This window comes from Caulobacter sp. FV1ye6ST (assembly GCF_058681225.1).
In genome coordinates, this window is record NZ_CM178733.1 from 1,952,185 (window position 1) to 2,009,855 (window position 57,671).

General features: G+C 66.7%; 37 protein-coding genes and 2 pseudogenes (2 of these 39 only partly in view). 23 read left to right on the forward strand and 16 right to left on the reverse strand.

Annotated features, from left to right (window positions below; all coding sequences use genetic code 11):
- On the reverse strand, positions 1-1,042 hold the 5' portion of the coding sequence (locus ACW175_RS09825) for a GNAT family N-acetyltransferase (RefSeq protein ID WP_099578293.1). It extends 104 nt beyond the left edge of the window; only the first 1,042 of its 1,146 coding nucleotides appear in the window; its start codon is at positions 1,040-1,042; the stop codon falls past the left edge of the window.
- A 557-nt stretch (positions 1,043-1,599) separates the two neighbouring features.
- Between ACW175_RS09825 and ACW175_RS09830 the strand changes: the two genes are divergently transcribed.
- The 4 genes from ACW175_RS09830 to hutC all read left to right on the forward strand — a co-directional run bounded on the left by ACW175_RS09830 (position 1,600) and on the right by hutC (position 6,575).
- Positions 1,600-4,293 (forward strand): TonB-dependent receptor, encoded by a 2,694-nt coding sequence (locus tag ACW175_RS09830; RefSeq protein WP_492104309.1) that lies wholly within the window; start codon positions 1,600-1,602, stop codon positions 4,291-4,293.
- A 62-nt stretch (positions 4,294-4,355) separates the two neighbouring features.
- Positions 4,356-5,060 carry a PepSY domain-containing protein gene (locus tag ACW175_RS09835; protein ID WP_012286388.1) on the forward strand — a complete coding sequence of 235 codons (705 nt, stop codon included), beginning with the start codon at positions 4,356-4,358 and terminating at the stop codon, positions 5,058-5,060.
- A 7-nt stretch (positions 5,061-5,067) separates the two neighbouring features.
- Positions 5,068-5,784: a PepSY domain-containing protein gene (locus ACW175_RS09840; protein WP_012286389.1), complete on the forward strand. Its 717-nt coding sequence runs from the start codon at positions 5,068-5,070 to the stop codon at positions 5,782-5,784.
- A 62-nt stretch (positions 5,785-5,846) separates the two neighbouring features.
- Complete coding sequence (gene hutC, locus ACW175_RS09845) at positions 5,847-6,575, forward strand: histidine utilization transcriptional repressor HutC (RefSeq protein ID WP_041538977.1); 729 nt, start codon at positions 5,847-5,849, stop codon at positions 6,573-6,575.
- A 423-nt stretch (positions 6,576-6,998) separates the two neighbouring features.
- Here the strand turns inward: hutC and ACW175_RS09850 are convergent, their stop codons facing one another.
- A complete protein-coding gene (locus ACW175_RS09850) occupies positions 6,999-8,159 on the reverse strand; it encodes a hypothetical protein (RefSeq protein ID WP_012286392.1) in 1,161 nt (386 codons plus the stop codon).
- 530 nt (positions 8,160-8,689) lie between these two features.
- On the opposite strand from ACW175_RS09850, the gene ACW175_RS09855 reads away from it, so the two are divergent.
- From ACW175_RS09855 to ACW175_RS09865, 3 genes and pseudogenes are all read left to right on the forward strand, one after another.
- Positions 8,690-8,908: a GntR family transcriptional regulator gene (locus ACW175_RS09855; RefSeq protein ID WP_492104936.1), complete on the forward strand. Its 219-nt coding sequence runs from the start codon at positions 8,690-8,692 to the stop codon at positions 8,906-8,908.
- Positions 8,909-9,879: 971 nt separating this feature from the next.
- A pseudogene (locus tag ACW175_RS09860) lies at positions 9,880-10,251 on the forward strand (hypothetical protein); the annotation flags it as partial.
- Positions 10,252-10,350: 99 nt separating this feature from the next.
- Positions 10,351-11,481: pseudogene (locus ACW175_RS09865) on the forward strand (methyl-accepting chemotaxis protein); the annotation flags it as partial.
- A 61-nt stretch (positions 11,482-11,542) separates the two neighbouring features.
- On the opposite strand, the gene ACW175_RS09870 reads toward ACW175_RS09865, so the two are convergent.
- Positions 11,543-12,838: a TetR/AcrR family transcriptional regulator gene (locus tag ACW175_RS09870; protein ID WP_492104310.1), complete on the reverse strand. Its 1,296-nt coding sequence runs from the start codon at positions 12,836-12,838 to the stop codon at positions 11,543-11,545.
- 156 nt (positions 12,839-12,994) lie between these two features.
- Here ACW175_RS09870 and ACW175_RS09875 point away from each other — a divergent pair, with 156 nt between their 5' ends.
- On the forward strand, positions 12,995-15,277 hold the full coding sequence (locus tag ACW175_RS09875) for a TonB-dependent receptor (protein ID WP_492104311.1): 2,283 nt from the start codon (positions 12,995-12,997) through the stop codon (positions 15,275-15,277).
- An 18-nt stretch (positions 15,278-15,295) separates the two neighbouring features.
- Positions 15,296-16,366: a tyrosine-protein phosphatase gene (locus tag ACW175_RS09880; protein ID WP_492104312.1), complete on the forward strand. Its 1,071-nt coding sequence runs from the start codon at positions 15,296-15,298 to the stop codon at positions 16,364-16,366.
- Here ACW175_RS09880 and ACW175_RS09885 read toward each other — a convergent pair.
- The 4 genes from ACW175_RS09885 to ACW175_RS09900 all read right to left on the reverse strand — a co-directional run bounded on the left by ACW175_RS09885 (position 16,363) and on the right by ACW175_RS09900 (position 21,282).
- A complete protein-coding gene (locus ACW175_RS09885; protein WP_492104313.1) occupies positions 16,363-17,046 on the reverse strand; it encodes a TetR/AcrR family transcriptional regulator in 684 nt (227 codons plus the stop codon). The two genes, ACW175_RS09880 and ACW175_RS09885, sit on opposite strands and share 4 nt — an antisense overlap.
- Positions 17,047-17,111: 65 nt before the next feature.
- Positions 17,112-18,647, reverse strand: coding sequence for a DHA2 family efflux MFS transporter permease subunit (locus tag ACW175_RS09890; protein WP_492104314.1), 1,536 nt, complete (start codon positions 18,645-18,647; stop codon positions 17,112-17,114).
- Positions 18,648-18,671: 24 nt separating this feature from the next.
- Positions 18,672-19,829 (reverse strand): HlyD family secretion protein, encoded by a 1,158-nt coding sequence (locus ACW175_RS09895; protein ID WP_492104315.1) that lies wholly within the window; start codon positions 19,827-19,829, stop codon positions 18,672-18,674.
- Between the two features lie 25 nt (positions 19,830-19,854).
- Positions 19,855-21,282, reverse strand: a complete 1,428-nt coding sequence (locus ACW175_RS09900; RefSeq protein WP_492104316.1) for an efflux transporter outer membrane subunit — start codon at positions 21,280-21,282, stop codon at positions 19,855-19,857.
- Positions 21,283-21,395: 113 nt separating this feature from the next.
- On the opposite strand from ACW175_RS09900, the gene ACW175_RS09905 reads away from it, so the two are divergent.
- The gene (locus ACW175_RS09905; RefSeq protein ID WP_492104317.1) at positions 21,396-22,001 is read left to right on the forward strand and encodes a TetR/AcrR family transcriptional regulator; all 606 of its coding nucleotides are present in this window, start codon (positions 21,396-21,398) and stop codon (positions 21,999-22,001) included.
- A gap of 130 nt (positions 22,002-22,131) precedes the next feature.
- Here the strand turns inward: ACW175_RS09905 and ACW175_RS09910 are convergent, their stop codons facing one another.
- Together ACW175_RS09910 and ACW175_RS09915 are read right to left on the reverse strand one after the other, a co-directional pair.
- Positions 22,132-23,763 carry a Na+/H+ antiporter gene (locus tag ACW175_RS09910; protein WP_492104318.1) on the reverse strand — a complete coding sequence of 544 codons (1,632 nt, stop codon included), beginning with the start codon at positions 23,761-23,763 and terminating at the stop codon, positions 22,132-22,134.
- 508 nt (positions 23,764-24,271) lie between these two features.
- Positions 24,272-25,234, reverse strand: a complete 963-nt coding sequence (locus ACW175_RS09915) for an MBL fold metallo-hydrolase (protein ID WP_492104319.1) — start codon at positions 25,232-25,234, stop codon at positions 24,272-24,274.
- 312 nt (positions 25,235-25,546) lie between these two features.
- Here ACW175_RS09915 and ACW175_RS09920 point away from each other — a divergent pair, with 312 nt between their 5' ends.
- The 3 genes from ACW175_RS09920 to ACW175_RS09930 all read left to right on the forward strand — a co-directional run bounded on the left by ACW175_RS09920 (position 25,547) and on the right by ACW175_RS09930 (position 31,717).
- Positions 25,547-26,599: a hypothetical protein gene (locus ACW175_RS09920; RefSeq protein WP_492104320.1), complete on the forward strand. Its 1,053-nt coding sequence runs from the start codon at positions 25,547-25,549 to the stop codon at positions 26,597-26,599.
- 209 nt (positions 26,600-26,808) lie between these two features.
- On the forward strand, positions 26,809-30,051 hold the full coding sequence (locus tag ACW175_RS09925) for a TonB-dependent receptor (RefSeq protein WP_492104321.1): 3,243 nt from the start codon (positions 26,809-26,811) through the stop codon (positions 30,049-30,051).
- Positions 30,052-30,121: 70 nt separating this feature from the next.
- Complete coding sequence (locus ACW175_RS09930; protein WP_492104322.1) at positions 30,122-31,717, forward strand: adenosine deaminase family protein; 1,596 nt, start codon at positions 30,122-30,124, stop codon at positions 31,715-31,717.
- Between the two features lie 13 nt (positions 31,718-31,730).
- On the opposite strand, the gene ACW175_RS09935 is transcribed toward ACW175_RS09930, so the two are convergent.
- From ACW175_RS09935 to ACW175_RS09960, 6 genes are all read right to left on the reverse strand, one after another.
- Complete coding sequence (locus ACW175_RS09935) at positions 31,731-33,086, reverse strand: NCS2 family permease (protein ID WP_492104323.1); 1,356 nt, start codon at positions 33,084-33,086, stop codon at positions 31,731-31,733.
- A 182-nt stretch (positions 33,087-33,268) separates the two neighbouring features.
- Positions 33,269-33,574, reverse strand: a complete 306-nt coding sequence (locus ACW175_RS09940; protein ID WP_492104324.1) for a hypothetical protein — start codon at positions 33,572-33,574, stop codon at positions 33,269-33,271.
- A gap of 19 nt (positions 33,575-33,593) precedes the next feature.
- Positions 33,594-35,903 (reverse strand): GH92 family glycosyl hydrolase, encoded by a 2,310-nt coding sequence (locus ACW175_RS09945; RefSeq protein ID WP_492104325.1) that lies wholly within the window; start codon positions 35,901-35,903, stop codon positions 33,594-33,596.
- A complete protein-coding gene (gene nagA, locus ACW175_RS09950) occupies positions 35,872-37,038 on the reverse strand; it encodes an N-acetylglucosamine-6-phosphate deacetylase (protein ID WP_492104326.1) in 1,167 nt (388 codons plus the stop codon). Before nagA ends, ACW175_RS09945 begins: the two co-directional genes overlap by 32 nt.
- The gene (locus ACW175_RS09955) at positions 37,038-38,129 is read right to left on the reverse strand and encodes an SIS domain-containing protein (RefSeq protein ID WP_492102009.1); all 1,092 of its coding nucleotides are present in this window, start codon (positions 38,127-38,129) and stop codon (positions 37,038-37,040) included. Before ACW175_RS09955 ends, nagA begins: the two co-directional genes overlap by 1 nt.
- A gap of 11 nt (positions 38,130-38,140) precedes the next feature.
- On the reverse strand, positions 38,141-38,983 hold the full coding sequence (locus ACW175_RS09960) for a GntR family transcriptional regulator (RefSeq protein ID WP_492104327.1): 843 nt from the start codon (positions 38,981-38,983) through the stop codon (positions 38,141-38,143).
- 166 nt (positions 38,984-39,149) lie between these two features.
- Here ACW175_RS09960 and ptsP point away from each other — a divergent pair, with 166 nt between their 5' ends.
- The 7 genes from ptsP (at position 39,150) to ACW175_RS09995 (ending at position 53,964) form a co-directional block, all read left to right on the forward strand.
- On the forward strand, positions 39,150-41,702 hold the full coding sequence (gene ptsP, locus ACW175_RS09965; RefSeq protein WP_492104328.1) for a phosphoenolpyruvate--protein phosphotransferase: 2,553 nt from the start codon (positions 39,150-39,152) through the stop codon (positions 41,700-41,702).
- Between the two features lie 5 nt (positions 41,703-41,707).
- Positions 41,708-43,462 (forward strand): N-acetylglucosamine-specific PTS transporter subunit IIBC, encoded by a 1,755-nt coding sequence (gene nagE, locus ACW175_RS09970; RefSeq protein ID WP_492104329.1) that lies wholly within the window; start codon positions 41,708-41,710, stop codon positions 43,460-43,462.
- A 405-nt stretch (positions 43,463-43,867) separates the two neighbouring features.
- Entirely contained in the window at positions 43,868-46,540 is a 2,673-nt protein-coding gene (locus ACW175_RS09975) for a TonB-dependent receptor (RefSeq protein WP_492104330.1), read from the forward strand.
- 143 nt (positions 46,541-46,683) lie between these two features.
- Positions 46,684-48,990 carry an alpha-N-acetylglucosaminidase gene (locus ACW175_RS09980; RefSeq protein ID WP_492104331.1) on the forward strand — a complete coding sequence of 769 codons (2,307 nt, stop codon included), beginning with the start codon at positions 46,684-46,686 and terminating at the stop codon, positions 48,988-48,990.
- A complete protein-coding gene (locus ACW175_RS09985; RefSeq protein WP_492104332.1) occupies positions 48,987-50,105 on the forward strand; it encodes an acyltransferase family protein in 1,119 nt (372 codons plus the stop codon). Before ACW175_RS09980 ends, ACW175_RS09985 begins: the two co-directional genes overlap by 4 nt.
- An 8-nt stretch (positions 50,106-50,113) precedes the next feature.
- Positions 50,114-51,376, forward strand: coding sequence for a histidine-type phosphatase (locus tag ACW175_RS09990; RefSeq protein ID WP_492104333.1), 1,263 nt, complete (start codon positions 50,114-50,116; stop codon positions 51,374-51,376).
- A gap of 59 nt (positions 51,377-51,435) precedes the next feature.
- A complete protein-coding gene (locus ACW175_RS09995; protein ID WP_492104937.1) occupies positions 51,436-53,964 on the forward strand; it encodes a glycosyl hydrolase 115 family protein in 2,529 nt (842 codons plus the stop codon).
- Positions 53,965-54,140: 176 nt separating this feature from the next.
- On the opposite strand, the gene ACW175_RS10000 is transcribed toward ACW175_RS09995, so the two are convergent.
- Positions 54,141-55,415 carry an aminotransferase class III-fold pyridoxal phosphate-dependent enzyme gene (locus ACW175_RS10000; protein WP_492104334.1) on the reverse strand — a complete coding sequence of 425 codons (1,275 nt, stop codon included), beginning with the start codon at positions 55,413-55,415 and terminating at the stop codon, positions 54,141-54,143.
- An 84-nt stretch (positions 55,416-55,499) separates the two neighbouring features.
- Between ACW175_RS10000 and ACW175_RS10005 the strand changes: the two genes are divergently transcribed.
- The 3 genes in view from ACW175_RS10005 to ACW175_RS10015 are tightly spaced (each overlapping or abutting the next) and all read left to right on the forward strand, a layout consistent with a single transcriptional unit that may run on beyond the window.
- A complete protein-coding gene (locus tag ACW175_RS10005; protein ID WP_492104335.1) occupies positions 55,500-56,447 on the forward strand; it encodes a carbohydrate kinase family protein in 948 nt (315 codons plus the stop codon).
- Entirely contained in the window at positions 56,444-57,088 is a 645-nt protein-coding gene (locus ACW175_RS10010) for a class II aldolase/adducin family protein (RefSeq protein WP_492104336.1), read from the forward strand. Before ACW175_RS10005 ends, ACW175_RS10010 begins: the two co-directional genes overlap by 4 nt.
- Positions 57,088-57,671, forward strand: partial view of an MFS transporter gene (locus tag ACW175_RS10015; protein ID WP_492104337.1) — the 5' portion only. It continues 577 nt past the right edge of the window; the window shows 584 of its 1,161 coding nt (coding positions 1-584); the start codon lies at positions 57,088-57,090; the stop codon falls past the right edge of the window. Before ACW175_RS10010 ends, ACW175_RS10015 begins: the two co-directional genes overlap by 1 nt.

The window sequence follows — 57,671 nt, forward strand, 5'->3', positions numbered from 1 at the left end:
TGACCTCCATCCGTCGCCGCAGGCGGCCGACCGGTCCGGGCCTTTCGGCGCCGGCCAGCAGCCAGGCGGCGTCGATGGAGCGGGCGATGTCGCCGGCCAGGTTGCCGGCGGTCGCCAGGCCCGCGGTCACGATGCGGGTCCGCAAGGCGTAGACGCTCTTGTAGTGATCGTGACCGCAGCCGAGGTCGTAGGTTGTCAGGCCCAGGGCGGGCATGGCCGCGATCGCACGCGGGAAGAGCTGATGCCCGGGAGACCAAGGCCCATAGTCTGGGTGGGTGGAGGCGATCCAAGGGTGAAAGACCTCGCCCTGCCGCACGCCGAAATGCCCTGCCACCAGGGTGTCGCCGGCATAGAGGCAGATCATCAGGCCGCGAAGCTCGCCCTGCTGGCCTTCGAATAGCCGGGTCACTAGGTCGAGCGACCAATCGGCGCCCAGGAAGTCGTGGGTTCCGGTGCGCATGAGCTGCTCGCGCTTCCAGGCGATCAACTGGTCGAAAGCCGGTCGTGACCGGTCGTCGGCGACTAGGCGCACGGCGCCGCACTCGCGTTCCAGCTTGGCGCCCAGCCGGCGGTAGTTCTTGATCTTCTTGGGATTGGCCGCCCGGACCTGCTCCAGATAGGCCTCGGGGCCGTCGGCCGGCGCGATCACATGGCCGACCTGATCGGCGCCTGGGCCCATCACCCCGAACGGATCGACCAGGCCGCCGAAGCGGAACGCCGACAATCCGGCGGCGGCGAGGGCGTCACGGCCGTCGAGCCCGGCGTCGGCGACGCCGACCAGGGCGTGATAGTCCGACAACGGCGCGCCGATCGGCCAGGCTTGGCCGCAGGCCCGGCGATGATAGGGCAGGTAGCCCAGCACGCGGCCGTGGCGCCGAAAGATCGCCACGCGCGCATCGGGCCGAAGGGCGCCGACCGCCTGGGCGAAATCCGGGCCGAGCAGAGGGTTGCGGAACTCAGGATGCGCCGAGGCCATGGCGCGCCATGTCTCGACGTCCTGGCTGTCCAGCGCGCACGGGTGAACGGATCGGGTCTCGAGCATGGCGATCTCCCAGATCCGAGCGGCCGAAATCCTGGGATTGGCCGGAGCGCCCAGGCTTCATGTGGGTTCAGGGAAGTTCAGTCTGACGGCGAGACCTTACCGTGCTGTAAAAGTAAAATTCAACATTCCCATGATTGGAATGTTCAAATGCTCGTACATCTGAGTTGATTGACGGCTGTGACTCGATAACGGGTAACTACAAACCTTGCCATGATGGTATAGCATGTCGCCATGCGAGGTGATTATCTATCCATCACGAGGTGATATTTTGTGACAATTTCAGCGCCTTTGGGTTCGAAGGGTGTTGATTATGATTTTTTGTGAAATAGTCATGTCGTCGTGGGTAATGCGGAAAATTGGGGCATTATTTTCCGCGCAGACTGGATATGCCACGGATGATCTCGTTTCCGGGGGTAGCGTGATGGCAAGAATGGACCCCGTCTGCCTCCTCCCAAATGTATATACATAGATTGACTTGATCCCGGACGAACCCGGAACCTCGCCCGACGTGACCGCCAAAGGGACGGCGGACGGGGCCATGAGGTGAGGGGATCGCCATGAAACTGATCGACAAACGAACTCTGCTGGCGAGCGTCGCCGCCATGGCGACGCTGGTCGGCGCCGGACAGGCTTTCGCCCAAGCGACCGAGACGGCCACGGTCGAGGAGGTGATCGTCACCGGCAGCCGCATCAAGCGCGCCGACATCACCGGGGTTGGGCCGGCGACCGTGATTTCGCAGGACCAGATCGAGCGGACGGGCCTGACCAATGTCGAGTCCCTGTTGCAGCGCCTGCCGGCCTCGGCCGGCAACGCCGGCAACCAGACCAACGCCTATTGGACCGGCAACGGCTACGGCACCGCCCAGGTCAATTTGCGCGGCCTGGGCATCAACCGCACCCTGACCCTGATCAACGGCCGCCGGGTGGTGAACGGCGGCACCGGCGCCAACAGCGCGCCCGACCTGAACATGATCCCGACAGCGATCATCGGCCGCATCGACGTGCTCAAGGACGGGGCCTCGGCGATCTACGGCGCCGACGCCGTGGCCGGCGTGGTCAACATCATCACCCAGAACAACTTCGAGGGCCTGAAGCTCTCGGCCAAGTACGGCGTCACCGACGAGGGCGACGGCCAGGACTATACGGTCGACGTGCTCTGGGGCATGCGCAACGAACGCGGCGGGGTGACGGCGGGGCTGACTTACCAGAAGACCGAGGCGGTCAACCTGGCCAGCCGCGCGCCCTGCGGCCTGGGCGAGGTCGGCGGCCAACTGGTCTGCATCTCCAGCGCCTCGACGATCGGCGGCCGGGCCGTGCTGCCCAATGGCCAGCAGATCAATTTCAACCAGACCCCGGGCGGCAACGGCAATTTCTACGAGCCCTACAGCGCCGCCAAGCACAACTTCAACTCCAACCCGTTCCTCAACGCCGTCAGCCCGATCGAGCGGATCAGCACAGCCTTCCTCGCTGACTACAAGCTGACCGACACCGTCACCCTGTTTGGCGAGCTGTTCTTCACCCACCGCGAAAGCCACCAGATCGCCACGCCGGGAACCCTGCGCAACCTGGCCATCTTGGCCAGCAACCCGACCAATCCGACGGGCCAGAACATCACCTTGCTGCAGCGCCGCCTGGCCGAACCTGGGCCGCGGATCTTCTCGCAGGAGACCGACACCTACCGCTTCGTCGGCGGCGCGCGCGGTTCGCTGGCGGGTGACTGGACCTGGGAGGCGGCGGCCAACTGGGGCCGCAACACCGGCGTCGATGCGATGAGCAACATCGCCAATCTTGAGCGGGTGCGTAACTCGGTCAACACCAGCGTCTGCAGCACGACGCCCGGCGCGGCGATCCCCTGTATCGACTACCTCGGCGCTGGAGATGTGACGCCCGCGGCCCTGAAATACATCCTGTTCAATTCCCGCGACACCGGCGGCAACGAACAAAAGAGCGTCACCGCCGATGTCACCGGCACGCTGCTCAGCCTGCCGGCCGGCCGCCTGGCGGTGGCCGCCGGTGTCGTCTATCGCCAGGAAAAGGGCTGGCGTGATCCCGACGCCCTGACGGTGCTGGGCATCGCCAACACCAACCAGCAGGACCCGATCTCGGGTTCGGTGACCGCCAAGGAAGCCTATCTGGAACTTTCGGCGCCCCTGCTGGCCAACCTGCCGATGGTCCAGAGCCTGGATTTGGACGCGGCGGTCCGCTACTCGGATTATGACCTGTTCGGCTCGAACGAGACCTACAAGATCGGCCTGAACTGGGCCGTGATCCCCAGCCTTCGCCTGCGCGCCACCTATGGGACGGGCTTCCGTATCCCCAGCGTGCCCGAGCTGTTTGGCGGGGTGGCCGAGGGCAACCTGACGACCACCGATCCGTGCAGCCGCTACGCCACCAGCGGCAATGCCACCCTGATCGCCAACTGCCAGGCCACTGGCGTTCCGGCCAACTACGTCCAACTGGGCAATACGGTGCTGACGACCGTCGGCGGCAACCAGAACCTGCAGCCGGAAACCGCCAAGACCCTGACGCTCGGGGCGGTGATCCAACCGCCGATCATCCCGGGCCTGTCGGTGACGGTCGACTACTTCGATATCGAGATCAAGGACGCCATCCGCTCGATCCCCGGCTCCACCAAGTTGGCCGTCTGCTATGCGACCCCCAGCCTGGCTCACCCGTTCTGCGGCGCCTCCAACTTCACGCGCAGTCCGCTGACCGGCGAGATCACCTATCTGTCCGCCCAGCCGACCAATGCCGGCCTGGAGAAGATGAAGGGCGTCGATGTCGGAGTTCGCTATGACTTCGACATCCGGGGCCTGCGCGCCAGCCTCGACTGGAACACCACCTATCTCGACAGCTATGTGGTGACCCCGTTCCAGGGCGCCGATCCTATCGTCTTCGACGGCCATATCGGCGGCGGCAACGGCGGCTATCCGCACTGGCGCTCCAATGGCAGCTTTTCGCTGATGGCCGAACGCTGGACGGGGACCTATTCGGTGCAGTGGATCGGCAAGGCCACTGACTTCAACGCCGCGCCCACGGCGATCGGCTACAAAACGCCCGACGTCTTCTACCACAACGCCCAGTTCGCCTACCGGCTGGGGGGGCAGGCCGACATCGCCGTCGGCGTCGACAACCTCTTCGACAAGAAGGCGCCGTTCATCCAGAGCTGGACCGACGGCAACACCGACACCATGACCTACGACCTGCTGGGTCGGCGGGGCTATGTGCGGCTGAGCTACAAGTTCAACTAGTCCGTCTCCGCGCCTGGCTGGCCTCGCGGGCCGGCCAGGCGCCTTTCGATCAGGTGAAGACTATGCGTTGGCCGGCCCTCGCCCGGAACACTCACAAATGGCTCGGCCTCGTCATCGGCGTGCAGGCGGTCTTCTGGACCTTCAGCGGCCTCTACATGACCGCCGTCCATCTCGACATCATCCATGGCGACCACCTGGTGCGCCACGCGCCATCGCCGCCGCTGGAGCTTGCCAACCTGGTCGAGCCCGGCGCGGTGATGACGGCGGCGCCTAGCCAGGCCGTGCGGCTGGAGACCCAGTTGGGTCAGCCGGTCTACGTCGTGACGGGCGGGCCGGAGCGCGCGTTGTTCGACGCCCGCACCGGCGACAAGCTGTCGCCGCTGGGCCAGGCTGCTGCGGAAGCTCGCGCCAAGGCGCTTTATGCCGGCGTCGGGCCGATCAAAGCCGTCGAGTTGCTCGGCAAGGCGCCGCCGGAAATCCGCGGTCGTCCGGCGCCGCTCTGGCGCATCGAGTTCCAGGGCTGGTGGCGACCGACGCTCTACATCTCGGCCCAGACCGGTGAGCTGGTCGCCAAGCGCCACGACCTGTGGCGCATCTTCGACTTCGTGTGGATGTTCCACATCATGGACTACCAGGAGCGCGAGAACGTCAACAACACGCTCCTGCGCGTCGCCACCTGGGCGGCCGTGGCCAGTTGCGCCAGCGGCGCCTGGCTCCTGATCTTCAGTTTCCGCCGTCGTCGGCGGGCCCGCAAAGCCGCCGCGTGAGACCGTCATGTTGCTGATCCGCACCCTGCACAAATGGTTTGGCCTGATCTTGGGCCTGCAGTTCCTGCTGTGGACGGTGAGCGGGGCGATGATGGCCTTGCTCGACCACCACAAGGTCTCGGGCGAGCACACTGTGCGTGCGCCTGTTGCCTTGGCGGCGCCGACGAAGCTCGTGCCGATCGGCGAGCTAGCCACCTTGGTTGGCGCGCCAATCCAGAGCGTCAAGCTGCGGCCGCTGAACGGCCGCTACGTGTACGAGGCGAAGACCTCCGCAGGGACTTCGATGCTGGACGCCACCTCCGGCCGGCCGGTGGTCATCGACGCCGTCGCCGCGCGCGGCCTGGCCGACGCCGCCTATGTCGGCGATGGCAAGATCACCGCCGTCGAACCGGTGACCCAGCACGGCCTGGAGACGCGCGGCCTGGTCCTGCCCCTGTGGAAGGCCAGCTTCAACGACGCGGGCCACACCACCCTCTATGTCGCCGCCGCCACCGGCGACGTGGTCGAACGCCGAACCGACACCTGGCGGTTGTGGGACGTCTTCTGGATGCTGCACATCATGGACTATTCCAATCGCACCAGCTTCAACCACCCGCTGATCATCACGGTGGCGACAGGCGTCGCCTGGTTGGCCCTCAGCGGAGTCATCCTGCTCTTTCGCAGCTTCAGGCGATCGGATTTCGCCTGGGCTCTGGACGGACTGGACCGCTTGCGCTCACGTTAGCCTCCGCCACCAGCGCGGCCCCGCGCCACCTCGTCCCTTGCGTCCGCGAGATCTCCTTGGCCATGGCCCGCGACACCCCCTCGACGCTACATCAGCGCATCCGAACCGATATCGGCGAGCGCATCCGATCGGGCGCCTGGCCGCCGGGCCATCGGATCCCCTTCGAGCACGAACTGATGGCGCAGTACGGCTGCTCGCGGATGACCGTGAACAAGGCGCTGTCGCCGCTCGCCGAGCGGGGCCTGATCATCCGCCAGCGCGGGGCGGGCTCCTTCGTCTGCCACCCCAGGGTCCATTCCGTGGTCCTGGATATCCCTGACATCCAGGCCGAGATCAGCGGGCGCGGCGCGGCCTATCGCTACGAACTTCTGTCGCGGCAGCTGCGGCGTCCCGATCGCGTCGAAATGGCCAAGCTCGACCTGGTCGCCTCGAGTAGGGTTCTGGCCTTGACGTGCCTGCATCGCTCCAACGAGCGCCCGTTCGCGCTGGAGGAACGGGTGATCAATCTGACGGCCGTGCCCGACGCCGCGGAGGCAGATTTCTCAAGGGCGCCGCCGGGCACCTGGCTGCTCGGGACGGTCGCTTGGACCGAGGCCGAGCATCGCATCAGCGCCGTCAACGTCTCGCGCTCCACGGCCAATTTGCTTGGCATAAACGCCAGCGCGGCTTGCTTGGCGCTGGAGCGGCGCACGTGGCGAGGTGATGACCAGATCACCTGTGTTCGGCTGCTATTCCCAGGCGAAGTCTACGATCTGATGGCGCGGCTTTCGCCCACGCCGACGGGCGTTTGACATCACAGACCCTCTGCCGCTCTAGGTCAGCCCTGTAACCACCTGTCTGCGAGCGGCGGCGGCTCCTGCTGGCTTATCAGCGATGCTTTAGTTTGCGCTGCGCTTAGGGCAGGGGGCCTAAAAGCTCATCGAGGACTGAGCTGAGATGGGTCTCGATCACCCTTACCTCCTGGATGGTTATAGGAACGTCATCGGGCCAGTCATCGGTGACCACGATCACTGCCGGCGTTCTTCTCGAACGTTGCTTCGGACCGGTCACGGTGCGGGTCGTAGGTTTTTCGGGTCCTTTGGCCAATTGACCGTTCCTCACTCAAGATCACCTGGTGCGCCGTTCTGAGACGTCTCAAACGCTCATGGGAGACAGTCACTGGATGAAATTTTATCGGCGAGTCCACGCGGGACATCGCACTGCCAAGCCGTGGCTTAGGCTTTCAGCGCCTTGGAAAATATCGGGACCTGGGATGTGACCGGATCGAGCGCGTCGGCTTGCGCCAGCGCCCAATCGGCCCACGCCATGAGAGGCTGCGTCGCGTCTGATCGGGCGAGAACCGCGGCCACGAAGCCCCGGACGTCTTGGGCGGCGCGCCATTCGGCGGCTTGGGTGAGCAGATGTTGGCGCCCCTGTTGTGGGAAGGCGATCGGGGGATCGGGTTGCTTCCTGGGCTCGACCCGTCGCCTTTCCATCGTTTGAGCCAGTTGCGCCCTGTACTGAAGTTGTCGGGCATGAGCGCGCGCGGCCTCCGCCCGAAACTCCGCTTCGCCGGCCACCAGGATTTCCAGGGCCACGGCGGACAGGCGCTCCTCAAGCGGATCGTCGGCGACATCTTCCCAGAAGACCTGGTAGCAGTCCGCGCGGCCTGTACTCGGCCCGATCATCAGCCTCAAGGTGTCGGCAGGGCCTTGTCGGACTTGCCACTGGCCTTGCCTGTCCGGCTCCGCCAGCGGGTGGTCCAGGCGAAGCGGAACCCGAGTATCGCCGACGAGGACGGAGACGTCCCGGCCAGCCTTGCCGCGAACCTCGATGCGGGCCCGCGCCTTGGCCATGCCCAGGCCTAGGCTGTTGAGGATTCTCAAGCGCCGTTTCTCGAACCCGCTTTCAAAGAGCGGCTTGTTCCAGGGGGAGGCCGACTTCTCCGACCGCTGGCGGGCGGCGCGCTTTTGGTCCTCCTGGAGAATTTGACGCAACCCGGCCCATGGACTGGACAGGTCGCGCACGTGTTTGACCGCGCCCAATCGCACCTGCGATCGGGCGCGCACGCTCTCCAGAGATTCATCGAAGCGTGGCGGTTTCGGTAGGGGCTGAGCCAGCTGTGCTTCCGGCGTAGCCCGCGAGGCTTGATAGTCCAGCTCGCCGATCCGCAGCATCTCGTTTGCGCCGGGCGTGCGGCAGGGCAGGGGAATGGGCCTAGTCGGCTGCCCGGCCGCGAGTTTGGTCCAGTAGCCACGATATGGAACCGGCACGTCGCCGCTCATGCAGGCATTCTTGATCGCCATCTCGGGCACGCCAAGCCGCTGCGCAGCGGCCTTGATCGGTTCAGACCAGACCAAGTCGTAGAGCGCTTGCCGACTCAGAGCTTCGTCCATTTTGCTCCTCGCGTTGTTCTGGGAGGGAGGCGACCAAGGCTGCGGCCCATGGGTCGTACCGAGAGGCGAAATGCCGATGGCGTTCGCGATAGATCGTGAATGGTGCAGAAGGTCATCGAAAGATATCGGGAGGAGGTTTAAGGTATTTGTCGCGACTTGGCGCGAAATCGATCCATGCTCGCTGCTATATGTCAAGCATCCGAATTTCTGAGCGAATTCAAAACGCTAATATTTGGCGGTATTGATCACAGGTATACACGAACGTGTGATTATTGAAATCCAATAAATTCAATGAGTTGGTATAATTACTGGAATTGAGTGGGAATGATTCCGTAGGTCTCGGGAGCTTTCGGAAACGCTCAAGAACGGCGCCGTAACGAATTGAACAAAAACGTGATTGTTGCCGATGTCTAGCGGCGACAATCGGCCAGCATCCGTTCCATCTGACGGACTGTGTGGCGGGCCTTCCCGAGCCCACGCCCGCCAATACGCCCGTCGTCATCGACTTGGCCTTCGCGTGCGCGCGCCTCGTGCGATGTGATCCCCAGCGTCCGCTCTATCGGCAGTTGGCGGACATGATCCGCAAGATCGAAGCCTCCCATCGCGGCGTTCGACCGCCGACCGAGCGGCGTCTGGCGCAAGAGCTCAGGATGGCGCGCGTGACGGTCCGTAAGGCTCTGGCGGATTTGGAGCGTGAGGGGATCATCCGGCGCAGGCAGGGAGCGGGAACCTATTTCGCCTCCGAGTAGGCACGGCGCCGGTCGGGACTAAGCTGAATCAACCCCTGAAGGCGACTTCCGCGAGCGGGGAAAGGGGGCGCGACCGTGGTCGTTCCACCTTGGCAGGGCCCGCCGTTGAGGCCGCAATTGAAGGTCCATTTGTGGAGTGGTTCGAAGAGCCGCATTTGGCGCTTGGAACTCTTTCAGTGGACGAGTTCGTATCAGCCTGGCCTCTGAAAGTGGAGCCACCCGGATTAGGCCGTTCTCAGCATCCTGGCGACGTTGCTTCTGCCATTCCTCGACCTCCAATAAGTCCCATACGCATGTGGGGCTTGGTGTGCCGGGGCGGCAATAGATGTGCTGAGAATTTAGCCAGACGGTCGGTTGTGAGCGATTTTCTGCGACATCATGACGCGTGATAAGCGCCTTGAAACTCAAATGAAGTTCATTTTGAGCGAGTGTCACATCCAATATAAGTGATCTATACCTTTCTGTAATTGTAATTCGTCTTCTTGAGATGATTGTTGACGACTAAAGGCGTCGCCTCGTCTCCGAAGGCCTTGTGGCCCAAGTTCTGAATGTCGACGCCTTAGCCGACATCCGGCAGGCGATAGAAATCGCTCCGAGCGCCAAAGGTTAGAGGAAGAAGTCAGATGTCGATGTTCACGCGGTTCAAAACGTCTTCCCAGCCCCAGGCCGCGATCCTGGAGGTCCGGCGCCTCGCCCAGGCCATGAAGAATGGCGACTACGCTGATCGGGCAAATCCTCAGGCCGTCACGGGGGAGGCTCGTGAAATCCTTCTCGCCGTCAATGCCCTCCTCGATGAGGGGCTGCAGCCGGTCCGCGCGCTGGGCGAAAGCCTGAGGTTCATGTCGGTCGAACACGACCGGGGCGACATCGACGTCCAGATGCCCGTCGCCCAGTTCAAGGGTGACCTGGCGACGATGGCGAGCGACGTCAATTCGCTGGTGAACGCGCACATCGCGGCAAAGAAGAAGGCCATGGCCTGCGTCAAGGCTTTCGGTGATGGGGACTTCGAGGCGGTCCTGGAGCCTTTCCCGGGCAAGAAGGCCTTTATCAATGAAACCATCGAGACGCTGCGCGGCAATCTCAAGGGCCTGATCGCCGAGATGAACCATATGTCCGACGAGCATGATCGCGGCGATATCGACGTCTTCGTGCCGGTCGACAAATTCAGGGGGGACTTCGCGGTCATGGCCCGTGGCGTCAACACCATGGTGTCGGGCCACATCGCCGTCAAAAAGAAGGCCATGGCCTGCATCAAGGAGTTCGGCGACGGGAACTTCAGCGCGCCTCTCGAGCAGTTCCCCGGCAAGAAGGCCTTCATCAACGACACGGTCGAGACGCTGCGCGGCAACCTCACGGCGATCACCGTCGAGATCCAGAAGCTGATCGCTGTGTCCATGGCGGGGGAACTCAGCAAACGCGGAGAGCCCGGCCGCTTCGTGGGCGATTTCGCCCAGCTTGTGACGGGCATCAATGGCATGCTGGACGCGATCCTGTTGCCGATCGCCGAAGGAAATAGGGTTCTCGAGAAAGTCAGCGGCGGCGACCTGACCGAGCGGGTGGAAATCGAGTGCGAGGGTGACCACCGTCGCATGAAGGACGCCATCAACGGCTTGGTCGACAGTCTGACCAAGTTCGCGGGGGATGTTTCCAACGCCGCCGACCAGGTGGCGGCCGGTAGTCAGGAACTCTCCGCCAGCGCCGACCAGATGAGCCAAGGCACGACCGAACAGGCTTCGGCGGCCGAGCAGGCCTCGGCCTCGATGGAAGAGATGGCCTCCAACATCAAGCAGAACGCCGACAACGCCGCCCAGACCGAGAAGATCGCTCGCCAGTCCGCCGCCGACGCCGAAACCTCGGGTCAGGCGGTCAACAAGGCGGTCGAAGCCATGCAGACCATCGCCGACAAGATCGCCATCGTGCAGGAGATCGCGCGTCAGACCGACCTGCTGGCCCTGAACGCGGCCGTTGAGGCCGCCCGCGCCGGCGAGTATGGCCGCGGCTTCGCGGTGGTCGCCTCCGAAGTGCGCAAGCTGGCCGAACGCTCGCAAAGCGCGGCCACTGAAATCAGCGCGGTCTCGTCCGATACGGTCAAGGCCGCCCGATCGGCCGGTGAGATGCTGACCACCCTCGTGCCGAACATCCGCAAGACCGCCGAGCTGGTTTTCGAGATCAGCGCCGCCTGCCGCGAGCAGGACATCGGCGCCTCGCAAGTCAACGAAGCCATCCAGCAACTGGACAAGGTCATCCAGCAGAACGCCTCGGCCGCCGAACAGATGTCCGCCACCTCCGAGGAGCTGGCCGCCCAGGCCGAGGAACTGCAGGGCTCGATGGCCTATTTCCATCGCATCGAATCCCTGGGCGCCGTTCGGAGGCCGGGCTTCGGGGGCGGCATCAGGGCGCGAACCGGCGCCAGGACGGAAACGCATGGCCGAGCCGGGAGGCCGCTCGCAAAGGGCGTCATCGGACGCTCTTCCGTGGCCGCCCAGCAGTCCCAGGTCACCGGGTTTGTTTTGGACCTGCAACAAGGCAGTCCCGACGCCGAGGACACCCATTTCAAAAGCTACGGCGCCTGACGCGGACTGGCGAAGTCCCGACTTTGGGCTGGCGTCGCCCGCGCATCAAAGGTGTTGAACGTCAGTGCGCGTCAAATTCCCTGGTGCTGTTCCAAGCCAGGAACTTGGCTTCGATCTGCTCGCACAGCGCCAATCGCGCGGCGTGGGGATTGTTGTCGCCGGCGCAACTGAACCAAACCGCCGCCAGAAGGCGGGCCAGCACGCTGGCGTGCAGAACGAGATCGTCGCCGGAAAGACCGAACACCCGGCCAAGGCTGTCGCGCAGCGTGCCGCCGTATGAAAACCGGATCACCCCGCCCGCCGGGGCAAGCTCGCGACGACGCACCGTCGCCAAGAACAAGCGCCGGCGGCGGATCACGGCCGGCGAGGGCGACTTGGCTGTGACATGCAGGCGCAAAGCCGCGAACAGCGCCTCGGGAGTCAGGATGCCTTCGACAGTGGGCGGGCCATCATTCCGGGCGGCGGCTTCATCGGTCATTGTCTGGACCTGGCCACGGATGGCACCGGCGACGAGATCCTCGATCGAGCGGAAATGGTGGGTGACCGAGCCCGTGGTTACGCCCGCGCGCGCCGCTACCGCGCGGTGGGTCAGGCCCGAAAGGCCCTTGTCCTCGACGACCTCGGCGGCGGCCTGGGCGATGCGCATGGCCGCCGGCTGAACGGAGCCGAAAGGCCGGGTTCCCGCTGTGCGTTCGACCAAGGGCGTTACGCCCCGCATCGGGCGGATCGAGGCCCCAAGCCAAAGGGTGGCGAAATGCTCCGCCATCTCTGTGAGCGCGGCGCTTTCAAGCGTTGGGGACCAGGCCGACAGGCTGTAGAGCGCCTCGTGCTCGAAGAAGGCGTGCAGAATCCGCCCGTCGATCGACGCGAGGCCGAAGCGCTCGGCGGCCTCGATCCAGAAGTCTCGCCACAGGCCAGTCCATCCCGCCGCGATCCCCTGTCCGGGCGCGGCGGTGACGGCTTCCTGGTAGATCAGCGCGAGGCGACGGCCATCGCTCGCCCAGGCCTGGATCACATGCGGCAGCGCCAGCGCCGCACCGTCCGGCGAGCGGGGCAGGGTGGCGATCTCTCGCGCGCGACATTCTTGCCAGGCGCGGGTCTCTTCCAGGCCTTGCTTGAATACGGCCTGTAACAAACGTTCTAAATTGCCGAAGTTGTAGTTGACCGCGCTGGCCGAGGTTCCGGCTTGGGCGGCGATGGCGCGCGCCGATGCGGCGGCAATTCCCCCTTCGGCGACCAGGGTCGCGGCGGCTGCGACCAGGCGCTGACGCGTGTTGTCGTGGGGCTCCGAGCTTCCGAAGTGTGAGGGCGTCGCGGGTGGCGCGGAGGTTGTGGCAGGGGGCGGGCGAGCGGGCATCAGGCATATTCCCTACCCGGATGAGCGGTGCAAGTCAGGGGCGTATCGGGCTGCGACCTTCGTGCAACTGAAACATAACATTCGTTCTAATGTCATGCGCTGCGCCTAGATGCGCCCCAGCCCGGCTGGTCAGTCGGGAGGTAAAGGGGACTCACGATGAAACGGCATATCGAGATGTCGGCGCTGCGCGTCGGCCTGCTGACGAGCGCGGCGGCCCTGGCCCTGTGCGGCGCGGCCAGCGCGGCGGATAACGCCGCCGCCTCCGGAGACAGCGCGGTCGGCCTCGAGGAGGTCGTCGTCACCGCCCAGAAGCGCAAGACCAACCTGCAGGACACGCCGATCGCCATCTCCGCGATGGACAGCGAGGCCCTCAAGGCCCGTCACGTCCAGTCGGTGGAAGACCTGGGCGACGGCTCGATACCGTCGCTGCGCGTGGCCCCGTTCTTCGCCCGGAAGTCGGCCTTGACGATCGGCATGCGCGGCATCGGCGCTCTCGGCGACGCCAACCAGCCCGCCCGTGATCAGGCCGTCGGCGTCTATGTCAACGGCGTCTATCTGGGCCGTGCCCAAGGCCTGGGCTCGGCGCTGTATGACGTCGAGCGCATCGAGGTGCTGAAGGGGCCGCAGGGCACGCTTTTCGGCCGCAACACCGAAGGCGGCGCGGTCAGCATCATCACCAAGGCTCCGACCGGCGTGTTCGGCATGAACACCACGCTCGGCTACGGCAACTACAATGGCTACAAGCTCGAGACCCACGTCGATCTGCCGGCTTACAAGGGCGTCAGCTTCAAGATCGACGCCCTGCTCAGCAAGCGCGACGGCACGACGACCAACCCGACCAGCACGGGCCAGCCCGACTTCAACAGCTACGACAAGCGTGGCGTGAACCTGGAGTTCGCCTGGCGTCCGTCGGAGACCTTCACCGCCGACTACGCCTACGACCTCTCGTATGACGGCTCGACCCCGTACTATGTGCAGCTGGAGAAGAAGGGCGCCCTGGCCCTGGCCCCGTTGACGCCCGCTCAGCCGGACCGCGCTGATCGCGCCAGCGTCGGCGTGCCGTTGCGGACCAGCGAGGGCGACACGTGGGGGCACCGGCTGAACCTGACCTGGAAGCTGGGTGATAATCTGGACCTCAAGTCGATCAGCTCGTACCGCAAGCTGACCCAGACCCAGTTCGACAACGGCGCGGCGGCCCTGTCGGTGTTCGCGCCGAACGCCGCCTTCGCCCGCTACAGCGTCGCCCGCGTCTGGCAGGACCAGGTCAGCCAGGAGCTGCAACTGGTCGGAAAGACCGATCGCATCGAATACGTCGGCGGCGTCTTCTATTTCCGCGAGAAGGTCCGCGACAACGCTCAGACTCCGAACTCGCTGCAGTGGAACGCGACGGGCACGGCCTATACGACCCTGTCGCTGGACTTCAACACGATCTCGCTGGACCGGGCCAGCCACGTGGAGACGACCAGCTACGGCGCCTTCGGTCAGGCCGCCTGGACGCCGGCGGTCCTCGACGACAGGCTGCATGTCACGGTCGGCGGCCGCTATACCAAGGACGCCAAGAAGGGCGACCTCGATATCGTCAACGGCGCGCCGCCCTCCTATGTCGACGCCAACAAGAACACGGTCGTCGGCAAGATCCCGCTGGACGAATCCTGGAGCCACTTCGACCCGATGGTCAGCGTGGCCTACGAGGTGACCCCGGACATCAATGTCTATGGCCGTTGGGCCACGGGGTACAAGGCCGGCGGGGCCAACTCGCGCTCGCTGACCTACCGCGCCTACGACCCCGAAAAGGTCGAGATGTTCGAGGTCGGCGCCAAGACCGAGTTCTGGAACCGCCGCGCCCGCCTGAACGTCGCGGCCTTCACCGGCGACATCAAGGACGCCCAGGTCGACTTCAACGTTCTGATCCTCAACAACAACCGCGGCACGTTGGAAACCACCAACGCCGCCACGGGCAAGACCAAGGGCTTCGAGCTGGACTTCGCCCTGGTTCCGGTCGAAGGCCTGACCCTATCGGGCGCCTACGCCTATACAGACATCAAGCTGTCCAAGGCGTTCAACCCGTTCACCAACGCCCAGTCGAGCATCTATCCGCTCTACAGTCCCAAGAACGCCGGCAGCGTGGCCGTGGACTATGTCCGTCCAGCCTTCGGCGCGACGTTCAAGGCCCACCTGGACGCCAACTTCGCTGACGCCCAGATGACCAGCACCACGGACCCGACCCTGAGCGACAAGTCGTTCACGGTGAACGGCCGTCTGGCCCTGGCCGAGATCAGGCTATCCGAGGACGCTCCGGCCCTGCAGTTGTCGGTGTGGTCGCGCAACCTGACCAACGAATCCTACGCCTTCCTACGCAACACCAACGCCGCCCTAGGCACGTACGCGATCTACAATGAGCCGCGCACCTTCGGCGTCGAAGCCAATGTGAAGTTCTGAGGGATGGGAGCCTCTAACATGGATCGTCGTTTGTTCCTCACGGCCGCTGGCGCGCTGGCGCTGGCGCCCGCCGCCCGCGCCGCGACCCTGCTGGACGCCAAGGCCGAGCGCACCGCGCCTGACGTTGTCCGCCTCGACTGGACCGGCGCCCAGGCCGTGTCCGTCCTGATCTCGGGCGACCCTGACGCGCGGAAGGGGGCCATGCGCCCGCTGAAGGCGGTGGCGGGTAGCTCCGCCAGCGTGGACGCTCCGGTCTCGCCGCGTCCGTACTTCCTGGTGACGGCGGCCGACGGCCGCCAGACCCGGGTGGCCGAGCGCCTGCTGCCGCTACAGGGCGGCCGGAACTTCCGCGACCTTGGCGGCTGGCGCGCCGCCGACGGCCGCCAGGTCAAATGGGGCAAGATCTATCGCTCCGGCGTGATGGCCAACCTGACCCTGACCGACCTCGAGTACCTGAAGGCGCTCGGCATCCTGACCATCTGCGACCTGCGCAGCCCGCAAGAACGCGCCAGCGAGCCCAACCCCTTTCTGAAGACGCCGGGACCGGAGGTCGTGGCCACTGACTACGACATGAGCGCGTCGATGGCGGCCTTCATGACGATGAAGACCCGTGAGGACGCCATCCAGGGCTTCGCCGACGCCTATGTCGGCTTTCTGGACATGTTGACCCCGCACTATACCGACATGTTCGCGCGCCTCGTGGCCGACGAGGGGCCGCTGGCCTTCAACTGCAGCGCTGGCAAGGACCGCACGGGGATGGCCTCGGCCCTGATCTTGTCGGTGCTGGGGGCGTCGCGCGAGACTGTGCTCACCGACTATGGCCTGACCCAGGTGTACACGCCGCCGTCCTACTACGCGAAGATGGCCCAGAGCGGGGCCGGCGCCAGCGTCACGGCCCAGCAGATGCAGGCCCTGTCCAAGCTGCCGCCGGAGGTGCTGCGGGTGATCATGGGCTCGGATCCCGAGGTCATGCGCCGGGCTCTGGCGACCATTGACGCCAAGTTCGGCGGGCCGGTCGCCCTGACCAAGGCGCGCTTTGGGCTGACCGACGCCAAGATCGCCAAGCTGCGCGCCGCTTACCTGGCCTAGTCGAACACGCGAGCGTCTCTCTTAGGCTTACGCCCCGGCTCATGTGCCGCGCCGGGGCGTGGGCGGTCCGCCTGGGAGTCGTCCTGTTCGATGGGAGGCGTGACCCTGTGCTCGCGCAGCAGGGTTTCCCAGCCCCGGATCATGATGGTCGCCGCCTGCGCATGGCCCAGGCTGCGGAAGCTCACGCCCGCTCCCTCAAGAAGCAGCAGAAGGCCGCCGACCAGCAGATCGGGCGCCTCGACGCCGGCCTGTTCGGCGGCTTCCAGCAGATGGCAGCGCAGCCGCGTCCTGTAGAGTTCGCAGACCCTTCTGATCACGTGATGGTCTTCGTGGATCTCGACGTCCAGGTTCGAGAGCAGCCAGCCGCGATAGGCGGGGTGCTCGATCTTGGCCGCCGCCGCCGCCAAGATGGCCCGAAACTGCGCCATGGGCGTGACCGAGAGCCGCTTGGCGATGGTCGCGAGTTCTTCCAGGTCATCGAGCGCCAATGAGCTGAGACAGGCCGCGGCCAGATCGTCCTTGGACTGGAAATAGCGATAGAACGTGGACTTGGTCAGGCCGCCGCGGGCGGCGATGTCGTTGACCGAGACGGCGCGAAAGCCGTGTCTATAGAAGAGGGCGGTTGCCGCTTCGATGAGACGGTCATTCGGCGTGTCCAGTGTCGGGATCTTGGCGCTCACGAGCAAAATCCTTGAAAGAGACGGTGAGGTCGCCCCGGCGGTTAGGCGCGCGGCGAGTGAAGGCGTCAGTGAACCGCCGAGGTGTCGACGGTGCGGGTCGGCTTGGGGGCCAGCCAGATGATCAAGGCCGAGGCGACGAACAGGATCGCCATCGCCAGGAACACCTGGTTGGTCGCCAGCATGACGCTCTGGCCCTGGACCAGCTGGTCGATGTTCCCCAGGGCCTGGTCGGGCGACATGCCGCCCGCGCCCATCTGGTCCATCACGCCCTGAGGATCGTTGAGAGTCCCCGCAAGGGCGCTGTGGTTCCGGCTGGCGTTGTCGGACCAGACGGTCGTGACGACCGAGGTGGCGATCGCGCCCGACAGGGTGCGGCAGAAGTTCATCAGGCCGGCGGCGCTGGCGGTTTCCTTCTCGTCGACGCAGGCTAGGGCCAGGCCCGTCAGCGGCACGAAGAACAGCGGCATGCCAAAGCCCTGCAGCAGCAGCCAGTGGCCGATGTCGAAGAAGCCCATCTGTGAAGTGGCCAGGCTGCGCATGAAGGTGATCGCGCCCATCCAGACCAGGCCGATGAACACCAGGCGGCGCGGATCGACCTTGGTCGACATGCCGGCCGCGAACGGCGCCATCATTACGGCCGTCACGCCCAGCAGAGCCGTGACGTAACCCGCGTCGGTGGCGGTGTACCCCATGTTCTGCTGCAGCCACAGCGGCGTCAGGACGTTGATCCCGAAGAACGCGCCGAAGGCGACGCTCAAGGTGACGACGCTGGCGCTATAGCCGCGGTGGCGGAAGACGCGGAGATCGACGATCGGATCGGCGGCGGTCAGCTCCCAGATCAGGAAGGCCAGGAAACCCAGCAGGGCGACGACGGCGAGGCCCGTGATCAGCGGCGAGGCGAACCACTCGTGTTCCTTGCCAAGGTCGACCATGATCTGCAGGGCGCCGACCCAGACGACCAGCAAGCCCAGGCCGACCAGATCGACCTTCGCATGGGCGAGCGGGGTTTCGTGTTGGCGCAGCAGCTTCCAGGCGAACCAGCCGCAGATGGCGGCGACGGGCACGTTGATCCAGAAGATGAAGGCCCAGCCCGCATTGTCACACAGGGCGCCGCCCAGGATCGGCCCCAGGATCGGTGCGACCAGGGTGGTCATGGCCCACAGGCCGGTGGCGGCCGCGGCGTATTTCTTGGGGAAGACGCGCAACAGCAGGGTTTGGGACAGCGGCATCAGCGGGCCGCCGCAAGCGCCCTGCAGGACGCGGAACAGCACCAGCAGACTCAGCGACGGCGCCAGGCCGCAAAGGAAGGAGAAGAAGCCGAAACCGACCATGCCGGCGACGAAAACCTTCACCGCCCCGAACCGGGCCGACAGCCAGCCGGTCAGTGGCACCACGACCGCCTCGGCGACCGCGTAGGAGGTGATGACCCAGGTGCCTTGACTGGGCGATACGCCGAGGGCGCCGGCGATATTGGATACCGAGACGTTGGCGATGGTGGTGTCCAACACCACCAGGAAGTTCGCGGCGGCCAGCACCAGGCCGGCGAAGATCATCGCCGGACCGGACAGAGCCGGCGCGGCGGGGGAGGAAGCCTGGGCCATGACGGCGGTCCCTTGGAGCTGGGCTTAGCGACGGGTGTCGATAGTTGCGGTCATCGACAGGCCGACGCGCAACGGATTGGCTTTCAGCTCGGCCGGGTCGAGGGCGATGCGCACAGGCAGGCGCTGGACGACCTTGATCCAGTTGCCGGTGGCGTTCTGGGCCGGGATCAGGGCGAAGGCCGAGCCGGTGCCGCCCGACAGGCCCACGACCTTGCCGTGATAGGTCACCGAGCCGCCATAGAGGTCGGCCTTCAGTTCGACGGGCTGGCCGATCGCGACCTTGCGCAACTGGCCTTCCTTGAAGTTGGCGTCGACATAGGCTTGTTGGATCGGAACCACCTGCATCAGGACGGCGCCGGGCGCGACGCGTTGGCCGATCTGGACGTTGCGGCGGGTCACGACGCCATCGATCGGGGCGCGGATGACCGTGCGGTCCAGGTCCAGCCTGGCCTGCTCGACGCGGGCGCGGGCGGCGGCGACCTCTGGGTTGGTCTCGACGGTGGTTCCGTCGGTCAGGGTGCTGTTGGCGTTCAGCGAGCCGACGGCGGCGGCCCGGTTGGCCAGGGCCTGGACCTGGGCGGCCTTGGCCGAGGTCGCGGCGGCCTGGGCGTTGGCGAAGGCGTTCTGGGCGCGGGTCAGCTCGTCGCCCGAGACCGCGCCGTTGGCGGCCAGGGCCTTGCGGCGGTCCAGGTCGATGCGTGCGCGTTCCAGGTCGGCCTGGGCGGAGGTCAGGTTGGCGGCGGCGCGGGCCTGGTCGGCTTCGCGGGCTGTGATCTGGGCCGTCAGGCTTTGGTCGGTCGCGAGATAGCCGCGCACGCGGCGCTGGGCTTTGGCCAGATCGGCCTGTGCCGAGTCCAGGGCGATCCGCACGTCGCTGTCGTCGAGAGTCAGCAGGATCTGACCGCGCTGGACGGTCTGGGTGTCGCGCACGGCGACGCTGAGCACCGGACCGCCGACGAGAGGGGTGACCTGAGCGACGTCGGCGGCGACATAGGCGTTATCGGTTTCGACGTGGTGCGACCCGACCAAGGCGTACCAGGCGCCGTAGCCGACGCCGGCGATCACGACCGCGCCGGCCAGGGCCGCGAATAGCTGCTTGCGCTTGGCATGGTCGGCGGTCTGGGGCCCGGACGGGGCGATGATGGTGTTGGCGTTTTGGCCTTGGGCTTCGTTGTCGAACATGGCAGGGGCTCCGGAGAGGATGGGGTCAGGCGGCGCGGAAGCCGCCGCCGAGGGCGCGAACGAGCGCGACGTCCAGGGTGAAGGCGCGGGTTTCGAGGTCGGCGACCGCCCGCTGGTTGGCGATCATCGCGTCCTCGGCCGTGAGGACGTCGAGATAGGTCGACAGCGCGCCGCGATAGCGTTGGACGGCGATGTCGTGGGCGGCGCTGGAGGCCTGCAAGGCCGCCTTGCTTTCCGAGAGACGCACATCCAGGGCGCGGGCGCTGACTGCCGCGTCGGCCACGTCCTGCAGCGCCTGGGCCAAGGTCCCGTTGTAGCTGGCGACGGCGAGGTCGTAGTCGGCCGCGGCGCCGCGATAGTTGGCGCGCAGGGCGCCGCCCTCGAAGATCGGCAGGCTCACGGCCGGCCCGATGGAGCCGATGCGCGAACTGGCGTTGTTCAGCAGGTCCAGACCTAGAGCCTGCTGGCCGAAATAGGCCGAGAGATTCACCGCTGGATAGAATTGCGCCTTGGCCTGCTTGATCCGCTGGCTTGCGGCCTCGGCCCGAAGGCGGGCGGCGACGACGTCAGGGCGACGACCGATCAGGTCGGCGCTGAGATTCGCCGGCAGACCGAAGGCCTTGACCGCGCCAACGGCGGGGCGGGCGATGGCCAGACCTCGGTCGGGACCGGCGCCCAGCAGGGCGGCCAGGCGGTTGCGGGTCAAGCCGATCTGCTCGTCCAGCGCGGCCAGGTCGGCGCGGGCCGAGGCCAGGCGGGCCTTGGCCTGTTCGGCAGCGCCCTGGTTCTCCAGGCCGTTGGCGACCCGTTCGGCGGTGAGGCTCGCCGACTGCTCGCGGATGCGCGCGGCGTCCTGGCTGGCGTCGCGGTCGGCGAACAGCTGGGCCAGGTCGGCATAGGCGGTGGCGATGTTGGTCGAGAGCACGAGGCGCGCCTCGGCGGCGTCGGCCATGCCGGCTGCGGCGTCCGAGGTCGCCGCCGCGAGCGCCGCGCGGTTCTTGCCGAAGAAGTCCAGCTCCCAGGCGAAGTCCAGCGCGGCGCGGCCGCTGTCGTTGTAGCCCTTGGGCACGAAGGCGGCGGGGATGCCGTTGTTATAGCTTTGCTTGACCGAGGCGTACGACCCGTTGGCCGTGACGCTGGGCAGGGTCGCGGCGCGGGCCTGGGCCGTGGCCGCCTGGGCCTTGGCCAGGCGGGCCTTGGCCGCCGCCAGGTCGGGCGAGTCGGCCAGCGCTTCGTCCATCAGCCCGTTCAATTGCCTGTCGCCATAAGCCGTCCACCACTGATCGCCCGGCCAGTCGGCGGAGGGAGCGGCGAGACGGGTCGCCGACGCGTAGGCGCTCGGGGCGTTCAGCGTTTGGGCGGGCGGTGTCGCGGGGATGACCGCGCAGGCGCCGAGGCCGCTGGTCAGGAGTGCGCTGGCGACTGCCGCGCGAAGAGCGTTCGAAGAGGGCATCGGCTTCTCGTTTCCAAACCGTACTGTTCGGTCTAATTATCTTTCGCCGTGACGTCGTCAAGGGAAAAATGTACAGCCTGGTCCAGAAAAGAAATTTTGGAAGAGCCGGGTCGATGCGGGTGAAGAGCGAAGAGAAGCGGCGAGCCATCCTGGAGGCCGCCAAGGGGGTGTTCCTGGAGCGGGGCTATGTCGCCGCCAGCATGGCCGAGGTCTCCGCGCGCGTGGGCGGATCCAAGCAGACGCTCTACAGCTACTTCGCTTCTAAGGAGGAGCTTTTCGTCGCCGTGATGCTGGAGAAGGGGGCCACGCAGGTCGAACCGATATTCGACGCCTTCCTCGGCAGCGAGAACCTGGCCGAGGCCGTGCGTCGTTTCGCCCTGGCCTTCGCGCGCTTCATCGCGGGGGACGAGATCATCGCCTTTCGCCGGATCGTCTATGCCGAAGGCGCCAAGTCGGACCTAGGCCGGCTGTTCTACGAGAACGGCCCCAAGCGCGGCTGGACCCGCATGGCCGCGGATTTCGAACGAGCGATGGACGAGGGGAGGATGCGACGGGCTGACCCGTGGACGGCGGTCAACCAGCTGCATGCCCTGTGCGAGGCGGGACCGATCCAGCGTCTCCTGGAGGGATCGGAGAGCGGGGTCGGTGAAGACGTTCTGACAGCCGCGGCCGAGGCCGCGGCCGATACCTTCATTCGCGCGTACGGGCCGCCGGCCTAGAGGCTTTCACCGATCCAATTGTATCGGGCAAAGGTGCTAGCCTATTGTTTTAAAGCGTTTTCTGACGACGAACCGGTATCCACTTCGTCGGAAAATACTCTAACGACCGCTTCGCGCCAGCACGACATGGTCAGATGCGATAGCGCGCTTCCAGCAGGTCGATTTCGCGAACGATCTTGCGGGCCGCCTCGCCGTCGAGAGCGCGTTCACGCACCATCCGGAAGATGACGTCGCGCTCGGCGACGAGGCCGGCGACCCGCAGTTGCCGTTCGATCTGCTCGACCTTGCGATCGATCGCGGCGGCTTCGGGCGTCTGCAGGCGTCCGTCGATCCTCCGCCGATAGAGTTCCATGATCCGCGCCGAGGCGTCGGTATAGAGATCGGCGTCGTCTCGACCTTCGCCCAGGGCGTGCTGCGCGGTCTCGATCGCCTGGATCGCGGCCTGGGCCGCCACGGCGCGGGCCTGGTCGATCTCGGCCTGATGCGACGGTTCCGGCGGAAGTTCGAGGTTTCGGAGCACGTGCGGCAACCCGACACTGGCCACCAGCAACGAGACGACAATCACGCCCGCGGCCAGGAAGATCGCCAGGTCGCGCGCGGGGAAGGCGGTTCCGTCGGCCAGGGTCAGGGGCAGGGTCAGGACGCCCGCCAGGGTGATGGCGCCGCGCACGCCGGCGAAGGACATGCCCAGAACCAAGCGCCAGCCGATCTTGGGCGGACGTTCGCCGCGCCGGTGCGCGCGAAACAGCGTCCAGCGCAATGAGGTCCAGACCCAGGCGAAGCGCATCGCGCCCAGCGCCATGCTGATCGCGAGAACATAGACGGCCAGCCACCAGGTTTCGCGATGGCCCGTCAGCTGAACCGTCTCCGCCGCCTTCTGGAGAATGCCCGGCATTTGCTCGCCAAGCAGCACGAAGATGATCCCGTTGGCGGTGAATTGCACGGTGTCCCAGACGGCGGCGCGCCGGACCCGCGTCACGGCGAGGCTCTCGCCGGACTGTTCGGTGAAGCTCATGGTCACCCCGGCGGCGACCGCGGCCAAGATGCCCGAACAGTGGAAGTGTTCGGCGAACAGGTAGGCCCCGAACGGGATCAGCAGGCTGACCAGGATCTGGGCGCTGGTGTCCTCGCCCAAACGGCGCGTCAGCCATTGCTTGGCTCGGGTGATCGACCAGGTGACGCACACCCCGATCGCCAAGCCCCCAAGCGCGACCCAAAGGAAGGTGACGAAGGCTTCTTGCAGCGAGAAGGCGCCGGTTAGCATGGCGGCGACGGCGAAGCGCATGCAGACGAGGCCCGAGGCGTCGTTGAGCAGGGATTCTCCCTCCAGGATGTGCATCATCCGCTTGGGTATGGGCGCGCGGGCGGCGATGGCGGACACGGCGATGGGATCCGTCGGTGAAATGATCGCCGCCAAGGCGAACGCCACTGGCAAGGGCATGGCCGGGATCATCAGGTGGATCAGCCAACCCACGCCGACGACGGTCAGGACCACGAGGCCCAGAGCCAGCTCCAGCACGATGGCCTTGTCCCGCAGCAGATCCTCCTTGGGGATCCGCCAGCCGTCCAGAAACAGCAGCGGTGGCAGGAAGAGCAGGAAGAACAGGTCGGGCTTCAACTCGACGGTCGGGACGACCGACGCGGCGATGAGCGCGCCAAGAGCGATCTGAACGAGCGGAAGGGGGAGGCGGCTGAACCGCGCCAGCGAACCGCTGATGATAACGGCCAGCAACAGGACCAGGATCGTGACAACGGGATCCAAAACACCTCCAATGGCGATCCAGACAGGATCGTCGTAAGCTTACGATATGGCTTCCAGCCGTTGAGGCGGCCAGTGCAAGGGCGTTCGCCAAGGCTGTCAAATTCAGGCTTGGCGCGAAGCGCTGATAGTCAGCGCCCGCGAGAGGGGCTACGCGGCCTAAAATCCTTGGCCTTGGCGGTGATGAGCTCGGCTCCGGCCAGATCGGGGTCGAGCACGTCATACCGTCCGATCCTGCCCTGACGTGTGACGCTCGACTGCCAATCGCTCACTCAGCCCGTGCCTGGCGTTCGCACAATATGACTGAACGGCAACCCCAGCGGTTTGGTCTCGTCTTATTCTCTTCCAGGTAAGTTCGAAGAGCTCTCAGAAGGAGGCCCGCGAGCGCTTCACGCCTTCGCGGGTCTTGAGAGATCCAATCAACTGGCCCGGCTTGCGCCGGGCCTTTTTCACGATGCGGGGCGAGAGCCTCAGGCCGATGATCGACCCGAAGGGCGAAGCGTCCGGCGCGCTAAAGAGCGTATTTGCGTCCTTCCTCCGCGATGATGAAGTTGAAGAAGCCGATCTTTCCGAGTTGTCGCTCTATCGATCTAAGGCTCGAACGCGGCGGTCCCGAAGGCTTTATGTGCGTGACGAGTATGGGCAACGCCCGCATGCGAGCGTCGTCCCGCGTCATGCCGCGCAGCGTCTCAAGCTCGACGTTCAGCCACGTCGGGGTCAGATGCCCGTAGAGCCGGGCGGTTGGGACCGGGTCGGGGTACGAGACCTCGATCAACATGCCTCGCAGCCGCCCCTGGCGCACCAACGGGGCGACGGCGCGCCAAAGATCTTCCAGGTTCGTCGCGTGTTCGACCTCGTCGGGACCCGTGTCGCCCAGGCAGAGGAAGGCGTCGGGTCCGCTCCTGAGCAGGAACGCGGTCGAGGTCACTCCTCCGTGCGACAGCGGGTAGGCCGTGACGGTCATGCCCGTTCCAGCGATCGGTGTGGGAGCCCCACCCGGTTCAAGGTCCTTGTAGTGATATTTGCCGATATGCGGTGGGGGACCACGGTCGCCCATGTTGGGCCATGCGACCCAGTTGAAATAGTGATCCGCGAGCGCCTGGTTCACTTGCGGCAGGCCCATGATGTCCTTCTTGGTGTCGTCTGGGGACGCCAGCACAAGACCGGCGACGTGGTCGAGGTGGGCGTGCGTGATCAGGTACGCGCCGATGGAGCTCATCACCTCACCGCGCGAGCCCGCCCCCGGGTAGCGACCCTTGCGCACGGCCCGATCGAGGCCCGATGCCAGCGTGCCCGCGTCGCACATCACGCCCGAACGGGTCCCGTGAGCGACGATATGGTAGGCGCTCGTCGGCTCTTCCACGCCGCCGTTGACGCCCAGCGCGACGACATCGAAGGCGGGTGGCGGCGGCGCGGCCGCCGAGAGCAGGAGCAGAGCGGGTAGAAGCGCTCGCGGAAAACCTCGACCTTGCATAACGCCCAGTCTCGAAAAGATCCGAAGCTTGCCGCGTCGGAAGCGCGATGGCGAGGCCTAAGGGACCGGGTGGCGCGGCGGGCGGCGAGCGGGCTCCTGTCGCTGCCCTATGCGGCAGGGCGGGCGGGAGGTTGCCCGGTCCGGCGTCACAATGAAGTAAGAAATTATTTCCACTCCCGCGCTCGCTTGACCGGTGCGCGCCGCACGCCATTGCATCCGACCCGAACAAGGGTTTCAGCGTCCCCGGCGATCCGCCGCGGCGCCGGGGTCTTCGCGTAGCGTTAAAGGGCCGAGTTGGGGGAATTTGCGATCATGTTGAACTTGTCCGCCTGGACACGCCGATCCCTTTTGGCTGCGGCCTTCGCGGGGGTGACGGCGACGTCGGCCCTGGCGCAGGCGCCGGTTTCGCCGCCCGCCGCGTCCGCGGCTGCCGCCCCCATCCCGATCCGAGTCGTCGTCGTCACGGCCTATGCGTTGGAAGACAAGGCGTGGATGGCCAAGGTTCCCCAGACGCTGGACTTCCCGAACGGCGTCGCGCCGCTGGGCTACGATCCGGCGACGGGCGTCCTGATCTTGCGCACCGGCGTGGGCACCAACCATGCGGCCATCACCACCTTCGCCCTGGCGACCGATCCGCGCTTTGACCTCTCCAAGGCCTACTGGGTGATCGCCGCCATCGCAGGGGTCAATCCGAACGAGGCCTCGCCCGGGTCGGCGGCGTGGATCGGCAACGTCATAGACGTCGATTTCGGCAAGTGGGTCGATCCGCGGGAGGCGCCGCCGGAATGGACGGGCGGCTATCCGCCGTTCGAGCCGCCGCGCGCCGACCGCCCTAGCAGCGTCTACTATCCGCTCAACGTCGGCCTGCGCGACTGGGCCTATGGGCTGACGAAGGGCATTCAGCTCCCGGACACCGAAGCGCTGAAGACGGCCCGGGCGCGTTTCTCCAGCTATCCGAACGGCTCCAAGCCGCCCTTCGTGCTGACCGGCGACGAAATCTCCGGCCAAGCCTACTGGCACGGCGAAATGCTGACCAAGCGCTACGCCAAACTCGCCACGGACTTCAGTGGCGGCAAGAGCCGATTCGTGATGACCGCCATGGAGGACACCGGCGTCGCCAACGCGCTGCGGCGGCTCACAGTGGTCGGCAAGGCCGACTACGATCGGCTGGTGGTCCTGCGGACCGCCAGTAATTATTCGCAGCAGGCTCCGGGCGAGAGCCCGGTCGACAGCATGAACCGCCCCTATGCCGGGGTCGGCGACGCCGCCGCCTACGCCGCTCTCGTGGTGGCCGGCAAGGTCGTCGACGAGCTCTCGGGCAACTGGGCGGTCTATCGCGACAAGATTCCCGGCGACGGGAAGTAACGACCTGAAACGGCGGATCGGCCCTCACGGTCGGTCCGACCGCGAGGACGCGCCAAGTGTCCCGACCGTTGGAGGAAACACCGCGGGCTCCGCCGTACGGCACACCAAGCGCTTCGGCGCGGAGGTGCGGCCGGCGGCGCGGCGGGCTTAACGGCTTCAGTTCGGTGTGGCTCGGGGGGACCGCGGCGCACCACCTCAAGGGGACCCAAATGCGACATCTCTATGCCGCGAGCGCCATCGCGCTCGCCTTGGCGGCCACCGGAACGGCGGTCGTCGCCCAGGAGACGACCTCCTCGATCCGCGGCTCGGTAACCGCCGGCGGCGCGGCCGCCGTCAACGCCAGCGTCAGCGCCGTGCACGAGCCCTCGGGCACGACCGCGAACGCCACCACCAACAGCGTCGGCGCCTTCAACCTGACCGGCCTGCGTCCAGGCGGCCCCTACACCGTGACGGTGACCGCGCCGGGCTTCGCGCCGGTCACCTCGCAGAATCTCTTCCTGAGCGTCGGTCAGCCTTATGTCCTGCCGGTCACCGTGGGCGACACGCAGGTCGACGCCCTGGTGGTGACCGCCACGCGGGGCGAAAAGAGCGGCCCGCTGGTCACGGTGTTCGACCGCGAAAGCATCGCCAGCGTGGCCTCGGTGTCCCGCGATATCCGCGACATCGCCCGTCGCGATCCGTTCGCTTCGTTCAATCCCAGCACCCGCGGCGTCTCGATCGCGGGTCAGAACGGCCGGACCAACCGCTTCTCGGTCGACGGCGTGCGCTTCTCGGACAACTTCGGCCTGAACCAGGGCGGCCTGCCCAGCGCCCGCGGCCCCATCCCCTTGGACGCGATCGAGCAACTGTCGGTCAAGATCGCGCCCTATGACATCTCCGAAGGGGATTTCCAGGGCGGCTCGATCAACGTCGTTCTGCGCTCGGGGGGCAACAAGTTCACCGGCGCCGCTGGCTACACCTATTCGGACGACAGCCTGATGGGCACGAAGTCCAAGGGCAGCACCTTCTCGCAGGAGATGACCTCCAAGACGCGCAACGCCTTCATCTCGGGGCCGATCATCAAGGACAAGCTGTTCTTCGCGTTCGCCTACGAGAAGCTTGATGAGACCGTCCCGTCTGTCTTCGGCCCGCCGGGCTCGGGCAACGCCGTGCCGAACCTGACTCAGGGCCAGATCGATCAGGTCAGCTCGATCGCCAAGTCGGTCTATGGCTACGACACGCTCGGCGTGCTCACCAGCCGTCCGGAAAAGGACAAGAAATGGACGCTGAAGCTCGACTGGAACATCAGCGACAACCAGCGCCTGTCGTATTCGACCATCCAGAACAAGGGTGAGACGATCGCGCTCAGCGGCGGCAGCTCGTCGATCACGTCGCCGGGCCTGGGCCTGGGGTCCTACGCCACCCATGAACCGGAGAAGGTCGAGACCCACGTCCTTCAGCTGAACTCCCGGTGGACCAACGCCTTCAGCACCGAGCTGCGGGTCAATTATCGCGACTCGATGAAGGTCCCGATCTCGTTCGGCTCGCCGGGCTACAGCGACATCACCGTCTGCCTGGACCCAGTCGCGGTCGGTTCGCTGAACCAGTGCACCCAGACGGGGACGCCGCGATTGGTGTTCGGCACGGAAGCCTTCAGCCAGGCCGACGTCGTCGGGCAGAAGCAGTACGGCGCCGAATTCGTCGCCCGCTACAACCTCGGCGACCACGCCTTCAAGCTGCATGCGTCCTACAGCCGGCTGAAGATCAGCAACACCTTCGTGGCCAACTCTCTGGGCACCTACTATTTCGACTCCTTGGCGGACTTCCAGGCGCGCCAGGCTGGCCAGCTTCTGTACCAGTACTCGATCACGGGCAAGCTGTCGGACGCCAGCGCCAGCTTCGACTATGATCAGCTGACCTTCGGCGCCCAGGACAGCTGGGACATCACGCCGGAGCTGAACGTCACCGCCGGCGTCCGTTTCGACGGCTACAAGATGAGCGACCAGGCGCCGCTGAAGACGTCGTTCGTCAATCGCTACGGCTTCGCCAACAACGCCAATATCGACGGCAACCTGGTCGTCCAGCCGCGCGTCGGTGTGACCTGGCGGCCGACCGATCGCCTGACGGTCCGCACGGGCGTGGGCCTGTTCAACGGCGGCGCGCCGGACGTCTTCGTCGGCAACAGCTTCTCGAACGCCGGGGTGTTCACCAACACGGTCACGATCGGCCGCGCCGTCGGTGGCACGGGCTGCACGATCCCGGCTACGGTGGCCAACGCCGCGGCGATCTGCGCGGCGGCTCTGAACAATGTCCAGGGCAACAAGATCGACCCCCTGGTGTCGAGCTATCTGCAGACCAACATCTCCGCCCTCGGGGCCTCGCCGACCTCGTTCATCCTGCCGAGCTTCAAGCTGCCGGCGCAGTGGAAGACCAACCTGTCGGTCGACTACGTGGCCGATCTGGGCGAGCGACTGGGCGACGGCTGGCGTTTCGGCGCGGACCTGTTCTATGGGCGCGCGGACTCCGCAGCCTACTATACCGACCTGCGGCTGACGAAGGTCGGGACGGCGCCCGACGGTCGCGCGATCTATGCCGACACCTATACCAATACGGCCAACAGCGATCTGGCCATGCTGAGCACCGACAAAGGCAAGTCGATCATCGCCGTCGCCCGGGCCAGCAAGTCCTTCGACTTCGGCCTGGATACCGGCGTCAGCTATACCTACTCGGACGTGAAGTCGCTGTCGGACATGGGCAGCTACGCCTCGGGCGGTTCGACGGCTAGCGGCACCTATGGCGGCCAGCCGATGGTCGATCCGAACCAGCCGGCGTATGGCCGGTCCAGCTACGAGGTGCGGGACAACTGGAAGTTCAACATCGACTACGCCCACGCCTTCTTCGGCGACTACAAGACCAGCTTCAACCTGTTCGGGGAACTGCGTTCGGGCTCGCCCTACAGCCTGACGATGAACACCACCTCGTCCAACAGCCGCTCGGCCCTGTTCGGCACGACCGGCGGCACCAACCGCTATCTGCTCTATGTGCCGGATGTGTCGAGCATCACCGCCGACTCCAAGGTCAGCTATGCCTCGACCGCGGTCTACGAGGCGTTCCGCGACTTCGTACGGGCCAACGATCTGAGCCAGGGCGTGATCGGCAAGAACACCGAAAAGTCCCCTGACTACTTCAAGGTCGACCTGCACGTCGAACAGGAGGTGCCCGCGCCGTTCCTTGGTTCGGCTCGGTTCAAGCTGTTCGGCGACGTCGAGAACCTGCTGAACCTGATCAACAGCGACTGGGGCTCCTACCGGACCTACAACCCGCTGACCTCGGTGGTGAACGTCGCCTGCGCCCAGCAGGCCGGCTCCAGCTGCAATCAGTATTCCTACACCGCCTTCACCAAGCCGACCCTGCAGCCGAACGCCCAGCTGGGCGTCTGGCGGGTCCGCCTGGGGGCCCGCTTCGAGTTCTAGTTTTTACCGCTTAAGCTTCGGCCCCGGCGTTCGCGCCGGGGCCGATTCCATATTAGGGGGGCAGCGCACGATGTCCGCATCCATGAAGGCCCTCGCGGCCCTGTTCGCCGCCAGCTGCCTGGCGTCCGCCTGTCCGGTGATCGCCGGGACGCCCGCGGACACCGAGTTGGACGCCTTGTTCGCCAAGGCGGCGACCTCGCCGCCGTTGCTGCGTGTTCTGTTGACCAAGTTGCCCAAGGGCGCGGACCTGCACAACCACGCGGGCGGCGGCACTTATGCCGAGGACTTCATCGCTTGGGCCGCGGCCGCCGATGGCTGTTTCTCCAGGTCGACACAGTCCCTGGTATCGGGCCCTTGCGGCGGTGAGGCCAACGCCGATCGGGTTGCGCTGAAGGGCCTGCCCGAGCGTGACCCCGACCTCTATAGCGACATCGTCGATGCGCTCTCCACCCGCCGCTTCGAGCAGGGGGTAGGCGATCCGGAAATCTCTGGCCACCGTCGTTTCTTCCGCACCTTTGGCCGTTCGGGACGGGGCGGCGGCGAGGACCGTGGCGTGCGGATCCAGGCCGAGGCTTTGCGCCAGGCCGCGCTCGACAACACCCTGTATCTGGAGTTGATGGCCGGATCGAGCGCCTCGCGCGCGGTCGTCCAGGCTTCGGCCGCCATCCGTTGGGCCGATCCGTGGGTCCAGACGACCGACGGCTCGCCGCCCCAGCGCCTGGACACCAGGATCCTGCAAGCCCGTCTCGACCAGCTGAAACCGGCCATCGCCAAGGCTACGCCGGCGGCGGTCTCGGAAGCTGACGCCAATGACAAGGCCATCGCCGCCCTCAATCGCTGTGGGACCGCGAAGCCCGAGCCGGCCTGCGATGTGACGCTGCGCTATCTGCTGTCGATCTCCCGCCAACGCCCGCCGGAGGTGGTGTTCGGCCAGATGGCCGCCGCCTTCGCCCTGGTGAAAGCCGATCCGCGTTATGTCGGGATCAACATCCTGGAGCCCGAGGACGGTCCGGTGTCGCTGCGGGACTACCGTCTTCACATGCGTCTCTTCGCCTTCTTCCGGACGCTGTATCCAGATGTGCCCCTGACCCTCCACGCCGGCGAGCTGGCCATGGGCCTGACGCCGCCGCGCGACCTGCGCTTCCATATCGCCGAGGCGGTCGAGGTCGCCGGGGCCCGGCGCATCGGCCACGGGGTCGACATCGCCTACGAGGACGACGCCGAAAAGCTGCTGGCGCGCATGGCCCGGGACAAGATCGCCGTCGAGATCAACCTGACCAGCAACGACGTCATCCTGGGCGTGAAAGGCAAGGACCATCCGCTGCCGTTGTATCTGGCCGCCGGTGTGCCCGTGACCCTGTCGACCGACGACCTGGGCGTCTCGCGAAGCGATTTGACTCACGAATACATGCGCGCGGTCCTGGAACAGGGCGTGCGCTATGGTCAGCTGAAGCAGATGTCGCGCGACAGCCTGACCTACTCTTTCCTGCAAGGCGCGAGCCTGTGGGATGGTCCCTGCGCCGACGCCAGCGGCGCGACGCCGTCCGGACCCTGCGCGGCGGTGCTGAAGGCCAGCCCCAAGGCGCGCGATCAGTGGCGTCTTGAGCGGGCCTTCGACACCTTCGAGAGCCAGATGAAGGCCATCGTGCCGAAACTCGCTCCGTAGAGCCTGTCCCGTTTCAGCCCGCTGTCATCCAGACGAAGCGGGCCACGAACAGGCCCGCGAGCACGAACAGCAGCCAGTCGCCGCGTCGGGCCTTGCCGCGCACGATCTTCAGCGCCGCGAACACCGTGACTCCGAACGCCAGGCCGTTGGCGATCGAGAAGGTGAGGGGAATGATGATCAGCGTCAGGAAGGCCGGCACGGCGGTGTAGGCGTCGTCCCAGTCGACCTCGGCCAGCGGCGCCATCATCAGCCCGCCGACGATGATCAGGGCCGGGGCGGTCGCCGCCGCGGGGACCAGTTGGGCATAGGGCGCCACAAATATCGCCAGCAGGAACAGGATGCCGGTCACCACCGAGGCCAGGCCCGTGCGACCGCCGGCCTGCACGCCGGCCGCGCTCTCGACATAGCTGGTGACGGTGCTGGTGCCGACCACGGCGCCGACCATGGTGGCCACCGAGTCGGTGGTCAGGATGCGGTTCAGGCCGGGGATCTTGCCCGCCGCGTCGACAAGGCCGGCGCGCTTGGTCACCGCCACCAGGGTGCCGATGTTGTCGAAGATATCGACGAACAGGAAGACGAAGATGATCTCAAGCAGGCCCAGACCGTGCCCGCCGAAACCCAGGGCACCGGCGATATCCAGCTTGAACGCCGTCTGCGTCAATGCGGTCAGGCTGTAGGGCTCGGGCGTGAACGTGACCTGGCCGAATAGCCAGGCAATGATGGTCGTGACGACAATGCCGAGCAGCAGAGCGCCCTTTACCCGCCAGGCGCTGAGGCCGGCGATCAACACCAGCCCCAGAAGCGCCAGGGCGGGACCTGGCTGACGCAGGTCGCCAAGGGCCACGAAGGTCGCCGGATTGCTGACGACGATGCCGGCGTTCTTCAGACCGATGAAGGCGATGAACAGGCCGATGCCCCCGGCGACGGAGGCGAACAGGTGTACGGGAATGGCCGCGATGATCATCTGCCGGATACCGGCCGCCGTCAGCAGCAGGAAGATCACGCCCGACAGGAACACGCACCCCAGGCCTACCTGCCAGGGCACGCCCATCTGCAGCACGACGGTATATGTGAAGTAGGCGTTCAAGCCCATGCCAGGCGCCAGGGCGAGGGGCACGTTGGCGACCAGGCCCATGGCCAGGGTGGCGAAGCCGGCCGCGATGCACGTCGCCACGGCCACGGCGGCGACCGGAAGGCCCGCATCGGACAGGATCGCCGGGTTGACCATGACGATATAGGCCATGGCGACAAAGGTCGTGGCCCCGGCCAGGATCTCGGTCCGAACGCTGGACCCCCGCGCGCTGATCCCGAAGTGACGGTCCAGCGCGGCCGTCGTTCCTGTCGCGCCTTGCGAGGCCTTGCCGCTCATAGGTATTCCCGATCCTTCGCCGTGCCTCCGAGGAGGGCGCCGTTACGCCAAATAGGAGGGCAATTCGCGCGGGATGCGCGCGATGTCCCCGAAGCCAGACGCGCCAGGACGACGGACCTTGTTCTTCGTCGTTAGACAGATAGCCGCGACGCGGCCGCGCTGGGTGTTGGATAAAGAAGCTGTTACTTACTGGCGTGGGATCGGCCACCGATGCCGAATGTGTTGGCGCGTTTCGCCTGTCGCGCGGGCGCCGACTCGACGCGAGAACAGGTTTCGCCAGGCCGGGTCGCGGCGCCGGCCGGAGATTCGCCTTCGGATCCGCTCTGGCGGGCGGCGCCGGCAGCCAGGGCGTCGGTGGCGATCGCGGCGAGGGACAAGACCAAAGGACGGCGATCGTCATCGGCCTCCTTGTCGCGGGAGCGAGGACAGCGAGGGCCCAGCGCAACGCGTTGCTCGCGAGCGCACAAGCCGACGCCGTCGATGGACATCGCTCCTCCTGGGGCGACTTCAAATCCCGTTCGGCGGTGGGCTGTCGGAAGCCCAGCCGGCGGGCGCCGGGCCCATGGTCAGGTCCAGCACGCCCCCTTGGACAAGTTCCTGGTGGGTGATCCAGGCCCGGTTCAGCGGTTTGCCGTTCAGCCGCGCCGCGACGATGTAGAGGTTGGTTTTCGAAGCCCCGGGCGCTTGGACCGTAAAGCTCTTGCCGGCTTCCAGGGCGATGACGCCTCGCGTGAACACCGGCGGGACGATGTAGTAGTAGGGTTGGCCGGCGTTTGGATACAGCCCAATGGCGTTCCAGACGTACCAGCTGGACATCGCCCCGGCGTCGTCATTGCCGGGCAGGCCGGTCCGGCTGAGCCGATAGTGCTTCTCCATCAGACCACGGACCGTCTCGGCCGTGCGGTCGGGACGACCGGCATGGATGTAGAGATAGGGCGCCAGGATGTCCGGCTCATTGCCTTGCGAATAGTGGCCGTCGAAGAGCCGGTCGAGCCAGGCGATGAAGCCTTCACGCCCGCCCGTCTTGGCGATCAGGCCGGCCACGTCCTGGGGAACGTAGCTGGAGTACTGCAAGGCGTTGCCTTCGTAGAACACGGCGTCCCACCAGGGGCCCGAACGGTCGGGATATTCATAGGTGCAGCTGTAGTTCTCGACCCAGTCGCCGTCGGGATAGCGCGGACGGACGCAGCCGAGTTGATCGTCCCAGATGTTTTTCCAATTGCTCGCGCGCGCCAGATAGCGACGGGCGTCTTCGGTCTTGCCCAGGGCCTTGGCCACCACGCCGATCGCGTAGTCGTCATAGGCGTATTCCAGCGTCCGTGAGGCCGACCGGGTCTGGGTGAACGGGACATAGCCCAGCTTCAGATAGTCGTTCAGCACGCGGCCTTGCAGGAACGGCTGATCGGAATCGACCTCGCCGTTCTTGCGGATGGCTTCGTACGCCAGGGCGTGGTCGAAGCCGCCCAGACCCTTGACCACGGCGTCGGCGACGAGGATGTCGCCGTTGGAGCCGCCCTGGGTCATGCCGTTGGCGCCGGCGATACGCGCGTCGGGCATCCAGCCGGTGTGCTTGTAGGTGTCGATCAACGACCGCAGCATGTCCCGCTGTCGCCGCGGCTGGATGATGGTCAGCAGCGGGTGCACTGTCCGGAACGTGTCCCACAGGGTGTAGAAGTCCTCATAGTGCGGCTCGTCCGACGCCCACCAGGCGTTCTCGCCGCTCAGGTCATGCGGCATGGTGTGGGTGCGGTAGAGCGCCGAATAGAAAATCTTCTGCTGCTCGTCGGCGCCGCCTTCGACCTGAATCTTGGCCAGGGCGTCGCTCCACTGGGTCTCGGCGGCGCGACGATAGGCGTCGAAATCCCAGCCGGGCATCTCCTCGGCCAGGTTGGCGCGGGCCTTCTCCGCGCTGATGAACGACACCGCCAGCTTCATCCGCACCTGGCGGGCGGTGGTGGTGTCGAAGGTCAGGTAGGCGCCGAGGCGATTGGAGAACTCGCGTTCAGTGTCGTATTCGATCATCAGGCCCTGGCGGTTCGCCGGGCTCTTGATCTGGACCCCGCCTTCGGAGCGGCCAACGCCCGGCTTGGCCTCGAACCAGCCCTGACCGGCCGTCCAGACGCCGAAGGCCTTGGCCGGGCGGTCGACGACAGCATGGAAGTAGAGCGTGTAGGGAGCAGGGTTCCAACCGCCCTCGACCGTGACCTCTCCAGACAAGGTGTGGTCGTCGATCAGCTCGACCTTGGCCAGGCGAACGCGCTGGCCCCGCCCGCGCATGGCGACCACGGAGCTGACATCGAAGATCAACTGGCTCTCGGACTGGGCGGGATAGGTCAGCCGCTGGAAGCCGACGCGGCGCGAGGCGGTGAGTTCGACCTGGATCCGCTCGGCGTCGCTATTGCCCAGGCCCACGGCGTAGTAGCCCGGCGAGGCGCGTTCATCCGTCTTGCCGAAGTGCAGGTGGTTGACCGCAAGCGGACCGACCGTCGGAGTGACGCGGAAGTTGCCGTACTTGCCCGACCCGCCCGTGCCGCTGACATGGGTGTAGCTGAAGCCCATGATCGGGCTCTTGGAATCGTAACCGTTGGTGTCGGCGTTGGTCGTGTCGGGGCTCAGCGAAACGAAGCCGAAGGGAACGCCGGCGCCCGGCACGGTGTTGCCGCCCGTCACGCCGCCGCCGTCGACGCCTACGAACGGATCCACCTTGGCCAAAAGGTCGGGTCTTGGCTGGGCCTGGACGGAGCCCGCGCCCAAAACCAAAGCGCCGATCAGGCCGAGAAGAGGCTTATGCCTGGAGACGAGGTTCTGCCTGAGCATGATTTTCTTCTCCATCGATCCAGGTGGCCGTGACGTTCAGCCGCTCATCCAGCAGGCAGAAGTCCGCCGCGTAGCCTCGTGCGATCTTGCCGCGCTGGGCGGCCAGGCCCAGGAAGGCGGCGGGGGCGGCCGAGGCCATGGTCACCGCGTCTTCCAGGCTGACGCCCAGCATGGCCACGGCGTTGCGCACCGCGCCGGCCATGTCGAGGTCCGAGCCGGCCAGGGTGCCGTGGTCGTCGACGCAGACGCCGTCGCGCACGACGATCTCGCGGCCTTGCAGGGTGAAGCGCTTGTCGGCCATGCCCACGGTCGGCATGGCGTCGGTCACCAGCATGAAGCGGTCCAGCGGCCGGGTGCGCAGGGCGATCCTCAAGGTCGCCGGATCGACGTGGCGACCGTCGACGATGATGCCGGCCCAGGCCGTTTGGCTCTCCAGCGCCGCGCCCACCGCGCCCGGCTCGCGGCTGGTCAGCGGCGACATGGCGTTGAACAGGTGGGTGAAGCCGGTCAGGCCGTGGTCCAGCGCCTGGCGCAGGGTCTTGTAGAGCGCGTTGGTGTGGCCGGCGGCGACGCGCACGCCGGCGTCGGCCAGGCGCTGGATCATCTCCGGCGTCGTGCGCTCCGGCGCCAGGGTGACCAGGGTCTCGCCGACCTTCAGCGAGGTCAGCAGCGCCAGGGCCTCGTCGTCGATGACGCGGAACTTGCCCTCGTCATGGATGCCCTTGCGCTTGGGATTGAGGAACGGGCCCTCGATGTGGATCCCCAGCACGCCGGGAACGCCCTGTTCGATGGCCTGCTCGGTCGCCCGCATGGCCCGGTCGACCACCGACAGGTCGTCGCTGATCAGGGTCGGCAGGAACCCCGTCGTGCCATAGGCGCGGTGCGCCGCGCCGATCGCGGCGATGGCCTCGGGCGTGGGCGAGTCGTTGAACAGCACCCCGCCGCCGCCATTGACCTGGGTGTCGATATAGCCCGGGACCAGCAGGCCGCCGGAGAGGTCCCGCCGTTCAGCGCCCGCCGGAACCGCGTCCGCCTCGACGATCTCCGCGATCACGCCGTTCTCGACCAGGACGGCCTTGCCGTCGACGACGCCGGCTTCCGTCAGGACGCGGCCATTTACAAGCGAGGCCAGCATCAGAGGGTTTCGGTGACCTTGTTGAGGTGGGGCGGGCTGTCGGGATCGTAGCCGCGCGCTACCGACAGGGCGTTGGCCATGCGGTAGAAGCTCTGGATCATCAGGATCGGCTCGAGGACCGGGTGGCTGGACACCGTCGGCAGCACGCCATCGCCGGTCTCGTCCCCTTGCGTTCCGTTGGGCGCGGCCAGCATGACCGTGGCGCCGCGTTCTCGCAGGCCCTCGGCCATGGCGTCGACGCTGGCGCGGCTCTCGTCGTTCTGGGCGAAGACCAGGACCGGGAAGCCGTCCTTGACCAGGGCCATGGGTCCATGCAGCACCTCGGCGGCGCTGAAGGCCTCGGCGTGCAGGCCGCAGGTCTCCTTGAACTTCAGGGCCGCCTCCAGGGCGACCGCGAACCCGACGCCGCGGCCCAGGACGTAGAGATTGCGGGCCGGCGTCAGGCGCTCGACGGCCGGGGTCCAGTCCAGGGTCCAGGCCTCGGCGAGGGCGTCGGGCAGGGTCGACAGCGCCTGGGTCAGCTCGTCGTCCCGCGTCCAGGCGGCGATCAGCTGGGTGATGGCCGCGAGGGCGGCGATGTAGGACTTGGTGGCGGCCACCGACAGCTCGGGACCGGCGTGCAGCGGGATCACCGCGTCGGCCAGCTGGGCCAGCGGCGAGTCGACGACATTGACCAGGGCCACCGCATAGGCGCCGGCGGCCTTGGCCGCCTTCACCGAAGCCAGCAGGTCGGGGCTCTTGCCCGACTGCGAGATGGCCAAGACCAGCGCGCCGTCGAGGTTGGGCGAGGCGTCATAGACCGAGCTGACCGACAGGCCCGCCGACGAGGTCAGGACCCCGGCCTTGGTCTCGATCAGGTAGCGGGCGAAGGTGGCGGCGTGATCGCTGCTGCCGCGCGCGCAGGTGACCACCACGCGCGGCGGATTGGCCCGCAGGCGCTCGGCCAAGGCCTCGATCGCGCCAGCATTGGCCGCCAGCTGCGCGGCCACGACCGCCGAGGCCTCGCCCGCTTCCAGGAACATGCGCGTGGCTTCAGGCGACAACCGCCCGTGCGCGGGGGTCTCGGGACAGGTCAAGACGGTCGCCTCCAAGCTATGGCTCCTCAGGACTGATCATTGAGTTCGGCGACGAAATCGTACGCATCGCCGCGGTAGTAGGAATGGGAGACTTCCACCGCTCGGCCATCCTTCAGGAAGCCGCGGCGCTCGACGAGCAGGCCCGCGTCCTTGGGCTTTACGCCGAGCAGCGGCGCGTGTTCGCGCGTGATCAGAATGCCGCGCAGGCGTTGCAAGGCCCGGGCTGGGCGGTGGCCGCTTGCGGCCATGGCAGCGTACAGCGAGTCGACGACGGCGTTGGCGGAGGGCAGGGCGAAGGCCGCGATAGTCGTGTACTCCACGGCCATCGGCGCGCCGTCGGCGTAGCGAATGCGGGTGAAGCGGTACACCGGCGTGCCGGGCGACAGACCCAAGGTCAGCGATTCCTCCGGCGTCACCTTACCTTCGCTGCGGTCTATCCACTCGCTATGGGGCTTACGGCCGCGTGAGAGCATGTCCTCGGTAAAGCAGGTCAGCTTGGAGAAGTTCTTCTCCACACGCGCGGCGACGAAGGTGCCGGCGCCTTGGCGGCGCGTCAGCAGGCCCTCGCTCACCAGACCTTCCAGCGCCTTGCGAACCGTGATCCGCGACACGGAAAAGTCCTCCGCCATCTCGCGTTCGGGCGGCAAGGCGTCGTCGGCCACGAGCATTTTGAGCTGGATGGCCTCGCGCAGAGCGCGCTGGAGCTGGAGATAGAGCGGCGCGGAATCCGCGCCGTGGGCGAAGCCTATGCGCTGGGATAGGGACACGGCGTTCGCGGCTCCTCCATCTGAGCGACGCGGAGGCGGATCGCTCGCGTCGTACGATACCAATATAAGTCCTATTTGCCTCGATGTGAGGGGGTGTGTCATCCCGTTACGTCAATGCCCGCTCCGTATCTGGCAATTTTGGAGGCAAAACAAGAGTGGCCTTGCCATTATCGTAATTGGCCTTGCCAAATGGTATTAATTTGGACTGTATTGCCTCGTCGACGGCTTCGGGGCCGCGTCGGCAGCGCGAAAAGGGGGGGCGGTTGCAATGTCGGGATTGGTGTTGTCGTCGCCGCTTAACGGCTGGATCGGGCCGCTGGATGAGACGCCGGACGCGGTGTTCGCCGAGCGGATGCTGGGCGACGGCTTGGCGATTGATCCGTTTGGCTCGACCCTGCACGCGCCGTGCGACGCGGTGGTCGTCACCGTGCATCGCGCCCGCCACGCCGTGACGCTGCGCGCGGCCAATGGGGCCGAGATCCTGATGCATGTGGGGCTGGAGACGGTGGCCCTGAACGGCGAGGGCTTCAGTGTCTTCGTCCAGGAAGGCCAGAGCGTGAAGGCCGGCGACAGGCTGCTGGGGTTCGACCTCGACCTGCTGGCCCAGAAGGCCCGCAGCCTGATCACCCCGGTGGTGATCACCAATCCGGGCGCCTTCCAGATCGTCCGTCGCGACCAGGATCGCGCGCTGAGCGTCGGCGATTTCCTGATGGAGTTGTCGCCAGCCAATCTTCCAGGGGAGGGCGGCGCGGTGGCCGCCCGCCCGGTCAGCACTGGTGAAGTGTCGCGCGAGGTCGTCGTGCCGCTGGTCCATGGCATCCACGCCCGCCCCGCCGCCCGCATCGCCGAGACGGCCCGCCCGTTCGGGGCCGAGGTCGCCATCCTCGCCGGCAACCGCCGCGCCAGCGCCAGGAGCCCGGTGGGCGTCATGTCCCTGGCTATCCGCCATGGCGACGCCATCCAGGTCGTGGCTTCGGGTCTGGACGCCGAGGCGGCGATCCGGGCGGTGGCCGAGCTGATCGAAGGCGGCATGGGCGAGGGCGGTCCGGTGACCGCTCCGAGCCCCGCGCCCGTGGTGATCGAGGCGCCCCCGGCGCCCGCCGAACTTCCCCGCGACGGGGTGCTGAAGGGCGTGCTGGCCGCGCCAGGGCTGGCGATCGGCAAGGCCGTTCGGTTGGCTTCGACCGACATCGTCGTGCGCGAGCAGGGCGAAGGCGTCGCCCATGAAGAAGCCGCGCTCGCGAGCGCGCTCGACACCGTCCGCGCCCGCATCGAAGTCAACGCGGCTAAAGGCGACAAGGCCCGCAAGGCGATCCTGGGCGCCCACCTGGCCTTCCTGGATGATCCCGAACTCGCCGCCGGCGCCCGCCGCCTGATCGGCGAGGGCAAGAGCGCCGGCTTTGCCTGGCGCCAGGCGGTCGGCGGCTATGTCGAGGCTCTGCGCGGCCTGGGCGACCGCCGCCTGGCCGAACGCGTCGACGACCTGGTGGATCTCGAACGCCAGGTGCTGCGCGCGCTCCTTGTTCTGGAAGGGGCTGGCGAAGAGGACGAAGGCGCGGTCCTGGCGCCCGGCTCGATCCTGCTGGCCGACGAACTGCTGCCCTCGCAGCTGATGGGCGTGGATCCAAGCGCCGTGGCCGGCTTCGCCACCGCGCGCGGCGGCCCGACCTCGCACGTGGCGATCCTGGCCGCGGCCATGGGCATCCCGGCGATGGTCGCCCTGGGCGGCGCGCTGCTCAAGGTCAAGGACGGCGCCGCCCTGATCCTCGACGCCGACGGCGGAACCTTGCGCGTCGCGCCGGACGCGCCCGCCCTGGAAGCGGCCCAGACCGCCCTGGCCCAGCGCCAGGAACGCCGCGCGGCCGCCAAGGCCGCCGCCCACGAGGCCTGCGTCACCCAGGATGGCGTCCGCATCGAGGTGTTCGCCAACACCGGCTCGGTCGGCGACGCCGTGGCCGCCGTCGCCAATGGCGCGGAAGGCTGCGGTCTTCTCCGCACCGAGTTCCTGTTCCTGGACCGCGACACCCCGCCGGACGAGGACGAGCAGGCCCGCCAGTACCAGGCCATCGCCGACGCGCTGGAAGGCCGGCCGCTGATCATCCGCACCCTGGATGTCGGCGGCGACAAGGCCGCGCCGTACCTGCCGATCCCGGCCGAGGAGAACCCGGCGCTGGGCCTGCGCGGCGTGCGCGTCAGCCTGTGGCGGCCGCATCTGCTGAAGACCCAGCTGCGGGCCATCCTGCGGGTTCAACCTTTTGGCCAGTGCAAGATCATGGTCCCGATGATCGCCAGCCTGGACGAGCTGCGCGCCGTCCGCGCGGTGCTCGAGGAGGCCAAGCGCGAGCTGGGCGTCAGCGACAAGGTCGAGCTGGGCGTGATGATCGAGACGCCCGCCGCCGCCGTCACCGCCGACCTGCTCGCCGCCGAGGCCGACTTCCTGTCGATCGGCACCAACGATCTGACCCAGTATGTGCTGGCCATGGACCGGGGCAATCCCGAGCTGGCCGCCCGCATCGACGCCCTGCATCCGGCGGTGCTGCGGATGATCGACCAGACCTGCCAGGGCGCGGCCAGGCATCAGCGCTGGGTCGGCGTCTGCGGGGGGCTGGCCTCCGACGTCGCCGCCACGCCAATCCTGCTGGGCCTGGGCGTCACGGAGCTGTCGACCACGGCCAGCATCGCGCCCGAGGTGAAGGCCCGCGTGCGCGGCCTCTCGCGCGAGGCTTGCCGCGGCCTGGCCCGGCAGGCTCTGGACCAGACCTCGCCCGAGGCGGTCCGGGCCCTCGTGAAGTCTCATCTTTCTATTGGGGCAGGAGCCTGACGCCCATGAAGTCTCCGCTCGAGATCCTCCAGCCCCTGGGCCGGGCCCTGATGCTGCCGATCGCGGTGCTGCCGGTGGCGGGCCTGTTGCTGCGCCTGGGCCAGCCCGACCTGCTGAACATCGGCTTCATGGCCGCCGCCGGGGACGCGATCTTCTCCAACCTTGGCCTGCTGTTCGCCATCGGCGTCGCCGTGGGTCTCGCTCGCGAGAACAACGGCGCGGCCGGCCTGGCCGGCGTGGTCTGCTTCCTGATCGCCACCGAGGGCGCCAAGACCCTGCTGCACGTTCCGGCCGAGGTCACCGCCAATCTCGTCAAGGCCCATGCCGAGCTGGCGGGCGCGGCCTACAAGGCCAAGGCCCTGGCCAAGCTGAGCGCGCCGATCGGCATCCTCTCGGGCGTGATCGGCGGGCTGTTCTACAACCGCTTCTCGACCTTCAAACTGCCGGAATACCTGGCCTTCTTCAGCGGCCGGCGCTTCGTGCCGATGATCGCGGGCCTGGCCGGCCTGATCATGGCCGTGCTGATCGGCCTGGGCTATGACGGCATCAACGGCGCGGTCGACGCCGCCAGCCGGGCCGTGGTCGGCTCGGGCGAGATCGGCCTGCTGGTCTTCGGGTTCCTCAACCGGATCCTGATCGTCACCGGCCTGCACCATGTGCTCAACAACATCGCCTGGTTCGTGGTCGGCGACTATCACGGCGCCACGGGAGATCTCCGCCGCTTCTTCGCCGACGACCCCAGCGCCGGGGCGTTCATGAGCGGCTTCTTCCCGGTGATGATGTTCGGCCTGCCGGCCGCCTGCCTGGCCATGTACCACACCGCCAGGCCGGAGAAGAAAAAGGCCGTCGGCGGCATGCTGTTCTCGCTGGCCCTGACCTCGTTCCTGACCGGGGTGACCGAGCCGATCGAGTTCTCCTTCATGTTCCTGGCCCCGGTGCTCTTCGCCGTGCACGCGGTGCTGACGGGCGTGGCCATGGCGCTGATGAACCTGTTGAACGTGAAGCTGGGCTTCACCTTCTCGGCGGGCCTGTTCGACTATGTGCTGAACTTCGGCAAGGCCACGAACCCGTGGCTGCTGATCCCGGTCGGCCTCGTCTATGGCGCGGTCTATTACGGCCTGTTCCGGTTCTTCATCCAGCGCTTCGACCTCAAGACCCCAGGCCGCGAGGACGAGGACACCGTCGCCGTCGAGACCGTCACCACCGGCGGCGGGCGCGGCGCGGACTTCGTCCAGGCCCTGGGCGGGGCGGCCAACCTGACCAGCGTCGACGCCTGCACCACCCGCCTGCGCCTGATCGTCGTCGACCAGGGCGCGGTCAATGCGCCGGCCCTCAAGGCGTTGGGCGCGCGCGGGATCGTCAAGCCGTCCGCCAACGCGCTGCAGGTCGTGCTGGGCCCCATCGCCGACGGTGTCGCTGGCGAGATCCGCGCGACCCTAAGCCGGGGTATCGGGGACGCTCCGCCTCCCGCCAAGCCCGTCGCCGTCGCCAAGGTCGCGCCTTCGGCGCCGCCGAGCGTCGAGGACGACCGCAGGGCCAAAGCGCTGCTCGTCGCCCTGGGCGGCGCGGCCAACCTGACGAGCGTCGGAACCAGCTCCAGCCGCCTGCGCCTGGTCGTCGCCGACCCCGGCGCGGTGGACGAACCCGCCCTGAAGACCCTGGGCGCCCGCGGCCTCGTCCGCATCGGCGACCACATCGTCCACCTCGTCCTCGGCCCCGACGCCGAGCGCGTCGCGGAGGCTGTCAAATGTCTGGTCTAGGCGGCGCGCGCACGTCTGGCGTGAGCGTCAGGGCCGGTTCTCTCGACTCGGCGGCGACGGGTTCAAAGGCGCTGCTGGAGTGGTCGCAAAAAAGGCATTGAATTGGTATTGTATTCGGCGCAATCAGCATTGGAGAAAATCAAGCTAACCAACGAAAAAGAAATGATAAATCGAATCTTTTCGAGGTCCCGGTCCGCGTAGCCCACAATCAGCGCTGCCCAAGGATCGTACGCCTTACAAAGTTCAGAAAAACAAACGACTTACAGTTTTGCGCCGGCTTCACTCGACGCTCTATCGTCTCTTCGTACGCAGTCCGGAGAGGTCCTAAAATGGTCTGCATCATGTTTGCCGACGAGCCGCCGGGTCGCATCACGTCGACCGGTTCAAAAAAGGGGGAATAACACTATGATCAATCGTCAGTTCAACGTTTCACATGCCCGCCGCAAGGCCTTCGTGCTCGCCCTGCTGGCCGGCGCCTGTTTCGCCGACGCCGCTCTGGCTCAGAGCGCACCGGCCCCGGCGGCAGAGTCCGTCGATGAGGTGATCGTCACCGCCTTCCGCAAGAGCCTGGCCACCGCCCTGGAGGTCAAGCGCAAGGACGTGCGCGTCTCGGACGGCATCTCGTCGGAGGACATCGGCAAGTTCCCGTCGGAAAACATCGCCGAAGCCATCCAGCGCATTCCCGGCGTGCAGATTTCCAACATCAACGGCCGTGGCTCGACCATCAGCATCCGCGGCCTGGGTCCGCAGTACGCTCTGACCACCGTCAACGGTCAGGCTTTCAAGAGCTCGAACTTCACCGACGGCTTCCGCTACGACGTCATCCAGACCGAGCTGGCCTCGGGCATCCAGGTCTATAAGTCGCCGACCGCCGAAATGGACGCGGGCGGCCTGGCCGGCACCGTCAACATCGACACGGTGCACCCCTTCGACGTGAAGGGTCGCCAGATCATCATCGCCGGCAAGGCTCAGAAGCAGGACCTGATCGGCGGCGATCCCACGGGCAAGTTCGGTCTGACCTATGTCGATCACTTCTTCGACGGCAAGCTGGGCTTCTTCCTGGGCGGCGGCTACCAGGAGCTGAAGGACCGTGGCGACTATCTGTGGATGGACCGCTGGACCGTCGCCAACAACGTCTACACTCCGGCGCGCCCGCGCTATCGCCGCATCGACCGTGAGACCAAGCGCTCGATGGTCAATACCGCGATCCAGTTCAAGCCGACCAGCGACCTGCAGATCGACCTGATCGGCACCTACGCCAAGGACAAGACGACCCAAGACCTTCACCAGCAGGTCTTCCTGTTCACGACGCCTTCGGCCTCGAACGTCGTGCCGATCACGGTGGCCAACGGCACCGCGACCAAGGTGCAGGTGAACAACCTCCGCCTGGAGAACAACCACCAGTTCGAGAACCGTCCCCAGTCGACCGGCGCCCTGACGGCCAACGTCCACTACACGGGCATCGAGAACTGGGACTTCAAGGCCACCGGCCACTATTCGCGCGGTAGCGCCAAGCATAACGAAGAGGCGGCGATCCTCGGTATCAACATCCCGAGCGCCACGCTCGACATCAGCAACCCGAGCAACATCGTCTTCACGACGTCGACGCCGCTGACCGACACGGCCCAGTACAACACGGCTACGCTGATCCGGAACACCTACCCGAACGGCGCCTATCGCTCGATCGACTCTTATGAGGACGCCGGCCAATTCGACGCCAAGCGCTTCCTTGACTGGGGCGTGCTGGAGTCTATCCAGGCTGGCGCCAAGATCCGCCACGAAGTGCTCAAGCGCAACGTGATCCGTCGAGACGGCCAGAACAGCATCCCGGCGTCCTACTCGCCGACGATGGCCGCGACCGGCATTTCGATCACGAACTTCCTGGACGGCGACAACACCCTGCCCGCCGCCTGGGTGTCGCCGAACCTGCAAGCCTATCGCGACGCGCTCAAGGCCCAAGGCGTCTCGGTGTATAACGCGTTCGACCCGTCGGGCAGCTTCCGCGTCGAGCGTGACCTGACCTCGTTCTACGCCATGGCCAACCTGAAGGGCGAAGTGCTGTCGAAGACGTTCCGCGGCAATGTGGGCGTCCGCAGCGAGAGCACCGACCAGACGGTTAAGGGCTATGTCGGCGGGGCGGCCAACCCGCTGAACACCGAGGTCAAGCTGATCGCCGGGACCTACACGACCAAGAAGTCCTACGACAACATCCTGCCGTCGGCGAATTTCAGCCTGGACCTGACCGACAACCTGCTGCTGCGCTTCGCCGCCGCCAAGGTGCTGGTGCGTCCGATCATCGACTCCAACAACCAGCTGGCCACCACCAAGACCACCACGACCGACACCACGGGCAAGAAGGTCAATACGATCTCGATCGGCCAAGGCGATCTGGATCCGATGACGGCCAACCAGATCGATCTGACCCTCGAGTGGTACTACGGCCAGGGCAATGGCCTGTCCGCCGGCTACTTCTCGAAGAAGGTCAAGAACGGGGTCTTCACGTCGGTCATCTGCCCGGCTTCGTATGAAGGCGTCTCGTTGTCGAAGGACGCCACTGGCGTCTGCGTCTCCGGCGCGGGTGACACCTATTCGATCACCCAGAGCTTCAATGATGACAAGACGGTCGACATCCACGGCTACGAACTGAACTGGCAACAGTCGTTTGACGCCTGGCTGCCGATCAAGGGCTTCGGTCTGATCACGAACTACACCCACGTGAATCCGGCTACCTCGACGACGGGCTTCCGTCTGGCCAACCTGTCGGAGCACACCGCCAACGGCACGGTCTATTGGGAAAACCAGACCTTCAGCGCCCGTCTGTCGGCCAACTACCGCAGCGCCTACGACCAGACCTCGGTGGAGAGCTTCTTCGCTGGTCCGCTGGGTCACACGGTCAAGTCGCGGACGCAGCTGGACCTGAACCTGGGCTACAACTTCAACGAACACCTGAGCTTCGCCTTCGCGGCGATGAACATCAACAACGCGCAGGAGAAGGCCTACCTCGGCGACTCCAGCCGCTGGCAGATGTCGTCGGCGACGGGGCCGAGCTACTACCTGTCGTTCCAATACAAGATGTAACGCGTTCGGCGCGGCGCTCTCCTCCTCCCCGAGCGCCGCGTCCTTCCTGGCCTTGTCCGTCGGACGGACGAGGCCTTATCCCTGGCGCCCGCCGCTACTCTCTCCTGCGCGGCGGGCGTCCTTTTCCATAGATCCTGCCGCCGATGACCAGCTTGTTGAACCGCCGTCAGGCCCTGACCCTCGCCGCAGCGGCGAGCATGGCCCCGTCCGCCTTCGCCGCCCCCAAGAGCGGGGGCGCCGCGGCCGCGCGGGCGAGCCTGCAGCGATTGTTCGGCAAGCGCCTGGCCGGCGCCGCGCTCAGCCTGAAATCCGGCGGCGATCGGCCCTGGTATTCCGTCAGCGGCGGCGGTGGGAAGGTCTCGATTTCCGGCGACAGCCCCGTGGCCCTGGTGCGCGGGGCCTATGCCTATCTGCGCCAGTCGGGCCTGGCCCATGTCAGTTGGGAGGGCGACCGGGTCGCCCAGGGCGGCGCCTTGCCAGCCGTCTCCAGCGGCAAGGTCGAAAGCCCGTTCCGGCATCGCGCCTATCTCAACACCTGCACCTACGGCTACACGACCCCCTGGTGGGGCTGGAAGCGCTGGACCCGCGAGATCGACTGGATGGCGGCGCACGGCGTCGACATGCCGTTGGCCATGGAGGGCCAGGAATATGTCTGGCGGGCGCTATGGCGCGAGTTCGGTCTGAGCGAGGCCGAGCTGGCCGACTACTTCTCGGGCCCGGCCTTCACCCCATGGCACCGCATGGGCAACATCGAGGGCTATCGCGCGCCTCTGCCCACCGCCTGGATCGACAAGAAGAAGGACCTGCAGGTCAACATTCTCGGCCGCATGCGATCGCTGGGCATGACCCCGATCCTGCCGGCCTTCGGGGGCTATGTGCCCAAGGCCTTTGCCCAGAAGAACCCCAAGGCCCGCATCTACCGCATGCGTCCTTGGGAGGGCTTCCACGAGACCTACTGGCTGGACCCGGCCGATCCCTTGTTCGCCAAGATCGCCGGAAGGTTCCTGGCGCTCTACACGGAGACCTACGGGGCCGGGACCTACTATCTCGCGGACTCGTTCAACGAGATGCTGCCGCCGATCAACGCCGACGGCGCGGACGCCCGCTACGCGGCCTATGGCGACGGAACCGCCAATACGGCGGCGACAAAGACCAAGGTCGAGGTCGATCCGGTCCTGAAGGCCCAGCGCCTGGCCGCTTATGGCAAGGCGATTTACGACTCCATCCGGCAGGCCCGGCCCGACGCGGTCTGGGTCATGCAGGGCTGGTTGTTCGGCGCCGACAGCCACTTCTGGGATCCGACGGCGATCTCGGCCTATCTGAGCCTCGTTCCCGACGACAAGCTGATGATCCTGGATATCGGCAACGACCGCTATCCGGCCGTATGGAAGAACGCCAAGGCCTTCGGCGGCAAGCCGTGGATCTACGGTTACGTCCATAACTATGGCGGCAGCAATCCGGTCTATGGCGATCTGGACTACTACCGCCAGGACATCGCGGCGATCGCGAGCAATCCCGAAACGGGCAAGCTGTCGGGCTTCGGCATGTTCCCGGAAGGGCTGCACAACAACTCGATCGTCTATGAAGCCGTCTACGACCTGGCCTGGGGCGCGGGGCAGGAGAGCGGTGCGGCGTGGCTGTCGACCTATGCCCGCTCGCGCTACGGCCGTACGACGCCGGCGCTGGATGCGGCCATGGGTCTGTTGGTGCAGGGTGCGTATTCGACCCGCTACTGGTCGCCGCGCTGGTGGAACAGCAAGGCCGGGGCCTATCTGTTCTTCAAGCGGCCGACGGCGACGATCGGCGCGTTCCCGCCACATCCGGGCGATCGCGCCAAACTGGAGGCGGCCGTCAAGGCGCTCGCGGCGCTGGCGCCAGCCTATGCGAACGAGCCCCTGTTCTTGCTCGACCTGACCGACGCGACACGTCACCTGGCCACGATGAAGATCGACGACCTGCTGCAAGCCGCCGTCGCCGCCTATCGGCGTGGTGATGTCGCCGCGGGCGACCAGGCGCACGCCGAGATCGAGGCGCTGGCGCTGTCGATCGACAAGCTTCTGGGCGTCCAACCCGAGACGCTGGCCACCTGGATCGACGACGCGCGCGCCTATGGCGACACGCCTGGCGATGCGGCGGCCTATGTCGCCAACGCCAAGGCCCAGGTCACGGTCTGGGGCGGACAGGGCAACCTCAACGACTATGCCTCCAAGGCCTGGCAGGGGCTGTATCGCGGCTTCTATCTGCCGCGCTGGTCGCTGTTCCTCGACACGCTGAAGGCGGCAGGGACGGGGGGCTTCGACGAAGCCGCCGCCGTGCGCGCCAGCATCGCCTGGGAGCACGGCTGGGTGGAGGCCGATGTCGCCTATCGCCGCGAAAGGCCCGCCGACCCGATCGGCGAGATAAAGACCCTGATCGCACGCATCGGTCAGGGCGGGGAGAAGACCGCATGAGCAAGCCCGCCGCCCGTTTTCTCTCTCTGGATGTGTTCCGAGGGCTGACGGTCTTTCTGATGATCGTCGTCAATACGGCGGGCCCGGGCGCCAAGGCCTATACCCAGCTGGTCCACGCGCCGTGGTTCGGGTTCACGGCGGCCGACGCGGTGTTTCCGTCGTTCCTGTTCGCGGTCGGCTGTTCGATGGCCTTCGCCTTCTCGCGGCCGATCCCCCTCAACGACTTCCTGGTCAAGGTGCTGAAGCGGGCGGCGCTGATCTTCCTGCTGGGCTTCCTGATGTACTGGTTCCCGTTCGTCCATAAGGTCGACGGGCACTGGGTTCCGAACCCCTTCTCCGAGACTCGGGTGACCGGCGTCCTGCAGCGCATCGCCCTCTGCTACATGCTGGCCGCCTTCGCCGTGCGCTGGCTGTCGCCGCGTCTGATCGTCGTGCTGTCGGCCGCGTTGCTGCTGGGCTACTGGGCGATCCTCCTCGTCTTTGGGGATCCGGCGGCGCCGCTGTCCAAGCTGGGCAACGCCGGCACGCATCTGGATCTCCTCCTGATCGGCCAGAACCATCTCTACCGGAAGGACGCCGGCTTCGACCCCGAAGGCTTGCTCGGCGCGCTGCCGGCCACGGTCAACGTCCTGGCGGGCTATCTGGCCGCCCGCCTGCTGAGGGCCGCGCCCGAAGCGCGGCAAGCCGTCAGGCGCATGCTCCTGATTGGCGCGACGCTGGTCCTGGCCGGCCTGGCCTGGGGCCTAGTCTTCCCGATCGCCAAGAAGCTCTGGACCGGCAGCTTCGTCCTGCTGACCGTGGGGATCGACTTCCTGCTGCTCGCGGCGCTGACCCTGGCGCTGGAAGGGAAGGAGACGAACGCCTTCACCAAGTTCTTCGAGGTGTTCGGTCTCAATCCTCTGGTGATCTACCTGTTCTCGGAGCTGTTCGTCGTCGTGCTGGGCATGATCGAGGTCGCGCCCGGGGTGGGGATCTACAGCTGGATCGGCGTCCATCTTTTCCAGGCCATGGCGCCCGGCGCGCTGGGCTCGTTGCTCTGCGCGCTCGCCTACACGCTGCTGTGCTGGCTGCTGGGTTACGTCATGTATCGACGCGGCGTGGTCGTGAAGCTGTAGGGGCCGGCATGTCTCATCTCGCGCGTCTCTGCGCCGCCTTGCTCATGCTGACGCCGTCGGTGTCGGCTGCCGCCGGCGCGTCGGAAGATCACCTCGAGAAGGTGGTGATCCTGAGCCGCCATGGCGTCCGCGCGGCCATGTCCTCGCCAGAGCGGCTCGGGGAGGCTTCGGCCCGCCCGTGGCCGCGCTTCGAGGTTCCGGCCGGTCACCTGACCGCGCGCGGCGGCCAACTGGTCGAGCAGATCGGCGCCTACTATCGCCAGCTCTACGTGGCGGAGGGTCTGCTGACGTCCGGCGACTGCGGGCAGACCTATTTCTGGGCAAACCAGACCCAGAGGACCATCGCCACGGCGCGGGCCTATGCGCGGACGATCGCGCCGGGTTGCGCGGTCGAGGTCCATGCCGTCGGCGAAGGCGCGGACGACCCGATGTTCGAACCCGTCAAGGCCGGCGTCGTCCAGGCGGACCCCGCCTTGGCGCGCGCCGCCGTGGCCGGAAGGGTTGGTGGCGACCTTACCGCATGGAGCGCCAGCCACCGCCAGGAAGTCGAGACGCTCGACGCCTTTCTCATGCAGTGCGCCAAGGGGCCTTGCCCTCCCTCGGCCGGCAAACGCCGGGCCACGGACGCTAAGCCCGGCTTCGCCGAAAATGGGGAACTGGCCGAGCTGACGGGTCCCGAGGCCTTTGCTTCGGGCGTCACCGAGAGCCTGCTGATGGCCTGGGCCGACGGACGGGACTTCGCCGCCCTGGGCTGGAAAGGCGTCGACGAAGACACGCTGACGCGGGTCTTCTTCCTGCATCAGGCCGAGTTCGATCTGCGCCTGCGCACACCCTATGTGGCCAAGATCCTCGCGGGGCATCTGGCTGGCCGACTGCTGGCCACGCTGGAGGACGGCGCTGGCGCCTCCGCCGCGGCGATCGGACCTCAGGACGCCAAGCTGGTGGTGATCGCCGGACATGACGGCACCCTGGCGAGCTTGGGCGGCTTGCTGCGCGCCGAGTGGACGCTGCCCGGCTACCAGCCCAATCAGATCCAGCCGGGCGGAGCGCTTGTTTTCGAACGCTGGCGTCGCGCCGACGGCGTGCGAGTCATCCGGGCGCGCTTCACGGGGCAGAGCCTGGAGCAACTGCGCGCCGGGACGCGCCTGTCGCTGACGACGCCACCGCTGGCCGCGCCGGTCTTCATTCCCGGCTGCAGCACCGCGACACCGGCGTTCGACTGTCCCTTGAAGGACTTTCAGGCCGTCGTGGGGCGCGCGATCGGTCCCTGAGGCCGGGTGCGGATAGACCACCAATGAAAAATTCCAGGGACGGAAGCAGGAAGACGATGATGGGCAAGCAGGCGTCGTGGCCGCGACTGGCGGGATGTCTTCTCGCGGCGGCGCTTTGGCCGCTCGGCGCTCTCGCGGCGAAGGCTCCGGATCCCGCCAAGGCCGAGGCCATCTTCAGCGATGGGCCGACACGCGGCGGCTTCGCGCTGGTCGCGCCGGGCAAGGCGCCGACGATCGTCGTCGACTCCGCCGACGCCAGCGTCGTGCGGCACGCGGCCGAGGACCTGGCTGAAGACATCAAGACCGTCACCGGCCAAGTCTCGCCGGTGAAGGGCGAGGCTACAAGCGGAACGGCCATTCTGGTCGGTACGCTGGGTCATAGCGCCATGATCGACCAACTGGTCGCGTCCGGCCGTATCGACGTCTCGCGCCTGAAGGGAGCCTGGGAGAGCTTCGTCATCACGACGCTGGATCGTCCGCTGCCCGGCGTCGACAAGGCCGTGGTCGTGATCGGCAGCGATCGCCGTGGCGCGGCCTTTGGCGCCTATGAACTGGCTCAGCAGATGGGCGTCTCGCCCTGGGCCTGGTGGGCGGATGTCACGCCAAAGCATCGCGATACGCTGTTCGTCCGCGCGGGCGCCAAGCGCTTCGGCCCTCCGTCGGTGCGCTATCGCGGGATCTTCGTGAACGACGAGGACTGGGGGCTCTATCCCTGGGCCGCCAAGACCTTCGATCCCGAGCGCGGTGATATCGGTCCGAAGACTTATCGCCGGATCTTTACCCTGCTGCTGCGCCTCAAGGCCAACACCTTGTGGCCGGCCATGCATCACACCACCGCGCCGTTCAACGACGACCCGGGCAACGCCAAGCTGGCCGACGAATACGGCATCGTCATGGGCTCGTCCCACGCGGAAGCCATGCTGCGCAACAATGTCGGGGAGTGGAAGGACGATCCGGCCAAGTTCAACTACGCGACCAATCCCGAGGGCGTGAAGGCCTATTGGGACGAGCGCGCCAAGGCCAATGCGCCTTATGAAAGCCTGTGGACCGTCGGTATGCGCGGCATTCACGACACCGGCATGGTCGGACCCAAGACCATGCAGGAGAAGGTGGCGTTGCTCGACAAGATCATCAGCGATCAGCGCCAGATCCTGAGCCAGGAGGTCTCCACCGACACCGCCAAGGTCCCGCAGATCTTCGTGCCGTACAAGGAGGTGCTGGAGATCTACCGCGCTGGCGTGAAGGTCCCCGACGATGTCACCATCGTCTGGCCCGATGACAATTTCGGCTACATCCGACAGTTCGCCAGCGCCGAGGAGGCTGGGCGCAAGGGCGGGGCGGGCGTCTATTATCACCTGTCCTACCTGGGCTATCCGCTGGCCTATCTGTGGCTGGCCACGACGCCGCCGGCCCTCGTGCAGGAGGAGATGATCCACGCCTGGGACAAGGGCGCGCGCAATGTCTGGATCGCCAATGTCGGGGACATCAAGCCCGCCGAGATCGGGACCAGCCACTTCCTGGAGATGGCCTGGGATATCGATCAATGGCGTGGTCGCTCCCAGCGCCAGTTCCTGCAGGATTGGACGGCGCGCAATCTGGGCGCGGACCTTTCGGCCGAGACCGCCGATCTGCTGGACCGCTACTACCGCCTGAACTTCGAGCGACGCCCCGAACATCTGGAATGGCAGCCCCAAGCCGAGAGCCGTCACCTCAGTAGCTACACGCCTGCCCAGGTCAACGACCGGCTGCGGTCGTTCCGGCGGCTGGCCGCCGAGGCGCGGGCGATGGGACAACATATTCCGCCGGAACTCGCCGACGCCTGGTTCGAACTTGTCGAGTTCCCGATCCGGATATCAGCGGCCGCCAACATGCGGTTCTTCGCGGCGGAACGCTATAATGAGCTGATCGACAGCGATCAGGCCATGGCGCGCTCGGCAGGCGGCGCGGCGGTTTTGGCCCAGGCCGAGATCACCGCCTTGACCACGCGCTTCAACGAGCGGATCGCCGGCGGCAAGTGGCGCTGGCTGATGCCGGAGGAGCCGGCCGACAGCCAGTGGCGGATCTACCGCGCGCGTTCCATTCCGCTGCCCGGCGCGGGCCTGACCGCCGACCCGGCGACGTTCCTGGCGGTGGTCGACGCCCCGACGCGCGCCGAGGAGCCGATCATAGAGGCCGAGGCCTTCACGGCCAATACCGGCTGGCGTCTGGTCGAAGGCGTGGGGCGCGGGCGCGGGGTAATGGTCGCGGACAGCAAGGGGGCCGCCTTGACCTTCCAGGTCGACGTCGCCTCGAACGGTCGTCGCCTGCAACTTGGCGTCCTGCCGATCTTCCCCGATGGCCAGGCCAAGGAGATCGAAGCGGAGGTAAGCATCGACGGCGCTGGGCCCGAGCGCGTGCGCTGGCCGCGCGCCGTCGGCTCGCCAGCATGGGCCCAAGGCGTGCTCGATAACCTGCTGAAGGCGACTGTCGGACCGGAACTGAGCCCGGGGCGGCACACGATCCGCGTCACATCAGCGGTCGGTCGCGTGGGCCTGGATCAGCTGCGTCTCGTTGAGCCCGAGACGGTTCTGACCCACGAAAACCACTGAGGGAACTAGAGGCCGCCGCCGCCGCGGCGGGCCTCAGGAGCGAAGCTGGCCAATTACCCGCCTGGTCAACGGCTTTGAAACGGGACGGGGCGCGGAGCGAGCCATCGCGGCCGGACCCAGGCCGGTGGCGGCCGAGTGGTCGGGCGGAACGGCAAGCGATGTCTTGCAACCCCTGGTCAGCTGACCAGGGAGTGCATGAACTCCAGCTTGGCGACGGGCTCGAGCGGACCGGCGGCCTTCAGCAGCTTGAAGGCGTCATCGGCGGCTTGAAGCGTGTGGTCGATATCCCCGTCGGTCATGGCCGTGGTCATGAACATGTTGTGCCAGGGGTGGAAGTACACGCCGCGCTTGAGCAGCGCATTGTTCCAGAAGTAGCCCTTGGCCCCGGTCGGGTCGTCGTCGACCATGATCAGCGGCATTTGGGCCGGCCCGGTCTGGCGCAGGCCGAAGCCGTTCTGGCCGGCGACCGCGTCGAGGCCCGTGCGCAGGCGCTCGCCCAGCGCGATGCTGCGCTCAAGATAGTCGGTTTCACGGATCAGCTTCAGGGTCTCGAGCGATGCGGCCATCGGCGCGGCCGAGAACCAGTACGAGCCGGTGGCGTAGATGGTGGCCGCCGCGAACCGGGCGACGTCAGCGCCCAGCAGGGCCGAAATCGGATGGCCGTTGGCGATCGCCTTGCCCCAGGTCGACAGGTCCGGTTTGACGCCGACGAGAGACCAGCTGCAGTCGCGGGCGAGGCGGAAGCCGGCCCGGACGTCGTCGACGATCAATAGGGCGCCATGCTCATCGCACAGCCCGCGAGCCCGGCGGGCGTATTCGGGGTTTGGCGGCTCCTGGTCGACGAAGGTGTCGTGCTTGATCGGCGCGGCGAAGATCGCCGCCAGATCCGAGCCCGCCTCGCGCACGGCCGCCTCCAGGCTTTCGACGTCGTTGTACTCGTAAAAGACCTGGTTGGCGCGGTCGGCCGGCGTGACGCCGTTTTTCAGCGGGGTGCACCACGGCGCGGCCCCATGATAGGCGCCCTTGGCCAGGACGATGGTCTTCTTCTGGGTGAAGTTGCGGGCGATCATCATCGCCATGGTGGTGGCGTCGGTGCCGTTCTTGCAGAACAACGCCCAGTCGGCGTGGCTGACCTGAGCGGTCAGGGCCTCGGCCAATTCGACCATGGCCGCGCCGGGGCCGGTCATGGTGTCGCCCTGCTTCATCCGGTCGACATAGGCCGCGTTGATACCGGAATGGCCATAACCGAACAGGTTGGGTCCATAGCCGCACAGGAAGTCGATGTAGCGGTTGCCGTCGACGTCCCAGAGATGGGCGCCTTCCGCCCGATCGAAGAACTGCGGATAGTCGTCGGGCAGCAGCATGACCGACTGGTGGCCGTACATGCCGTTGGGGATCACGGCCATGGCGCGCTCGCGCAGCGCGCTATCCTTGCTGTTCGTCCAGGTCATTCGGGAGCGTCCTGCCTTTAAGATAGTTTTGACTATCATATCGACTGAGGCATAGTGCCTGTCAATGTATCGGGGAGCGACGGCATGAAGACCGGCTTGGCATGCATCGGGCTGACGACTTTGGATGTGGTGGCGCGCGCCATCGACGCGCTGCCTGAAGGGGAGGGAACGACCCTGATCGAAGGCATCGCCTGCGCCCCGGCGGGGACGGCGGCGGGCGCCGCCCTGGTCGCCGCCAAGCTGGGCGTGGCGGTCAGCCTCGCCTCGGCCGTGGGCGATGATCTGGTCGGCCGCTTCATCCGCATGGCGCTGGACGAAGCCGGGGTGGACCTCAGGGCGCTGGAGACCCTACCGGGCCTGCCCAGTTCCACGACCGTGCTGGCCGTGGACTCGGCGGGACGGCGACCGAACTTCCATGCGCTGGGCGCGGGCATGCTGGCGGCGGTCACGCCAGAGGCGCTGGCGGCGGCGCGGTCCGCGCGCTTTCTGCACTATGCCGGGATTGGCGGGCCAAGGCTCGACGGTGGCCCTGGCGCGGACCTTGTCCAGGCGGCGCGCGAAGCGGGCGCCATCGTGACCTGCGACCTGATCTCGCCCCAGGCCTCGGCGCTCGACGAGCTGAAGCGGCTGCTGCCGTATGTCGACTACTTCCTGCCGAGCGCGGCCGAGGCACGGATGCTGACGGGGCAAGACGATCTCTTCGCCGCCGCGGACATCTTTATCGGTCTGGGAGCCAGGAATTGCCTGATCAAGGACGGCGGCCGAGGCTCGGTGGTGGTGCTGGACGGCGTCCGCATGACCCTGCCAGCCTATGCGATCAAGCCGATCGACACGACCAGCTGCGGCGACTCCTATTGCGCCGGCTTTATCGCCGCGCTGGACCGCGGCTGGCCGCCGCTTGACGCCGCGCGCTTCGCCACCGCCACGGCGGCGCTAGTGGCGCAGGGCCTGGCGACCCTTGGCAAGCTGGAGAGCTTCGAGGCCACCGAGGCGGCCATGCGCGCCATGACCCTGAATGGAGACGTCCGATGACCGTCGATGAAGGCGCGCTGCGCCAGCGTATGACCGAGGTCATGAAGGCGATGGACGACAGGGGGCTCAACCGGGGCACCTCGGGCAATGTCTCGGCGCGGTGTGGCGAGGCGATGCTGGTCACGCCCAGCGGCGTGCCGGCCGGACGGTTGGTCCCCGAGCACATGGTGCTGGTCCAGCCCGACGGATCGACGGCGCAAGGCGCGCTGAAGCCGTCCAGCGAGTGGCGGATGCACCAGGGCATCCTCGATCGCCGCCCCGACGTCGGGGCGGTGGTCCACTGCCACTCGCGCCACGCCACCATCCTGGCCTGCGCGGGCAAGCCGATCCCCGCGGTTCACTACATGGTCGCCGTCAGCGGCGGGACCAGCGTGCCGGTCGCGCCCTATGCCACATTCGGCTCCGAGGACCTCGCCCAGGTCGTGGTCGAGGCGCTGGATGGTCGCTACGCCACCCTGATGGCCAATCATGGCCAGATCGTCGCCGCGCCCAATCTCGACTACGCCCTGGCCATCGCCGAGGAGATCGAGGAGCAGGCGGCGGTCTATTGGGGCACGCTGGCGATCGGCGGCCCGACGCTGCTGGCGGAGGAGGAGATGAACCTGATCCTCCAGCGCTTCAAATCCTACGGTCAGCGCTGATGAGCGTCTCGGAAAGGCTTGTCGAGGGGCAAGTCGCGGTCGCCTCGCCGCCGAGGTGGGACGCCGCCGTCAGTCAGGCCGTCGGGGTCGTGGCCTTGCTGATCGCCGGATTGCAGCCGGTGATCCTGGGCGCGATGGAGCGGGAGGGGCGGCTCAGCACGGCCCAGATCGGCCTGGCCGCCACCGTCGAGCTGATGGCCCTGGGTGTCGCCGCCGGTCTGGCGGCCGCCTTTCTCAAGCCGACCAACATCCGGCTGAAGATGGCGCTGGTTTGCCTGCTGCACGCCGGCGCGATGATGGCCACGACGCTGGTCAGCGGCGTTGGCGTGATCCTGGTTCGGACCGTGGCGGGCGCGTTCGCCGGGGTCATGTTGTGGCTGGCCATCGGAGTGATCGCGCGCTCTTCCCGACCGGAGCGCGCCTCCGGCGTCTTCGTCACCCTGCAGACCTTCGCCCAGCTGGTGCTGGCGGCGACCTTGCCGGCCACGGTCATGGTCCACGGCGGCGTCAACGGCGCCCTGACCTGCCTGGCGGTGATCTCCGTCCTGGCCGCCCTGGCGGCGCTGACTGGACCCGACCGTCT

Excerpts from the sequence above, each read along its gene's own strand:
- ACW175_RS09870 (WP_492104310.1), bottom strand. The coding sequence starts at position 12,838 with ATGCCCGCTCGCCCGCCCCCTGCCACAACCTCCGCGCCACCCGCGACG.
- ACW175_RS09915 (WP_492104319.1), bottom strand. The coding sequence starts at position 25,234 with ATGCAAGGTCGAGGTTTTCCGCGAGCGCTTCTACCCGCTCTGCTCCTG.
- ACW175_RS09945 (WP_492104325.1), bottom strand. The coding sequence starts at position 35,903 with ATGCTCAGGCAGAACCTCGTCTCCAGGCATAAGCCTCTTCTCGGCCTG.
- ACW175_RS09840 (WP_012286389.1), top strand. The coding sequence starts at position 5,068 with ATGTTGCTGATCCGCACCCTGCACAAATGGTTTGGCCTGATCTTGGGC.
- ACW175_RS09905 (WP_492104317.1), top strand. The coding sequence starts at position 21,396 with ATGCGGGTGAAGAGCGAAGAGAAGCGGCGAGCCATCCTGGAGGCCGCC.
- ACW175_RS09920 (WP_492104320.1), top strand. The coding sequence starts at position 25,547 with ATGTTGAACTTGTCCGCCTGGACACGCCGATCCCTTTTGGCTGCGGCC.
- ACW175_RS09880 (WP_492104312.1), top strand. The coding sequence starts at position 15,296 with ATGGATCGTCGTTTGTTCCTCACGGCCGCTGGCGCGCTGGCGCTGGCG.
- ACW175_RS09995 (WP_492104937.1), top strand. The coding sequence starts at position 51,436 with ATGGGCAAGCAGGCGTCGTGGCCGCGACTGGCGGGATGTCTTCTCGCG.
- ACW175_RS09850 (WP_012286392.1), bottom strand. The coding sequence starts at position 8,159 with ATGGACGAAGCTCTGAGTCGGCAAGCGCTCTACGACTTGGTCTGGTCT.
- ACW175_RS09835 (WP_012286388.1), top strand. The coding sequence starts at position 4,356 with ATGCGTTGGCCGGCCCTCGCCCGGAACACTCACAAATGGCTCGGCCTC.
- ACW175_RS09925 (WP_492104321.1), top strand. The coding sequence starts at position 26,809 with ATGCGACATCTCTATGCCGCGAGCGCCATCGCGCTCGCCTTGGCGGCC.
- ACW175_RS09900 (WP_492104316.1), bottom strand. The coding sequence starts at position 21,282 with ATGCCCTCTTCGAACGCTCTTCGCGCGGCAGTCGCCAGCGCACTCCTG.
- ACW175_RS09980 (WP_492104331.1), top strand. The coding sequence starts at position 46,684 with ATGACCAGCTTGTTGAACCGCCGTCAGGCCCTGACCCTCGCCGCAGCG.
- ACW175_RS09975 (WP_492104330.1), top strand. The coding sequence starts at position 43,868 with ATGATCAATCGTCAGTTCAACGTTTCACATGCCCGCCGCAAGGCCTTC.
- nagE (WP_492104329.1), top strand. The coding sequence starts at position 41,708 with ATGAAGTCTCCGCTCGAGATCCTCCAGCCCCTGGGCCGGGCCCTGATG.
- ACW175_RS09930 (WP_492104322.1), top strand. The coding sequence starts at position 30,122 with ATGTCCGCATCCATGAAGGCCCTCGCGGCCCTGTTCGCCGCCAGCTGC.
- ACW175_RS09935 (WP_492104323.1), bottom strand. The coding sequence starts at position 33,086 with ATGAGCGGCAAGGCCTCGCAAGGCGCGACAGGAACGACGGCCGCGCTG.
- ACW175_RS09960 (WP_492104327.1), bottom strand. The coding sequence starts at position 38,983 with ATGACACACCCCCTCACATCGAGGCAAATAGGACTTATATTGGTATCG.
- ACW175_RS09990 (WP_492104333.1), top strand. The coding sequence starts at position 50,114 with ATGTCTCATCTCGCGCGTCTCTGCGCCGCCTTGCTCATGCTGACGCCG.
- hutC (WP_041538977.1), top strand. The coding sequence starts at position 5,847 with ATGGCCCGCGACACCCCCTCGACGCTACATCAGCGCATCCGAACCGAT.
- ACW175_RS09895 (WP_492104315.1), bottom strand. The coding sequence starts at position 19,829 with ATGTTCGACAACGAAGCCCAAGGCCAAAACGCCAACACCATCATCGCC.
- ACW175_RS10010 (WP_492104336.1), top strand. The coding sequence starts at position 56,444 with ATGACCGTCGATGAAGGCGCGCTGCGCCAGCGTATGACCGAGGTCATG.
- ACW175_RS09940 (WP_492104324.1), bottom strand. The coding sequence starts at position 33,574 with ATGTCCATCGACGGCGTCGGCTTGTGCGCTCGCGAGCAACGCGTTGCG.
- ptsP (WP_492104328.1), top strand. The coding sequence starts at position 39,150 with ATGTCGGGATTGGTGTTGTCGTCGCCGCTTAACGGCTGGATCGGGCCG.
- ACW175_RS09985 (WP_492104332.1), top strand. The coding sequence starts at position 48,987 with ATGAGCAAGCCCGCCGCCCGTTTTCTCTCTCTGGATGTGTTCCGAGGG.
- nagA (WP_492104326.1), bottom strand. The coding sequence starts at position 37,038 with ATGCTGGCCTCGCTTGTAAATGGCCGCGTCCTGACGGAAGCCGGCGTC.
- ACW175_RS10005 (WP_492104335.1), top strand. The coding sequence starts at position 55,500 with ATGAAGACCGGCTTGGCATGCATCGGGCTGACGACTTTGGATGTGGTG.
- ACW175_RS09875 (WP_492104311.1), top strand. The coding sequence starts at position 12,995 with ATGAAACGGCATATCGAGATGTCGGCGCTGCGCGTCGGCCTGCTGACG.
- ACW175_RS09890 (WP_492104314.1), bottom strand. The coding sequence starts at position 18,647 with ATGGCCCAGGCTTCCTCCCCCGCCGCGCCGGCTCTGTCCGGTCCGGCG.
- ACW175_RS09830 (WP_492104309.1), top strand. The coding sequence starts at position 1,600 with ATGAAACTGATCGACAAACGAACTCTGCTGGCGAGCGTCGCCGCCATG.
- ACW175_RS10000 (WP_492104334.1), bottom strand. The coding sequence starts at position 55,415 with ATGACCTGGACGAACAGCAAGGATAGCGCGCTGCGCGAGCGCGCCATG.